Origin of the sequence: Dyadobacter jiangsuensis (genome assembly GCF_003014695.1) — a bacterium.
Taxonomy (GTDB): Bacteria; Bacteroidota; Bacteroidia; order Cytophagales; family Spirosomataceae; genus Dyadobacter; species Dyadobacter jiangsuensis.
Genome location: NZ_PYAS01000010.1, coordinates 1 through 57,671, shown reverse-complemented (window position 1 = coordinate 57,671; position 57,671 = coordinate 1). Strand labels below are relative to the sequence as shown.

Below are 57,671 nucleotides of genomic sequence, written 5' to 3'. Positions count from 1 at the left end.
GTGGTGGAAATTCCTCTCAATCCAGGGATACCCGACTCTGGAAGGAGTTGGTACAAGGCAATGACCGGGCTTTGGGGCAGCTGATGCATTTCCATTTCAAAGCTTTACTCCATTATGGCTTCAAGTTTGTGAAGGACGAAGCCTTCGTGAAGGACTGCATTCAGGAAGTTTTTATCGACCTCTGGAACAGCCGCGAACGGGTAGCCGAACCCACGCACGTCAAAGCTTACCTGCTGGTATCCGTTCGCCGTAAAATAGCCCGTAACCGCCGCACGATGCGTCTGGCCGACGATTCACTCCATGACGAATATGCTTTTTCCATTGAATTCTCTCCCGAATGGTGGATGATCAGGGACGAAACCCTGGCCCGCAAAGCGCAGGTGGTTTCGGAGATGCTCGCTGCGTTGCCTGTGAGGCAGCGGGAGGTAATTTACCTCAAATATTACCAGGAACTCAGCCGCGAGGAGATTTCCGCAATGCTCAACATAACCCCGCAAACAGTCTCCAATTTGCTCCAAATGGCCTACGGCCAGCTTCGCAAGCGTTTCAGTCCCACCGCGATCAGCGCGTTTCTTGTATTGTTATTTTCTTGATTTAGAATTGTTTGTAAATATTTCAATAAAAATTTTTCAAAAAAATCTATAAATCATGGTATCCGAACGGTGCCTTTTGTATCTCTCTATCAGAAGCGTTCCCCAATCATGAATTATCGACATTATACGGCCACCGATTTTGTTACGGATCCGTTTTTCAGGTCCTGGATACTGGAACAGGAATCATCGGCGGCAGCTTTTTGGGAAAACTGGGTAAAAGAAAACCCGGATCGCCAAGAAGAGCTCGACGAGGCGCGTGCATTGTTGTATGTTTTGGCTGAAAAAGAGCTGAGCATTGGGGCGGAGGAGCTGGACAGGCGCGTGACGGATGTGCTCGCACACATAAGCGGGCAAGCACAGCGTACGGAAGCGCGCATGAGGCCTGCGTTTTACCGATATTTCACTGTTGCTGCCTCGATATGCGTGGTGGCGGGGATCGGTTGGCTGGGATACCTGTACATGGAAACAAAGCCGGGGAAGCTCCGTGAGGCAGGCATCGTGCAGGAAAGTTCGGATGGGTATATCGTACGTTTCAACGAGACGAAAAAGCCCGTTACGATCCTGCTGGACGACAGCAGCGTGGTGACGCTGGAACCGCAAAGCGAGTTGACTTTCCCGCAGAAATTCGCACCGGAAAGAAGGGAAGTACATTTGAAGGGAGAGGCATTTTTCCAGATCAGCCACAATCCTGAACGGCCTTTTCTGGTGAAAACAAAGGAGTTGGTAACCCGCGTGCTCGGGACGAGCTTTACGGTGAGGTCGTTTGAAAAAGATCGGAATGCTTCGGTTTCCGTCAAAACGGGACGGGTGTCGGTCTATTCAAAGCGGGATGAGCCGGTTTCCGGCGCAGCGGAAAAGGTGATCGGCGTCGTGCTGAAACCCAATCAACGGGCGCTGTTCGACAAGCGGGAATCCAGGCTGGTGAAGGTGATCGTGGACGTGCCTCTGAAAGTAACTGAAATACCTGCCGCATCGCTGGTATTCGATGAGGCGCCCGTTAAAAATGTATTCAAAACACTCGAAAAAGCGTACGGTATCGAGCTGTTTTTCAATGAAGAACTGCTGTCGGACTGCCAGCTGACAGCGAACCTTTCCGGATTACCGATGTATGAGCAGCTGGATCTGATATGCCGGATTATCCATGCGAAATACGAGGTTGTGGATGGACAGGTGATCATACACGGCGAGGGCTGTAAAGCCGATTGAAGTAACGTTCCGACCGATTGAATGCCCTCCGCCCATGCGGATGGACGGAAAAATATTGCCCTGTTTTTTTCAATACCGAATCAAATTGAAACTGCATATGCCCGGAAATCTACATTTCAAAACCATTGTGTGGGATACGATGAAACTATCCTTATTACAGTTATGCATAATCGTTGTCTTCTCCAACACGACGTTTAGTCATTACCGTTTACTTGGACAGGACCTGCTGGAAAAGAGAATCACGCTTAAAATGGAAGATAAGAGCCTCAAAAGCGTACTCCTGTCTATCGAACGGAACTCCGAAGTGAAATTTATTTACAATCCGACGGAGATAAGATCGGCAACGCGGGTGACGTTTCAGGCGTCCAATGAACCGCTTGCCGACGCGCTCGTGAGGTTGCTGAGGCCGCTTTCCATCCGTTACGAGGTGGCCGGGAAGCAGGTAATGCTTTTCAGAGCGGAAAAGAGTTCGTCGGTGACACTCCCCGAATCCGGCCGGGAAGAGATTGCCCGTGAAGCACTGGCTTTGATTAGGGGAAAAGTAACCGACGAAAAGGGAGATGGCCTGCCGGGTGTAAGTGTGGTGGTGAAAGGGACTTCGCGCGGCACCACCACCAACTCGGCGGGGCAATACGAACTGGAATTGGGGCAAGGGGAAAGTATGTTGATATTCTCTTTCGTGGGATACCTGTCGCAGGAAATCCAGGTAGGCACACGATCAGAGCTGAACGTGGCCATGAAAGTGGATACCAAAGCGTTGGACGAAGTGGTAGTAGTGGGTTACGGGGAGATGAAGCGGGCCGATCTGACGACCGCCCAGACTTCCGTTTCGTCCAAAGATATTGCACGCACTACCAACACGACATTGGAGCAGGCGATTCAGGGGCGTGCTGCGGGGGTATACATTACGCAGAACTCCGGGCAACCGGGCGGCGGTATTTCGGTAAATATCCGCGGGATTAACTCCATCAGCGGAAGTAATGAACCTTTATACGTGGTCGACGGCGTACAGATCCAGGGGCAATCGGTGTCGTTCGGGGCGCAAAGTTCTTCCAACCCGCTGGCCGGCCTGAACCCGGCCGATATCGAATCGGTGGAGGTACTGCAAGGACCTTCCGCCACGGCCATTTATGGCTCCCGCGCAACGAACGGGGTGCTGCTGATTACCACCAAAAGGGGGAAATCCGGTGATACAAAGATTGCATATGGCTATCAGTTTAGCCTGCAAACGCCTCCGAAGCCGTTGAAAGTGATGGATTTGCAACAATATGCGCAAATGGTGGGCGAATACCATCAGCTGGCAGGAGGCGAAACGCCGGAAGAATTCCTTGATCCTTCGCTGCTCGGGAAAGGTACCGACTGGCAAAAGGAGCTTTTTAAAAATGCGCCGATGCACAAACACCAGCTGAGCCTCAGCGGCGGCAATGACCGCACTACCTACTATTTATCCGGCGAATACCTGAAACAGGATGGCGTAGCATTGGGGTCAGGGTTTAACCGGTATGGATTCCGGCTCAACCTGGACAACAAACCGCGCGAATGGGCGAGCATCGGGGCGAATCTCAGCTTTAATCAAACGAACGATAATCTTACGACGAGCCAGGAAAACATTATTTCGAATGCATTGCAGCTAACCCCCCAGGTGCCCGTCCGAAATATCGATGGTAGCTGGGGCGGTGGCGATGAAAACAATGGAGCGAATATCTTTGCGCCGGTCAATCCCATTGCGATAGCTAACCTGACGACTAATAAGCTGGTAAGAAGGCAATTGCTGGGCGGGCTCAACATCGGTGTGCGACTTGCCAAAGGACTGCAGTTCAGGACCTCATTCAATACCAACCTGGGTTTTTCAAATTCTTCCTACTATATCCCGACCTACAAAATCGGCTGGGCGCAAAATGTAACGGCTTCCTACACCAACGGCTCGGGCGTGAATACCTACTGGAACTGGAACCAGCTATTGGAATATAACCGGCAGTTTGGCAGGCACAATGTGAGCGTTATGCTCAGCCATGAATCGCAGGAGTCGACCTGGAAGAACCTCGCAGGAGGGCGGACCGGCTTCCTTACCAACGACATTCTCGACCTGGCGGCAGGTGACGCGCTTACCGCTAGTAATTCGGGCGGATCGGGCGAATGGGCGATGGAATCGTACCTCGGAAGGCTGAACTACAATTTCGCAGACCGTTACATCCTCATGGGTACCATCCGGCGCGATGGCTCGGCCAATTTTGGTGCTGATAATAAATGGGGCTTTTTCCCATCGGTATCCGCGGCGTGGCGCGTTTCGCAGGAGCCGTTTTTTCATGTGCCGGCTATCAGCGAGCTGAAACTGCGCTTTGAAACGGGTATTACCGGCAACCAGGGCAGCGGCGGCATTTACTCGCCCATGGGTACGGGTACGACTCCCACTACCACAGGCTTTCTACCCACCAAATATGCCAATGACGGGCTGAAATGGGAAGAAACCAAAACGAACAACTTTGGAATCAATCTGGCGCTGTTTCAAAACCGCATTCAGTTTGAATTCGATTACTATATCAAAAATACGGACAACCTGCTGATGGAAAAGCCATTGCCCTGGTACATGGGAACCAACGGGGTGGGGGCTGTGGGGGCGCCGACGGTCAATATCGGTGCGTTGCAGAACAAAGGCTGGGGATTTACGATCAACACCGTCAATGTCAACCGCGGCGGGTTTAAATGGGAATCCAATCTGAACATATCCAGCTTTAAAACGAAGATCAAATCATTCTATTCCGATGCGGCGTTTGTGGACCGGACGTCGTGGTGGCTGGCAGACTGGACGCAGCGCTCGGAAGTGGGCAAGGCGCCGTGGCTTTTCCGTGGCTATATGGAGGAAGGTTTGTTTCAATCGGTGGAGGAAATCGAAAAGAGCGCGTTGCCCGTGGATAACAACGGGGTAAAGCTGCCCATCAATGAAAATAATATCTGGGTAGGGGATGTAAAATTCAAAGATGTCAACGGCGACGGCATCATCAACGAGAACGACCAGACGGTGATCGGTAACCCGTGGCCAAAGCTGTTCGCGGGTTTTACCAATACATTTTCCTACAAAGGTTTCGACCTGAGTATTCTGCTGACCAGCACCTATGGCAATGATGTATACAATTTCCTGGGAAAGCTGAATACCAATGCGAGCAACATCAACCTGAGTCGTAACCTGCTGGTGCATGCGATGGACTATGCCAAACCGGTAAAAAACACCGACGGTACCGTGACCCTCTCGAACCCGGGCACCGACGTGGCCCGTATCTCGAATGGCCCGAACGGGAATTTCGTACGGCATACCGATAAGTGGGTGGAGGATGGGTCGTTTATCCGGCTGAAAAACATTTCGTTGACCTACAACTTGCCGGTATCATTGGTGTCGCGCCAGAAAATTATCCGGGGAGCGAGGCTATCGGTCGGCGCACAGAACGTCGCCACGTTGACCGGCTATTCGGGTTTTGATCCCGAAGTGGGTGCCTATGTTTCGAGAGATGCCAGCGCTGCCAATCAGGCGGTTGGCCTCGATTACGGACGCTATCCGCTGACCCCTGTTTATACATTCAGTTTGGGATTGGATTTCTAAAACAGCCGAAAAATGCAATACGTGAAAAACATTTACACGAAGCTGATCGCCCTGGCTCCATTTGCGCTGCTCGGTGCATGCTCGGAAGATTTTCTGGAACGTCCGCCCAAAGACGCCATTGTGGATGCCGGGTTCTACCAGACCGACGACCAGGTGCTGGCCAGCACGGCATTGCTGTACAGCAAGGTTTGGTTCGATTACAACGACAAGGCGTCGTATAATCTCGGCGATTTTCGTGCAGGTACCGCGTTTTCGGCTTGGAACGACAGGGGAAATGTGCTTTTCAACACCACCGGGAACACGCCGGAAAACGGATCGGCATGGCGGTCGTTTTTCATTGTGGTAGGACAGTCGAACCTGGCGATTCAGAATATTCGGAAATATGCGGGGGTGTCGGTGTCGGAGGGCGTCAAAAAGCACGCGATGGCCGAAGCGCGGTTTATGCGGGCATTGGCCTATCGCTTTCTGGTGATGAACTGGGGCGCGGTGCCGGTGATCGAGAACAACCTTACGCTACTGTCGGACACGACCGTGCAGCGCAATACGCCCAAGAGTGTCTGGAAATTCATTACAAGCGAAATGCGACAGATTGCCGAGGATTTGCCGGAAAAGCCGGTAAGGGTCGGAAGGCTTACCAAATGGTCGGCAGAAGGCATGCTGGCACGTTTTTACCTCACGCGCTCGGGAGTGGAAGCGAATGCTTCGGGCCAGCGCAACCAGGTATTTCTGGATAGCGCGAAGTATTACGCGGACCGCGTGATAACCCTCAGCGGGGCGTCACTGCTGCCGAAGTACGGCAACCTGTTCCTGTATCCATATGATAATAATGCGGAATCCCTGTTTTCGCTGCAATGGGTGTATTCGCCTGGTGCATGGGGGACGCAAAATTCTACTCCGGCGTATCTGGCATATGGCCCTGATATTGCCAATGGCGATGGCTGGGGAGGCGATAAGGGAGCTACCTGGTGGGTTATGCAGCAATACGAGGGCATTAAAACGGTTTCAGAAACGGTGCTCCAAGGCCGGACAGTCGACCAACGGCTGAAAGCGACATTCATGCTGCCGGGTGCAAGTTATCCGGAAATAACCCAGACAATACCCGGGGGGAGCCAGAAACTGGTCTTTCCGTTTGTGGGCACCGACAATAATTTTATCGCCATCAAGAAATACATCACCGGCAAAGCTGTGGATGTAGGTGGGCAGGCCGCGCAGCAAAATTACGGGCACGATACCTACATGATGCGCCTGGCCGAGATGTACCTGACCTATGCGGAGGCGGTTTTGGGTAACAATGCTTCCACTACCGACTCTAAGGCATTGCAGTATTTCAACCAGGTGCACACCCGCGCCGGACTTTCACCTGTTACCGGGGCGCTTACATTTGACCAGCTCTTTAAAGAGCGGATCGTCGAGTTTGCGATGGAAGGAATGGCGTGGTATGACCTGGTGAGTTTGCATTATTACAATCCAACCAAGGCATACGCGATCTTGAATGCGCAGGACCGGGGATTTTTCTTCACCAAACCCGACCGCTTCCCCGATCCGACTTCCTGGACTTTCACGAAAACGGCGTGGGCCACAGCCGAGCGGAAAATAGATGCGAACAGCGGCAATTTCCTGCTGCCGATCCCATCGGCAGAGCTCAGCCAGGCGCCCAACTTGCAAAAACCGGCGGTCGATTATCAACGTAAATGATTTTGTCAGGCATTTTTATGAATAGACCATTTAATCTCAAATACCTGTCGTTAATGGCCGCGCTAGCGCTGATCGCGGCATTTAATTGTTCCTGTCAGAAGGATGACCTTCCGAACAACGGGGAGCCGGTGATCAACTTTATCCGCGTGACCGACCCGGAGGATGCCGATTCTTTGCTTACCGGGGCGGGACAGGGTGATCTCATTGCCATTGTAGGGGAAAATTTGCAGGGGGCGAAAGAAATCTGGTTCAACGACCAGCGTACGAGCCTTACGCCCACATACATCACGAGCACGACGATCCTGGTATCAGTGCCGACGCAGATTCCGGATGAGATTACGAACAAAATGCGGATCGTCTTCTCCAACGGTAAAATCCTCGAACATAACTTTGAGGTGAAGATCAGCGAGCCGCTCATATCGGCGATGCTGAGCGAGTATGTCCCGGCCGGGGGCGTCGCGACGATCCGCGGTGATTTCTTTTACCAGCCACTTACCGTGACATTTGCAGGCGGGAAACAGGGAACGCTGGTCAATGTGAAGGATCAGGAAATACAGGTGACCGTGCCGGAGGGCGCTCAGCCGGGGCCTGTGACGATTAAGACCAAATTCGGTGAAACGAAGTCAGACCTCTGGTTTCGCGACAACCGCAACATTTTCCTGAGCAGCGATCCGTTCACAGGCTGGTGGAACGCCGCATTTGTGGTTTCGAAGCCTGGCGCGGGGGACCCGCCGTCCATCAATGGTAACTATATCCGAGTCAAAAAGGCGATCGGCGGATGGCAATGGACAGAGGTGGCCGGTGGTCCGCCGGATGCAATGGGAACCATCAGCCAGAATATCCCCGACTCGGCGATCCTGAAACCTGCCAATTACTTCCTGAAATTTGAAGTTAATACGATGAAGCCCTATAATAATAATGTATTGAAAATCACGGCAGGACTAGCAAGCGGCTTTAATGACAGCCAATACACCTGGCTGCCGCCTTATGATACCAAAGGGCAATGGCAAACGGTGGTGATACCATTCGACGAGATCGCCGCGAGCTATGAAAGCGCGGGCTCGAAACTGGCCGTTAGCGCCAAAGGCTACTACACGCGCCTGCTTTTCCACGGCGGCGGCGACCTGGACTGTGATATGGCGTTTGATAATTTCAGGATTGTGCCGAAGGGAGGGAAGTGACCGCTGATGGCCGACCGCTGACCGCTGACGACCGACCGCCGATCGCAAATAAGTCCCATCGTGTAAACGACCCACGGACGATAGACGGCCGGCCATGGTCTATGGTCTGCAATCGGCGATCGGCAATCGGCAATCGGCGGTCAGCCGTCGGCGGTCAAATACCCCACATTCCGTATCTTGCGTTTCAAGCAAAACCTGAACCCATGAAACGCAGAAAAGTTATTCAAAGCCTTACCATATTGCCATTAATCGGCTCGCTTCCGGTTTCCGGAGAGCGGGCTGAACAAGTTTCCCGGAAGAAGAAAAGGGATGTTATTGCCGAGCTCGGCATCCGCTCGTTTATCAATGCCGCCGGAACGCTCACTTATATGTCGGGGTGTATCATGCATGACGAGGTCGTGGAAACGATCGAAAACACCTCCCGGCATTTTTGTATGATCGATGAAGTGCAGGACAAGGTAGGCGAGAAGATCGCCAAATTGGTGCATTCGGAAGCGGCTATGGTGACCTGCGGCGCTTTTTCGGGCATGACACTCGGCCTCGCGGGCGTGCTCACGGGCCTGGATGTACGCAAGGTAGAGCAGTTGCCGCATCTGGAAGGAACCGGAATGAAATCGGAGGTGATTTGCCAGAAATCCCATAACGAGCGCTACAATCATGCTTTCCTGAATACGGGCTGTACCGTGGTGGAGGTTGAGACCGTCGAGGACGTGGAAAAGGCAATCAGTGAAAAAACAGCATTGCTCCATTTCCTGAACATTACGACCCATGCCGGGCAGATCAAGCACGAAGAATGGGTGGCATTGGGCAAAAAACACAATATCCCTACTTCCATCGACATCGCTGCTGACGTTCCGCCTGTTTCCAACCTCTGGAAATTCAACGACATGGGTTTCGATATGGTGTTCATATCCGGAGGCAAAGCCATGCGTGGCCCGCAGAGCGCGGGGATACTGATGGGCCGCAAGGACATCGTCGCGGCAGCTCGACTGAATGCGCCCCCACGCGGATTCACGGTCGCACGCGGGCATAAAGTCAACAAGGAGGAAATACTGGGCATGTATGTGGCACTTGAGAAGTTTGTTTCCGGTGACCACGACCGCGAATGGAAGGCTTGGGAAGCACAAATTGCACGCATTGAAAGTGCGGTGAAGGATCTGCCCGGCATTACAACCAAAGTGACGATCCCCGAACTGGGTAACATCACGCCGACGCTGACAATCAGCTGGGACGACAGCATTGTAAAACTGACGGGCCGCGCGCTGCGCGATAAATTGCGGTTCGGTACACCCTCCATCGAGGCTGGTTTCTCGGGATTGCCGCTGTATTACTACCAGGCAGGCTCCGATTCCATTGACCCGGCCACGGAAGATTCATTGAAAGGAGCTAACCTGATCCGCATAACGGCCTGGATGTTGCAGCCCGGCGAAGACAAAGTCGTTGCACGGAGGTTACGGGAGGAGTTGATGGCTGGTGGCTGACCGCCAACGGCCGACCACTGACCGCCGACTATGATTTGTGGTCAGCGGTCAGCCCAAGGCCTATTCCCTCAGCGTGCTTACCTTTTGGTATAGCTCTATAACCGTATTGACGCCCAGTTTTTCGAAAATTCGCAGTTTGTAGGTACTTACCGAGCTGCCGGTGATATTCAGGAGTGTGGCGATTTCTTTTGTCCACTTACCTTCGAGCAGCAGGTCCATTACTTCGATTTCACGTTGAGAAAGTGCGGCGAGCGGATTGCTTTGCCGCATTCCGGGCGTGATGTTGCGTCGAAGGAGGATCTGCTGCACCATTTCACTCACGTAGCGGCCATTCGTAAGCACACTCAGAATGGCGATGCGAATCTCCGGCGTGGATGACGTTTTGGAAAGAAAACCATTTACACCTGCTTTGAGATAATGCACCGCATACAGCTCTTCGTCGATATCCGAGAACACGAGGATGGTTACTTCGGGTTGCAGCCGGCGTATCTTCGCGACCATCTGAAAGCCCTCGCCGTCGGGTATGTTGATGTCGAGGACGATGAGGTCGAGCCTTCGGGTCGAAACAATGTGAAGGGCGTCGGGAAAATTATCAGTTTCCCAGGAAGTGACAGCCGGGAACACATCGCGTATAATGAAAAGGGTTGCAAGCCTTACGATGGAATGGTTTTCAACAAGCAGTACGTGTTTCATTTACGAAACGGGTCATAAAAGGGTTTCCCAACGGGATCCGAATGCCGTTCCCGTGCGGTAAATTTAAGTAACCAACCCGTTTGTCTTTGTAGCGTTGAAGCAAATGAAGAATAGAATCTTTTCTATCGCCATTTAAGAAAAGCTACACGTAATTCATTGTTAATCAATTAGTTGTATGCAAAATTAGAACTAATTTCAAAACATGCAATAATTGTTTAATTTAATTTGGGTTACTTGTGTAGTAGTTTTAATACTACGCTTGTTTACAAAATTTCAGCATTTATATTTGTTCAGTATATTTTTCACGAAATAGTTCGGGAGGTAAAGTCCGCAACCCCGCCGGCTATGCAGACAAGGTTTCCTTTTTCGGTTTTCTGTGAATAGGCTAGTTGTTCCACTGACTCTCATTTGCGTATTTCTCTGTTTGGAAAATACTTTTTCCCAGAAGGGGTATAGCGTCCGGCATTTTACGGACGATAACGGCATGCCGCAAAATAGCGTCAGAAGCCTTGCCGCGGACGCCGAGGGCTTTGTCTGGATCGCTACCGAGAACGGCCTTGCGCGTTTTGACGGCCAGCGGTTTAATGTGTTCGATAAATCATTTGTGGGCACGACGAGCAACCGTTTTTACATGCTGTCGCCGTCAATGAATGCAACCGGGGCCGGGCGCCCTGGCCAGCAAAAGCCTGGGCAGGAAATTTACGCGGCAGCGGATTATAATCAGTTTGTGAAGATCGAGCACGGTATCGCGAAAGTTGATTCGCTTTATTATCAAAACAAAATCCGGACGCTCTCGCATTTCAATAACGGCAACCCCCATACGCTTATTTCTGTGGGAATCCCTACCTACCTGCGGGATGTCGCCCGCCCGAGCTACTATATCATTCCCGATAGTTACGGAGAAGGGAAGTACTACGTTATCGATAGCGCTTCCGTACAGTTGTACCATGGTGAGCGCAAGTTATATCAAACGGCGTTTGCAACCGACACGCTGCCGTTGTGGTGGAATTACTTTATGCTGGGAGATAAATTGTATTATGCCGGTGAAGGTAGCAAAGTGCTTGGAATCAACGCACAAGGTGCGCGGCCGGTATCTATTGATGGAGATATGCTTCGCGATAACCAATACAATGGCGAATTTGAGGGCATGAAGGTCTTTTGGAATATTACTTCCGACCAACTCTTCTTTTACCATCGTAAAAAGCTGTATGCCGTCACCGAAACAAGAAAACGCGGGCTTACGACGCGGCTGGTGCTGGACGGGTACGATCTTGACGAGCAGGTGATCCAGTCGGTGTATCGCGATCCTGCCACGGAAACACTATTTCTCGGTAGCCCGTCCAAGGGCTTGTTTGTATTGACGAAACAGCCATTTGAGGCATTGACATCCCCGGAGCCCGATATTGCAAACGTTTATTATGCAACGGTACCCATACGCGGCATGAGTATACTTACGGCGATGGGCATGGTGCTCGGCAAAGATCCGGTTACGGGCCAGACTACCACCAGGAAAGTGCCGGTTCTGGAAGGGTTGTACACGGGTGACAAACGCAGCTTGTTTTACGATAAGCAAGGTTTGCTCTGGATAAAAATGGGTGATTTCCTGTATCGGGTCGACGTGGAGGCTAATCGGGTGTTGTATAAATTGAACTTTCATACGGAAATCAAGCATATTTATCCCGATCAGAACGGGAAGGTGTGGATCGCGACGGGCACCAAGGGAATTTATACGTTGGACCCTTCAGAAAAGGACCCGCAGCCGAAGTTGGTGAAGGAAGCCATCAAGGGAACCTATTTGCAGACATTGGGTGATGATATGCTCGTGGCGACAACCACCGGTTTGTATATTTTCAATCGCCATTCGGGAGGGGCCAGGCTGATCAAAAGTACGGATGGGATTTATATCAAGAGCCTTTATGTGGATAATGCCAACCGGGTTTGGATGACTGCCAATGGCGAGGGGTTGTTGATGTACGAAAATAACAAACTCACCCGCTTTCCGCTCGACCGGAACCGCTACCTGGGGAGCCCGCATTGCATTGTGAACGATGGACATGGGTTTTTCTGGATACCTACGGATAAAGGACTTTTCCAGATAGCGGTTAAAGATCTGCTCGACTACGTGCGGGTGCCTTTCGACCTGTTTTACCTTTACCACGCGAAAGAAGAAGGATTCCTGACGAACGAATTTAATGGCGGATGCCAGCCTTGCGCCTCGACGCTGAGTGACGGCACCATTTCGCTGCCATCGCTTAATGGGCTAATCTGGTTCCAGCCGGATAAGGTGATCACGAAAGTACCGTCGGCGGGCATCGTGCTGGACAGGATCCTGGTGAACAGGCAATGGCTTACAGGCTTGGGCGATACGCTGGTCTTACCTGCCAATCCGGTGCAGGCGCGGTTTTTCTTTTCGACGCCCTATTACGGTGATGCATATAATCTCAACCTTTCCTACGCGCTTCTGGATGAGGGTGAGCCGGTGCAGGCTTCGGACTGGATTCCGATCCAGAGCAACGATTTCAGTATTGTGTTTTCGAACCTGGGACATGGCAGGCATACGCTGCTGGTGCGCAAAGTGAATGGCTTCGGGAAAGACAATCATACGATCCGGGAAATCTGTGTTATTGTACCGCCGCTCTGGTACCAGACCTGGTGGGCAAAGATCCTGTTCGCGCTGGCGGTGGCGGGAGGTTTTTACCTGTATAACAGCTTCCGACTGCGTAAAATATCGAAAGAAAAGGCGCGGCTGGAAGAAATCGTTGCGAAACGTACCGAAAGCCTGAACCTCGCGCTGCGTGACGTGGAGGAATCGAAGAACGAAATGGGCCGGCAATTGCATATGCTTTCGAGGCTGCTGGCCTCGATGACGCACGATATTCAATCTCCGTTGAACTACATTATGATCACCTCGGGCTCGATCCCCGCTATGATCGACAAGGGTGAGCTGGGAGTGGTTTCGGAAATAGGGCAGGTGATTTCAAACTCCTCACGCCGCATGAGCGACCTGCTGCGCGGCTTGCTCGACTACATCAAAGTGCATGTATACGGCAACAGCATTCAGTTCGAAAATGTGGCGCTCAGGCAGCTGGTCGATAATAAATACGAACTATTTAAAACTGCCAGTGAACAAAAGGGCAATGTTTTTGAAAACGAAGTCCCCGCGGACCTGACCGTCCCCTCGGATGCTCAAATGCTGGCTATTATGGTCCATAACCTGCTCGACAATGCTGTCAAATTTACGCACAACGGTACCATCAGCGTAACGGCGACTGGAGATGCAGGTTCCGGTGTGATCATGTACATTTCCAACTCAGGAGCGGGTATTCCGCTTCACGTGATCGACATTATCAACACGCCCGACCGCGAAGAAGCCGACGGGGAAATGCGGCCGCTCGGACGGAAAACGGGCCTTGGGTTGCTGATTGTCAAGGAGGTAGCTGTGCTGATCGATGTAAAGCTGCACGTGAGCAGCGAAGCGTCGCAAACCTGCTTTACCCTGCAATTCAATGCGGCTAGAACTGTTTGAGGAGCGAGACTTTTTTGGAAAGTTCAATCGAGTCGACCACGTCCAACTTGTTGAAAATGCGCCGTTTGTAAGTGCTCACAGTATTTTCTTTCACATTCATGATCGCCGCGATTTCCTTCGTCCATTTGCCTTCGGTGAGTAGCTGCATCACACGCATTTCGTTGGGCGAGAGGCTGGTAATAGGGTTCATTACCTTGCCGAAATTGTTGTCTTTGATGGTATTAAGCAGGATTTGCTGTACCTGGTAGCTCACATATTTGCCTTTGCTCATGACGGCCTTCAGTGCGGCCTTAAACTCGTCGTGCGAGGCTTGTTTGGAAAGAAAACCATTGGCGCCCGCTTTGATGTAGGGCAATGCGTACACCTGTTCGTCGTACCCCGAATGTATCAGGATGATGATATCCGGCTGCTTACTGCGGATCATGTTCATCATTTTGATATTCTCTCCACCCGGAATATCGATGTCCAGAATCAGGAGATCAAATCGCTCCTGGTCCAGCAAAATAAGGCCCTCCGGGAATGTATCACATTGGGTAACAGTGGCTTTTGAGTCAGTTTCAGAAATGAGAAGTTTCAGCCCCATCCGGATCAGAGGATGGTCTTCGACGATCAATATCTTCATAAACAGTTAATCAAGGGAAAGGACATTAGTGGATAACTCACAAATCTAGAAATTTATTGAAGCTTCGGGTTGTAGAAATGTATCTACGCTTGCAACGTTTTAACTCTATAAGCACACTGTTGTATACATAGTAAATTTGTGCATTAATTAACGTTGAGTATCATAAATATCCTTCCGGTGCTGCCGGAGGGCTATTTTATTTTAAGGGGTTACGAGGCGACAATCGCTTACCATTATACGACAAGGGCTTTCGTGTTCAGAATGGGTCGGTTAAATTTACCCTATGAACGATCAGCAAAAACAATTCGTCCTCGCATTCGTGGCGTATGCCGCCCAGCGCGACCTTCCGCTGGAAAAACTTTGCCGTCTTTCGGGTATCGAGCTGGGAACGCTCACACCCGGTGGGAATTTTGAGATAGGTCCGAAGCAATTCAACGATCTGTGGCTGAATGCCTGTCACCTGAGTAACGATCCGTTGTTTGGGCTTCATTTGGGCGAGTCGTTGCAGTTGGCGGCATTGGGAGCTGTGGGCGAGATTATCAAAAGCAGTACCACGGTCGGTCAGGGTGTTGAACACGCCGTCGCCCTCGCACCGCTCATCACCGATTTGTTTGAAATGTCCATCGAGCACGACGCGCAGGCATTTACGCTCCGTCTGCATCCGGATGAAAACCGCCGCGCGGCTTCCCCGTTTGCATTTGGACAAATGACCAGTTTCTTCCTCGTTTTCGCGGTACATGAGCTCGACGGTCTCATCCTCGCACGTATACGCCCGGAGCGCGTCACGATGCCATTTGCTGAAGCCGCCGCCCCGGAGCTGGAACGAATCCTGCGCTGCGCGCCTACACGGTCAGACAATGATTATGCGATTTCTTTTGACAAAAAATACTGGGATATGCCGATACTCACCGCCAATTATGCTTTGCAGGAAAGCCTGTTACAGAAAGTAGGCTCAGCGGCATCCGGCAAGGTTGGAAGCGGTTCCTGGCAGGACAAGGTGCAGCAGTATTTGTTAAAAAATGCCTACCTGGGTATCGTCTCGCTGGAAGAAATGGCGGCGAATTTTAATGTGAGCCCGCGCAGTCTCCAACGAAGATTGAAAGACGAGCAGGTTACCTACCAGGACCTCGCCGATGATGTGCGTAAGTCCTTGGCGCTGCATTACCTGGAAAGCGGAGGGTATTATGTGAAGGAAATCTCCTATATGTTGGGATACAATGAGTTGAGCGCGTTTTCCCGGGCGTTCAAGCGCTGGACGGGAACCACGCCGGCGGGGTATCAGAAGTTGTCATGAGAGGTCAGGAGTAGTCATGAGTAGTCAGGTATGGTCATGAGTAGTCAGGTATGGTCATGAGAAGTCGGGTATGGTCATGAGAAGTCGGGTATGGTCATGAGTAGTCAGGTATAGTCATGAGTGGTCAGGTATGGTCAGGAGTGATTACTAACTTAACCCAATGACGATCCTTGACTACACTTGACTACTTCTGACAATACTTGACCACCCCTGACTACTCTCGGCTATAAACTTCCCATTCACCTCCCCATTCCCCAGCTCTTATTCGGCAGCGGGCACATTTCCAGTTCGAGCGTACCGCCGTTCACGAGTTCTTCGTGGGTGAATGTAGGCACATTCAATGCTTTCCCGTTCATTTTGGCACTTTGAATGTACTTGTTGATCACCGAGCAGTTTTTAGCGATTACTTTAAATTCCTTTCCGTTGGGCAAATCGATCGTAACCTTCTCGAAAACAGGGCTACCGATTGTGTACACTGGCAAACCGGGTGTGATCGGATAGAAGCCCATAGAAGAGAATACGACAAATGCTGTCATACCGCCTCCGTCTTCATCGCCGGGAATCCCGAAAATGTTGTCTTTGAACCAGACATCAAGGAGGAAGCGAATGCGCTTCTGCGTTTTCCAGGGGGAATCGGTGAAGTTGTAAAGGTAGGGAATGTGGAAACTTGGCTCATTACCCATTGAGTACTGGCCCACGAGGCCGGTGGCGTCAGGGAATTTGCCCCAGAACTCGTATTTGCTGCGCCCGAGTCCCTCCCGGTAGAGCTGATCGAGGCCGCTTTCGAATTTCTTTTTGCCTCCCATTAAACTGATGAGCCCGTTCACATCGTGCTGCACCTGCCATTTGTAGGTCCAGCCATTGTTTTCATCATAAAAATCGCGGCCACCCATTCCGCCGTCGAATTTAGGATCGATGGCAATCCATTTGCCCTGGCTGTCTTTGGGGATGAACATTTGCTTTTCTTCGTTCCAAAGATTTTTGTAGTTGGTCGCCCGCGCGTTGAATTTCTGAAAATCGGCAGGTTTGCCGAGGTCCTTTGCCAGTTGCCCCACTGCCCAGTCGTCATAGCTGCCGCCGAGGGTAACCGCCACTGCCTGGCGCTTTTCAAAGCCATCGACCAGCTTTACCGTTTCTTTTTCACCCGGAGTAAGTGCCGGGAAGAAGCCTTTGGTATGATAAATGTCGTCGAGTTCGCATTTAGGGCCGTTGCGCCATGGAAGCATGGTCGCTTGTTCCGCATTCTTTTTCATGCCTTCGTAAGCTTTGGCAATATCAAAGTTTCGAAGGCCTTTGCGGTAGCCGTCCAGCAAGGTTACCGACGAATGGAAGCCGTTCATACACGCGTGGTCGCCGAAAAGCACCGGAAATGTAGGCATCCAGCCGCTTTGCTCGTACATATGCACAAATGATTGCAGCATGTCCTCCTCCTGCGCCGGGTTCAGGATCACACGCAGCGGGTGGTGCGCGAGGTAAGTGTCCCAAGTCCAGTCGTCTACATAAAACGGCCGGTTGCTCGTGTGGATCTTTTTGTCATAACCGCTGTAATACTGATTGTCTTCCGAAATATCCACCATGCGCTCGTAGGTACGGTAGAGCGAGGAGTAGAAGCTCCGTTTCTGCGCCTCGGTACCGCCTTCTACACGGATCTGTCCGATTGTTTTTGTCCAAATTTGCTCCCCCGCTTTTTTCAGCTCATCGAATCCGGTGTTTTTTACCTCTGTTTCAAAGTTTTTCTTCGCCTGTTCGGCGCTTACGAATGAAATCGCGTAACGAAATTCGATTGCGGAAGCATTACCTGGGAATGTAATGTAGGCTTTGGTTTTCTTTCCTTTTGCTTCATCGCCGGATACCACATTTTCGCCTTGAAGCGAACCTGTTTTGCCCACCTCACTGAATGTTCCATAGAGGTAAACAGGGATATCGTCATGGTAAATCTCACGGGCGATTATTTCCTTTCCTCCCGTGAATTTCCAGCTTCCCTCTCCGTTGTTGTACTGATCGAAAAGGATGCTTTTTGAGCTATTCTTCGGAAATTCAAAGCGATAAATGCCGGCCTTTTTACCGGGGACAAATTCTACTTTTACTTCGTCGTCAATCAGATAAGTGGAGTAATAATAGGGTCGGAGCACTTCCAGGTCGTGATCGTAAGCCATTTTGTGCTTCCAGGAGGCGGCGCTGACCGGCTGAATGCTGGGGCGCAATGCAAATGCCTGGCCGAGCCGATGGGATACGATGATGGCCGGAAAGCTCGAAATCTGGTCGTCGAGGTAATCCTGACGGACGGGAAACATGCGCATCATTTGATTGGGCAGCTGTACGGTAGGCCGTGTAGGTTCCAGGAGCTGGCCTACGTTTCCGATGCGCAGGTCGACATATTGCAGGTTATCTTTTTCAGGACTCTTTTGTGCGGGACTGGTTAAAGAATGCAAACAAAAAGCAAGTATGAACGAGTAATTAGTCAGTTTTTTAAAGGGTTGAATCATGCTTAATCAAATTTTAATGACAGTTTCGGCGCTTGTGTTTTGGTTGGTTATGGTTTTAAAAAGTATATATACCGGTATGTACCGGGCTTTCCTGGAAATATTCGCCTCTCTTCGGCGGGTTATTAAAAACCCTGGTTATTGTTTAACTTTAAATTGATATCGTGCAAGTGTAGTTTTGCGAAACGAACACGAATTAAACGCGCGTTACTTAAGAAAAGCTTAACAATCGATTAACAGAACCCTTAAATGCATTGCCAGGAGAAAACTTTTTACAGTTTTCCCGCCAACCCGCTCTTATGAAATTCAGGTCTATTCTCTTTTGTTTTTGGTTAATTGTATTGTCAGTCATCGCTTTTCGGGCGAGAGGCCAGTCTTATGGGCTTGGTTTCGAGAGCTTTGAGGCGGTGCAGGACAAACGGACAGGACTCGACCTGAGCCCGGAAGGACCGATTTGCCTGGATGGAGACTTCGAGCTGAGCTTTGAACTGTCCTTTCTGCGAAATAAAAAGACCTATTTCGGCTATATCGTTCGCGTCATCGGGGACGACCAGCAGAATATCGACCTGATTTACGACAACAGTTCCGTTCATCAGGACCATTTCAAGCTCATCATCGGGGAGCAGTTTTCACCCACCGCATTCGATTTCCAGGGAGATGACCTCTTCGCCAAATGGAACCGCATTACGCTGCGTTTCCAAAAGCAGAAACAGCAGATTACCGTGGTGTACGGAAACCGCAGCTTTTCGCAACCCGTCAAGTATGTAACGAAAGGGTGTTACAAGATCCTTTTCGGCGCGAATCAGTACAAGGAGTTTCGCACCACCGATGTGCCGCCGATGAAAATCCGGAACGTAGAACTGCGTGAAGACGGACGCGTGGCTTACCGCTGGCCGTTGAATGAAACGGACGGAATGAAAGCGACGGAGGACATCGGGCAAAAAGCCGCGGTAGCAGCTCACCCGATCTGGATCAAAAAGCTGCATTATGAATGGAAACTTTTGCAAACTGTGACGCTGAAAGGCTATGTGCGGGTAGGATTCGATGAAAAAAGCAGCAACGTGTTTGTGGTGGGGCAGGATTCGCTCGTGCGGTTCAGTCTGGCCGGGAACCGGCTGGCAACGATGCCTTACCGAAGCGGGAAACAGCCTGTGTATGTAGATAACCAGGTGCTGTTTGATACTGGCAGGAACCGCTTGTATAATATTTTTCTGAACGAAAAGCAGGTTACAGCTTTTGATACCGTAACCCGCAGCTGGAATAAGAACGACATTCCGGCCCAGGCCAAGACCTACTACCTTCACGCCAATAAATTTCTCTCGCCCGCGGATTCTTCCATTTATGTGCTCGGAGGTTACGGGCATCTCGCCTATAAAAAGGAAGTGCAGCGTTACCATCTGCCCTCAGGAACATGGCAGCAGGTTGCATTGAAGGATTCCGTTTTTACGCCGCGATACCTGGCCGCGCTGGGGGCCACGCAGGGAGGCGCGTATGTGATAGGCGGGTATGGGAGCTCCACAGGCCAGCAAATGCTCAACCCGCGCAATTGGTACGACTTACTCTATTTCGATCGCGCGCAGCGTAAATTCAGCAAGATTTATGAATTGAAAGTGCCGAAAGAAGATTTTGTATTTGGTAACTCGATGATTATCAATGAGCAGGATAGCTCTTATTATGCATTGATATTTCCAAAGCATCAGTTCAGCTCCGAGTTGCAGCTGATCAAGGGATCGCTCAATCGTCCGGAGTTTACCCCCGTAGGTTCGAAGGTGCCTTATCAATTTATTGATATAGAATCGTTTGCCGACCTTTTTTACGACAAGGCAAATGGGCGTTTTGTTGCCGTGACGCTGTATCGGGATGCGAATTTGCAGACCAGGGTAGCTATTTACTCGCTTTATGCCCCGCCACTCGAAAACGTTGCTCCCCAAACAGCTGCATCCGCCGGCTCTTCAGGGCGCAGTTTATGGATTATCGGAGCGCTTTTCGCAGCTGCATTGCTGGTGTATTGGCTTTACCGTTACATGCCGGGGCAACTGGGCAAACAAAAGGCGACGAAGGCACCGGTAGTCGGGCCCGTGCCGGAGCTGGAAGCACTGCCGGAAGCCGAACAGCCGGCGGTGGAAGAAGAGATTGTCGAAAAGGCCGTGCCTTACAAAAGCTGCATCCTGCTGTTCGGGAATTTGCAGCTGTATGATGAGGACGGGAATGAGATCACCAAGCAATTCAGTCCACTCGTGAAGGAGCTATTTCTGGTCATATTGCTTTATTCTATCCGTTGGGACGGGATCAGTTCGGAAAAATTGAAGGAGCTGCTCTGGTTCGACAAGCCGTCGGAAAGCGCACGGAACAACCGGTCGGTAAACATCGCAAAACTGAAAGCGATCCTCGACAAGATGAAGCATTGCCAGGTATCGAAAGAGACGGGTTACTGGAAGATCAAAATCGATTTTGAGAAGATCGAGGTCGATTATATGCATTACCTCACATTACTCGGAAACCGTAAGCTGCTTACCAAGCAAAGTATCATTGAGCTTGCCAGCATTACCAAGCGGGGGAATTTCCTTTCGAATGTGGAGTATGAATGGCTGGATAGTTTCAAATCCGAGATTTCCAATGAGATCGTCGATGCTTACCTGCGTTATGCGGCTTCGGTCAAAATTGCCGATGACCCCGAATTTCTCGTCAAGCTGGCCAATTACGTGTTTTACTTTGATCCGGTGAATGAAGAGGCGATGATCCTCAAATGCAAGGCATTGGCCCATTTGGGTAAGCACTCGCTGGCGAAAACTACTTTTGAGAACTTCGCCCGCGAGTATAACCGGATTTACGGAGAGGATTTCAGGAAGGATATGCCGGAAGTATTGCATTCCTAATGGACCGAAGTTCGTGAACGGCATTCCCGGGCAACCGGTTTAGGGTATTTTTGTGATAAGTGTCTTATTTGTAGCTTATTATGATGGATTCTTTACTAAATCTTTGCCGCGAAGTGACGGGAATGTCCGATGAAGAACCGGCTATTGTGGAGCGCTATCTGAAAACGGTCAGGCTGAAACGCAAGCAATTCCTGATCAGGGAAGGCAGGCAATACGACTTCATCGGTTTTGTAAGCAAGGGTGCTATCCGGCATTTTACCTGGCGCGATGGCGTGGAAAAAACTTGCAATGTCAACTTCGAAAACCAGTTCTTCACCGATTTTGACAGCTTCTACCGGGGTACACCTACCACCAATAATTCGGTAGCGATGGAAGATTCCGTCGTCCTGACCCTTTCCAAAACCGACCGCGACCTTCTGCTGACAGAATGTCCCGCTTTCGAGCGCTTTTCGAGGATAATCAGCGAGCAGGCTGTGCAGGAAGCGGCTGAGCGTGCCTCGCGCCTTACCTGGGACCGGCCCGAAGATCGTTACCTCCATTTGCTGGAACATCAGCCCGATCTTGCGAAGCGTGTTCCGTTGAAACACCTGGCTAATATGCTGGGCGTCAGTGCCGAAAGTTTGAGCCGTATACGAAAACGGCTCGCGAGCTCCGTGTTTTCTTGACGATCGTCAAGTATTTGCCCGCTGCCCGGGAAATACCTTTGTGCTGTCGCAAGGGAGTTCCTGCGATGTTTGCACAAAAACTATTCAGCCATATCAATGAAAAATGAAATGATTCTTCCGGCGGAGGCGCAGGTACTCCCTGTCCGCGACACTGCTCTGTTGTTGAAAACATGGGTTCGTAACCACATTTATGCGAATGCATTAGGGCTGGCCATTCTGCATCCGTTTTTAGCGCATTATTTTACCGGTCCGCACGACAAGGCCCTTACGGCCGCGCAACTGGTGATGCACAATGTCTCGTTGGTGACTTTTATTATACTCCTCGTCGTATGGCAAAACCGGGCGCTTCAAATCCGTTTTTCGATCGGTACATTCCGGGGGCTCGGTTACTTCCTGCTTTTTGTACCCGCCGCTTTCTGGCTTGGGTATTACACCCTGTATATTCCATTCGATATCATTTTTATGTACGTGACGATCGGCATTATCAACGCCGGTTTGGTTGGCTCCTTATTGCCTAAGCCGGGGCAATGGGCATGGCAATGCATATTATCTTTTCTGCTGGCTGGGATAGCTGGCGCCGCTTGCGGCATTGCAGCATATTTCGCCGGACTGAAAGATGCGGGTGGCTTCGTGAAAGATTATGGCATGTGGTCGTTGATCAGCATTACCGCAGCCGTTACCTACGGTTCCCTGACCAGACGAGCATTGGGGCGGCAGCTACGGGAAGCACCCAACGGACAATCGGTCTGAAAACAAAACAGAGTCCGCCGAACCGGCGGGCTCTGTATGAATCACCCTTAACCCTCATAAAAATATTCGAACTAGTTTAGGTTGTTTTTGGGTTTCAGATCTGAGGTGGGGAAATCAAGATAAACCTGCCTGATTTAACAAAACAGAGACCGCCAACATGACGGCCCCTGTATAAACCCCAGTTAACCCTCAGTGAAAAATCAGCTTTGTTGTTTTGCTTCCTATCGGGGTATCGATTTGAAGCATGAATGATCCGGGATGCGGTAATGTGATAATATGTTCTGTGGCCGGGGCCTCGAATTGTCCGAGCTTATTGCCTAGCTGGTCGTACAGCAGCAACCTTTGCGTGCGCTCGGGCAGTTGCACCTGCACCTTGCTCTCGCGTGACGGATTAGGGTAAACGTAGAACCTGTCCAGGCTTTCTTTTTCCGGAATGACGCAAACAATCTTGCTGTAAGTGTAGGAATCATCGGCATCCACTTGCCGGAGCCGGTAATAGCTCGTAGTTGTAAATTCCTGATCGATGTAATGATAGCTTTTCTCCGTTTTGGAGTTAACGGCCCCATCAATCCAGCCCAGCAACTCCCAGTTTTTACCATCGAGCGACTTCTGTATCTCGAACCCCACGTTGTTTGTTTCCTCGGCAGTTTTCCAATGCAACTCGGCAAGGCCGGCAGCGTTCAGTCGTCCCTCGAAGCTGATCAGCCTCACAGGAAGCACGGATAAATCTGAAAACGTATTGAGGCTGCCCAATACCCAGCTGACGCTCACGCCATTGGCCGATCCGGAGCCACTGGCGGCGTAAAGTGCCCCGGGTGAAATTTGCTGTGCCCGCGTATGATATGCGCATAAGGTGATGGCGGTAATGGTTAGAAGTCTTTTCATTTGCTGGTTGGGGTTGAGGTGGCTGTTTTTCCTGCCAATAGCTCTTTGACGCTGGCTTCCAATGCGCTGAGTTTTTTATTCATTTCCTGAACCGATGCCAGCTCTTTTTTCAGGGCGGCGATTTCGTCGGTCTTTTTATCGAGTTCTTTGACGGCTTCGATCAGGTGGGGGATGAGGCCGGTGTAGTTGACGGCTTTGTAGCCGTCTTTATCGGTAGCGACTAACTCTGGGAATTTTTCCTCCACTTCTTGGGCTATCAATCCGGTTTGTAAGGCTGTACTTTGGTTTGGGTCTGTCCAATAATAGTTGTAACCATTGAGGGAGGTTAGTAGTGGCAAACTAGACCTCAATCGTATCTTCATTTTTTTTAAACGACCATCTGAGAGACTTACCACGTTGCCGTTAACATACGCGTTGCTACCGTTTACCCAAAATCGCCAACCGTTGTTGACGTAAAAGCCGATCTCATCATCTGTTTTCATTCCCACGAAACCGTCGGCATTGTTAGCGGAGTTATTAAAATGGATGCCTGCTGTTTGGCCGTTATTTCGGATACGCATTCTCCCGGCAAGGTCGAGGAGATAGTCTGGTGCCAGGACGCTCCCGCCGATTCCAACATTTCCGTTTCGGAGTACAGTGATTGCATTTGACTTGTTAGCCTCAGAGCTTCCATTTCCCAATTGGAATATTCTGTCAGTAGGTAGTGGTGCGCCTTCCGGGTCTGAATTATTATTAAACATTCCCAAGGTTACCGATCCAAGTGATTTTGCGTAAGTACTTGCACCCAAAGAGACAGAGCTTTCTCCCAAAGCACTTGCTTGTCGTCCCGCGGAGAAAGCATATTTCTCCGCGGCGTAAGTGGCAGTTCCCAGTGCTATGGAGCCCAATTCAGAAGCATTGGAGAGATGACCAATCGCCAATGAATTTTCACCCTTCGCAACCGTGCTGTTGCCAGCGCCAAATGAGTTCAATCCTATGTTTACATCTTCCCAAAAAGCGGAATTCGCTATAGAGCCTACTCTGAATGCCGCTTTTTTAGGATACCAGATTAGGTTTCCACCAACGGCTGGAGTGGGTAATGAGGGACCCGATCCGATTGTTCCGGTTTGCACAATTGGGACATTATCAATCCATTTTCGAGATGCGAGCGCGTAGGGGACGCTTTTCAGTTGCGTGCTGCCCAGGTTTGTAAAATTGGTACCACCAGCAAGATCAATTTCGGTTTGTATAAAGCAATTGTCAGATCCCCAATTAATATCATCTAAACCACCGATCAGACCCCCAATGATCAGGGTGAAAACGCCGACGGAGTTGGTTTCCACAATTTGGGTTTCAGAGAATACCACTTCTCCGTTAGGGCCGTCTTTGTGTATTTTGATCCGGACGGAAACGGTCGTATTAGAGACAGCTTTGCCATTAGTATCCCGCGCTACCCCTTGGAAACTAAACTGCTGCGGCGCCTGTGCTTTGGAGGACTGGGATTGGAGCAACAGCAACAGGCTAACCGACAGCAGTATGACGAATATGACTTTGGGTCTACGGGAAAATGCTTTCCAATTTTTCGAATCCAAGGATCTCGGGGCGGTGACGGTTTTAAAATAGCCCGGTAAATGAGCGGCTAAATTTTTCATGTGTGTAAATGTTTTGTGTGATTTCCTTAATTCCGGCGGGAATATCGCTGGCTTTCCGGCAAAACGTTGCGCGCGATGAATTATCGGCCTTCTATTAAATAGCCTGCGGCGAAAAAGCGGTTTTAGTAAGGCAATAAGCGCTAAGCACAAACAGGGATAAAAATCGATTACTCATCGCTTTCCGCCGGGTGGTAAATAGATTTCCTTGCGACGCGAGGGATGTCGAAAATTTGGCGGAAGGATGTATACGTCCGGCCGATAACCTTAAACCCAAGTTTATGACACAGCGCGTAAAGTCACCCGTTTGGGCTGTTGTGCTCCTGCTGATTTGTCTGATTTTACGATTCTGTGATTCCTGGCTGTTCGGAGAAGAAAATGCGAAGAAGAATTTTCCCCATTACCAGCGCTTCCGGCCCTCGCTATATCGAAGAGTGCAGCCCCATGTAACTGATGATCAAATGAAAAAGAGAACACGGACAATCGATTCATTGGGTAGGGCATCCTACTTTTTCCGGTAGGCGGCAATCTTCGCATACAGCTCAGCCGGAGAGAACGGCTTGCTGATGTAGTCATTCATCCCCACGGTAAATGCAATGTCTTTAATATCCATCATGGCAGAGGCGGTGAGCGCGATGATGGGCAGCCGCTGGTACTTTTCGCCGGGGAGCTGGCGAATATGCCGGGTGGCTTCATAGCCGTCCATTTCAGGCATTTGAAGATCCATGAGTACGAGGTCGTAATCGTTGGCCTGCACCTTTTCGAGGGCAACCAGGCCGTTTTCGGCGAGGTCGTATTTGACATCCCATTGTCGCATGAAGTTCTTCATCAGTAGGACGTTGATGTTGTTGTCCTCTACAATGAGCAACTTCATGCCGTTCAGATTGAAATGGTTGGCCGGGGCGCCGTTGGATTGCTCGGTAAGGTGTTTTTTGCTGATCGGAAACGACAGGCTGAAATAGAAGGCCGACCCACTGCCGGGCTCGCTTTCGACGTGGATCCGGCTGCTTTGCAGTTCCAGGAGCCGTTTGGTAATCGTCAGGCCGAGGCCCGAGCCGCCGTATTTACGGGTTGTATCTGAAGTGGCCTGCGTGAAGCTGTCGAATATGTTTTCAAGTTTTTCGGGCGGTATGCCGATGCCGGTATCTTCGACACGGAAGTCGATGGCTACCCGGCCGTCGTGCCGCTCGGCAATCGCCGCAGAAATGGTCACTTTGCCACTTTCGGTGAATTTCACGGCATTACTGACCAGGTTGGTCAGGATTTGTCCTAGGCGGGTGGGATCGCCTACCACGGTAATATTGACATCATTGCCGACTTTCAGTTTCAGCATGATGCCCTTTTCATTGGCCTTCTGCAAAATGCCCGACCGGATGTTTTCAAGCAGCGAAAGAACATTGAAGTCGACCTCCTCGAATTCGATCTTTCCGGCTTCTATTTTGCTGAAATCCAGAATGTCGTTGATCAATACCAGTAGGTTTTCGGCCGAGAATTTGAGGATATTAAGATACTCCATTTGCTCCGGCTTCGGGTTCTGTTGCAGCAGCAAATGCGTAAACCCGATCACTGCGTTCATAGGTGTCCGTATCTCGTGGCTCATCGTCGAAAGGAACTGCGATTTTGCGATCCCCGCCATTTCGGCCTGCTCTTTGGCTTTGATCAGCTCCTGCTCCGTTTTCTTCTGTTCGTCAATATCCATGATCGCGCCGTAGAGCTTCGTTACCCTGCCGGCTGCATCTGTAAATGGTTTTCCGATGGCATGGATGAATTTGACCTGGCCGTTGGGCAGGACGATGCGAAGGTCGAAGCTCGCAGGTGCAAGGTGGTTGATCGCATCACGGATATGCGACTTGTATAGCGGCATGTCCTCGGGGTGGATCATGTTCGAAAACAGCTCGGTTTCGGGCCCGGTACTGCCTGGTTCAAGACCAAAAATGCGGAATGCCTCGTCGGACCAGTAATTCTGGCCGGTAACCAGGTCGGCTTCCCAGCTACCGCTGTGCGTAAGCTGCTGGGATTCGGCGAGCATCGCTTCGTTGCGGCGGATCAGTTCTTCGGCACGTTTCCGGTGGGTGATGTCGTGCCACACCACCAGCAGCACCTTTTTGTTGCTGATCAGCACCGGATTGAGCGTCACTTCCACCGGAAATTCCTCGCCGTCCATTCGCTTGTGGATCCATTCGAAGCGGTTGTACCCGTTTTCATAAGCCAGCCGGTCCATTTCCACGGATTTTTCGGACGAACGCCGACCGTCTGGCTGGAATTTGGGCGAAAACCTGGCGGGGTGGATCGAAAGCAGCTCGCTTTTGTTTTTGCACCGAAGCATTTTCACCGCAGCCTCGTTACAGTCCATAATCCCGGTTTCATCCAGCAGCAAGTGTGCGTCGGTAGAATACTGGAATATCACGCTCAGCTTTTCTTCCACGATCTTCCGCTGGGTGAGATCCTGCAAAACGCCGTCCAGCCTGCCCGGCTGCTCCCGCTGCATGACGTCGTCGTGAATATCGCTCACAGAACCAACCATCCTTTCAGGCTTGCCATTCTCGAACCGTACCGTACCGCGGCATTCGAAATAGCGGTAGCCGTTATGTTTCGTTCTGAGTCTTACGTGAACCAGGTAAGGAACATTGTTTTCAAATTGCTCGCGGATGGCGTCGGCGACGATCTGCTTGTCGTCGGGATGGACTAGTATTTCGGTAAATGCTTCATATCCAGTTGGTATTTCGCCCGGCTGATAGCCGAGTAAGTCAAAGAAACGGTCCGACCAGACCTGCTTATCCGTTGCGAAAACCCAGTCCCATATCCCCGCATTGATACCGGCAATGACCATGTCTAGCGATTCAGGGGAGAACTTGGACTGCATATTGGATATATAGAATTAATTCGTATAAAATTAAGACAATTTCCGAATCTCAAAACCCTTAAAAGAACTTTGCCTACTCTTTTCCAAAATTCTTTGTGCCGAAAACTTTTTAAGCGGTAAGAATGGATCTGTTGGTATTCTGCCGCTGCCCGCGTAAATTGGTGGGCATTGAAATGGCGAAAACCTGTATATGGACGCAGAAACGGATGCGTTGAGACAACGCATTGAAGAACTCGAGGCGGAATTGGACAAGGCCCGGCTGGGTCATACCGGCGGAGGTGATACACTCGCATCTATACAGGAAATGGAAGGTCGCTTTCGCGCGATTGCAGATACGGCGCCAGTGCTGATCTGGCTCTCCGGCCCCGACAAGCTTTGCTATTTCTTTAATAAAGGCTGGCTTGATTTCACAGGCCGCACGATGGAGCAGGAGCTCGGAAATGGCTGGGCCGAGGGCGTCCATCCCGACGACCTGGAAAGATGCCTGGCTATTTACATTTCACATTTCGATGCGCGCAAGGAATTCAGTATGGATTACCGCCTGCGCAGGCATGACGGCCAATACCGGTGGATTTCCGATAAAGGTGTGCCCCGCTACACTTCCAATGGCACTTTTATCGGGTATGTCGGCGGCTGTATGGATATTCATGATCAGATCATGTTTTCGGAGCAGATGGAAACGCAGGTCGAGGAGCGGACCCGCCAGCTGAAACACTCGGAGCAATTTCTGCAATCGATCCTGAACACGGCCGGAAACAGTATTGCTTCCTATGAGCCTGTACGCAACCCGGATGGCCGGATCATGGATTTCCGCATTGCTTATTCCAATGAGGGCCGACTGGTGCCAGGCACGGCGGCGGACGGGCGTATTGCGGGAAAAACGTGCCGGGAGGTGTATCCGGGCATTTTCAGGAATGGCGTGTTTGAAAAGTTGGTAAAATGCCTTGAAACCGGTCAACCGAATCATTACCAGATCGATGTGAGGAAGGACGGCAATATAGTCTGGTATGAAGCTTCGGTTGAAAAACTCAACGACAGCGTGACCGTAACCACGCGGAATATCTCCGAGGAGCTCAAATCCGACCTGCAACTCAAAGACCTGAACCGGCAGCTGGCGATACAGAACTCGATTTTCAAGCATTCGGAAGAGAACGCCAACATCGGCAGCTACGCATGGAATGTAGCGACAAACGAGCTCGAATGTTCCGATAATTTATACCGGCTCATCGGTTACCAGCCTCAGGAGTTTATTCCTTCTTTTGAACAGTTCCTGTCATTTCTTCATCCGGAAGACCGCCACCAGGCGATCCGCGACGGCATCCGGGCCTATGAAACCAAGGTAATTGTGCAAAATATCTACCGGGTTATCGCCAAAAATGGAGATGTGAAGCATTTCCGGCTGAGCGGGAATTTCATCCGGGAAGGGGAGAACCATCTGATGATCGGCGCATTACAGGATGTGACCAAGGATAGTGAGCTCAGCGATGCCCTGCACAAAAAGAATATGGAGCTGCGCCGGAACAACGAAGAACTGGCGTCGTTCAGTTACGTGGCCTCGCACGATTTGCAGGAGCCGCTGCGCAAAATCCGCGCATTCAGCAGCAGGATCATGGAAAAGGAATCCCAGCATTTTTCAGAAAGCACGAAGGATTACTTTGCACGCATTATTGCGGCGTCGGTACGGATGCAAAAGTTGATCGAGGCATTGCTGAGTTATTCGGGAACGAGCGGGGTTAATTTCAAGTTTGTGGAAACCGATCTTAACAGCATTGTGGACGAGGTAAAAAGTGACCTGGAAGAGCTGATTACGGAAAAAGATGCCGTCGTGGAAGTCCAACGCTTGCCGATTTTGTCCGTGATTCCCGTCCAGTTTCATCAGCTGATGCAAAACCTCATCGGGAATGGTATCAAATACAGCAGCCCGGATCGTAACCCTGTGGTGCGAGTAGGATATGATATGGTGGAAGACAATGACGGCCAGGGAACTTTCTGCCGGATCAGTGTTACCGACAACGGTATCGGGTTCGATCAGCGTTACGAGAACCGGATATTCGACCTTTTTCAAAGGCTGCATGGAAGGAATGAGTACGAAGGTACAGGTATAGGCCTTGCTATCTGCAAGAAAATCGCCCAGAACCACCATGGCTACATTACCGCCGAAGGGACGCCAGGCGTAGGCTCGGTTTTCCACGTTTACATCCCAACCAATGTGGTACAACAGTGACATTTGAGTGGAAAGTTGGATATGTCGGTGTCTGGATTGTAAAAATCGGATAATCTGGTACTAAATGCGGCCTTCCTGAAAGTTTCTCTTTCAAAACCTTGCGTTTTAATTCTCAATAAGTTTACTTTGTCTATCATATTTATAGACTATATAAAATGACTTGCCCGATTAACCACCAGTCCGGCAAAAACATTTGTCCAAAATTCGTATCGTACCTATGAAAGCGAAAGATGTACTTCTTATCCTATCTTCGGAGCTATCGGTGCCTGTAAGGCCGGCTTACGAGAGGGTGGTGGTTTCTAATTGTCCCCGTATCACAGCTCTGTGCTGTTCCTGTTGTTGACCCCTGACGATCTTCTGAATATTCAGTAACCCGCTGATCCGCATATGAGGCGTATGCAGATCATGAACTTCCCGCGTATGCGTACCATTCAGGCATGGCCTGCTCGTGGCTGCGTATATGCATGAAGGTGAGCCCTCTTGTGCCTCGAGTATCCATTTTATTCACCACAAATAATGATCAGACATCTATTCCGCCTGTTCTTGCTGACGGGCTTGGTATTCACAGGTTTTTACCGTGCCTCGGCGCAGGACGCCATTACGGGCGTGGTAAAAGACGAGTCGGGGCAGGGATTGCCCGGCGCGACGGTAGTCGAGAAAGGTTCCGCCAAATATGCTTTGACGGACATCGACGGCAAATTCAGTATTCCGCCCGCCAAAGAGTTTCCGTTTACATTGCAAATCAGCATTACGGGCTTCCAGCAACAGGAAATCGAAATTTATGAACAACCTACCGAGGCCGTGGAAATCGTTTTGAAAACCGCCAATTTGCTCGACGAGGTCGTGGTGGTAGGATATGGCGAGCAGAAACGGAAGGATATTACGGGATCGGTGGCTTCGGTTCCGATCGAGATCAAAAGCCAGCCGGTTGCGTCTGTTGAACGCCTTTTGCAGGGCTCCGTTGCGGGTGCGGTCGTAACGCAAACCTCCGGGCAGCCGGGCGGGGGCGTGAGTGTGCAGATACGCGGGAATAACTCCATTACGGCCGGTAGCGATCCGTTATATGTAATCGATGGTTTTCCCGTCAATAACGACTATGGTGTGACGGACGCCGGTGTGACCGACGGTTCGAAGATCAACCCCCTTTCTTCGATTAACACGGCCGATATCGAGAATATCGACGTGTTGAAAGATGCCTCTGCGACAGCCATTTATGGCTCTCGCGGTGCGAACGGGGTTGTTATTATCACTACCAAAAGCGGTGCCAAGAATAAATCCTCTGTTAATTACGATGCCTATTACGGTTCGCAGAAAGTGCTTCGCACGATCCCTTTGCTGAATGCAGCTCAATGGTGGCAGCTCCGAAAAGACGCAGCGGCCAACTCCGGCAAAACCGTTTCCATCCCGACCATCGCAGGCTATTCGCTCGATACAACCGGCGCAGGTACCGACTGGCAGGATGCCGCATTCCGCAGTGCATCCATTCAGAGTCACAACCTTTCCATTCTTTCAGGATCGGATAAAACGAAGCTTGCGATTTCGGGTAACTATTTCAAACAGAATGGTATCCTGCAAAACACCGACTTCCGCCGCTTCTCAGCGCGCATTAACCTGGATCACCAGTACAACGACCGGTTCCGCATTTTCACCAGCCTCAATGCAAGCAACACCAAAGCGAATGTAGCACCCACGGCGATCGTAGGTAACTTGCTGCTCACGCCTCCCGCGCTGCCAATTTATCAGGACAACGGCACATTTGTAGTAAACAGTCCGTTCGAGTCGGCATTGCAGAACCCTATAAACTCGCTATACAACCAGCTGAACGAAACCATTACCAACCGTTTCCTAGGAAATGTTTCGGGTGAATACACCATTGCGGATGGTTTGAAAGCCAAGGTCCTCATCGGTGCCGATGTGGTGGGCAACAAGCAGAACCGTTACCTGCCAAGTACTACATCGGAAGGAGCGGCATTGAGCGGCGACGCTATCGTGGGTTCGGTATTTACGACCAACTGGCTGAACGAGAACACGATCAACTACGATAAGGAGTTAAATGAAAAGAACAAAATCAATGCAGTAGCGGGTTTTACAGCACAGGTTTCGCAAAGCAAAGGCGCTATCGCCGAAGCAGCGGGTTTTGCAACGGATGCTTTTGAATATAACAACCTGGCGACTGGTATCACTAACATTGCCCCGCGTTCATTGGCTAATAAATGGTCGCTGGCTTCCTATCTGGGCCGTATCAACTACATTTTCGACGAGCGTTACCTGTTTACAGTGACATTCCGCGCGGATGGTTCTTCCAAATTCGGTAGCGGCAACAAATGGGGGTACTTCCCGTCGGCGGCGATCGGCTGGAATGTGAATGAAGAGAAATTCTTCCAGCGTTTCAAAAAAATCAGCCTGTTGAAACTGCGCCTGAGCGCCGGACAGACGGGTAATCAGAACATTCCTGCCTACCAATCCCTGTCGCAGCTGAGCTATTTCCGCTACAACTTCTCGAACACAACCGTGTCCGGCTTTGCGCCGAATACGGTTCCTAACCCGAACCTCGGCTGGGAGAAAACGTTCCAGACCGACTTTGGGATCGACCTTGGTTTGTTCAAAAACCGCATTAACATTATCGCAGACTACTATTACAAGAAAACCACCGATCTGCTCCTGACCCGCACTGTACCAGGTACTTCCGGTCTGTCGGACTTCTACAATGGCCAGGCTTCGGTGGTGTACCAGAACATCGGTGCGGTTTCCAACCAAGGTATTGAGTTGTATATCAATTCAAGAAATACGGAAGGTGCTTTCAAATGGAACACGATCTTTATTGTTTCTAAAAACACCAACAAAATCCTGAGCCTTGGCGACGGTGTAGACCAGATTATTCCCGTCATTTCAGCTCCTTCGATCGCGAAAGTGGGTTATCCGCTAGGCTCGTTCATCGTTTATAAAACGGATGGCATTATCCAGGAAGGTGACGCTCCATTGACGCCGCAACAAAACAAAAGCCCCGGCGGCCAGAAATACAAGGATATCAACGGTGACGGCGTGATTACACAAGCTGGCGACCGCGTGGTGATCAAAAACCAGCCGGCATTGACAGGCGGTATTACCAACACGTTCAACTACAAAGGCTTCGACCTGACGATCTTCTTCCAGGCGTCACTGGGTGGCAAGCTTTACAATGCCAACCGCGCGAACCTTGAATTGGGAACGGGTTACACCAATGGCTCGGACGTGCTCCTGAACCGCTGGACGCCTGCCAACACCAACACCGATGTAAAAGCAGCCTACCAGGATCCCGCGATCACCATTTCGGACCGTTTCATCGAAGACGCGACTTACTACCGTCTGAAAAACCTCTCGTTCGGCTACACATTCCCGAAAGAGCTGCTTTCGAAGCTGCGTATCGAAAACCTGCGTGTGTATGTATCGGCGCAGAACCCGAAAACCTGGACGAAATACACCGGTTTCGACCCCGAAGTGAGCTTGAATGGCCAGTCGCTGATCAACAAGGGCGTAGATCAGGGCGTGTATCCTAACAACAAATCTTACCAGGTGGGTCTGTCCCTCACATTCTGATAACCACCATTCCAAAATTGATTGAAATGAAAGCATTTAAATATATTCTGTTGGGTTTTACGGCATTCGCGTCGCTCTCGTGCGAGGAGTTTCTGAAAGAAGAACCCGAGGCGTTTTTGTCGGAAGACCAGTACTACAAAACACAAGCCGATGCCGTTAACGCGGTGAATGCCGTGTATTTCTTCCTGAATTCGGGCGGATCCTCGGTGCAGACGCCTTATAATACGCTGTTCAATACCGGGATGAACATGGCCGGTGACGACGAGGATCCGGGACCTGGCGCGACGAACCCCGATGTGCGCTCGCTGTCGGTACTGGCGCATTCGTCGACTAACCTCCGGATTTACGAGCTCTGGCAACAGCACTATGCGGCGATCAAAAAGGCTAATGTGGTGTTGGAAAAGGTGCCTGCTATCCAGTTTGATGATGCGTTGAAAACCCGTTTACTGGGCGAAACGAAGTTCCTGCGGGCATTGTATTATTTCAACCTCGTGCGCCTTTACGGCGACGTCCCGCTGATCCTCGAATACCAGAAATACGTGAATGCGGCAGATTATGCGATCGCTAAATCTCCTTCTGCCGACATTTACGCGCAAATCGAGAAAGACCTCACCGAAGCCGCATCGGTGCTCCCGGCTACGTATGCGTCGCCCAACGTAGGGCGCGCGACAGCGGGAGCGGCCAAGGCATTGCTCGCGAAGGTGTACCTGACGCAGGCCTCATTGCCGTTGAAAGTGAGCGCGAAGTACCAGTCGGCGGTGAATAAGGCCGAGGAAGCATTGTCGGCTGCGGATGGCGGAACGGGCAATTACGGTTATGACCTGGTTGCCAACTATGCCGAGGTTTTCCTGCCCGCATTCAAAAACAACAAAGAGCACATTTTCTCGGCGCAGTTCAAATCCAACTCACTGGCCCAGGGTAACAACGAGTGGCCACGCTCGATCCTCTCAGGTGTGCCGGGCCTCAATGGCAACTATGCGCATATGGTGCGGTACTACACGCAGGGTAATGACAAGTTTTTCAGCATTTACAAATTGTACTCAAAAGGCGACAAGCGCCGTGATGTGACGTTCGTGAGAAGCTTTACCAGCCCATCGAACGGTCGTAAATACGCACTTCCCATCGCGAATGCGGCGGTACCGAACGATTCGACGCCATTCTGGAACAAATGGGCTGATCCCGCTTCCACTGCAGTTACCAACCAGTCGGCAGCCAACGTGCCTATTATCCGCTATGCCGAGCTGCTGCTGATCCACGCGGAGGCCGAAAACGAGGCGAACGGTCCGACGGTGAAGGCGTATAAATCACTGAACAAAGTCCGCAAACGCGCTGGCTTGGCCGACCTGACGACCGGCCTCACCAAAGACCAGTTCCGCGATTCAGTATACCTCGACCGCCGCCTCGAACTTACTTACGAGTACCAACGCTGGTTCGACCTGATCCGTCAGCGCGACGCGAACTACAACAGCACATTTGTGGCCAATCAGCAGAAAGTGGGCAAAACCAATGCGGCGCCGAAGCACGTCTACTATCCGATCCCGCAATCGGAGATCGATAACAACGCACTGTTGAAGCAAAATCCGCTTTGGGAGTAGCATCAGGTTTGTAATCTGTTGGAATTGCATATTGAATGAATAAGAATACTTCCTTTTGGATCCGTCTCGTCTGGGCATTGGCAGCGATTTCGCCGGTGCCCGGATTGGCGCAAGAGCAGTCCGAAAAGCCCAACATTGTGCTGATATTGGCCGATGATATGGGTTTTTCGGACCTGGGAAGCTATGGCTCTGAAATACATACCCCTAACCTTGACCGGCTCGCCCACGAGGGGCTGCGCATTACCCAGTTTTACAATAGCGGCCGTTGCTGCCCCTCGCGTGCGGCCCTGCTCACGGGCCTGTACCCGCACCAGGCGGGCGTAGGCGACATGGTGCAGGACAAGGGCACGCCGGCATACCAGGGATATCTGAGTAAAAACAGCGCCACCATTGCGCAACTGCTCAAAACGGCTGGTTATAACACCATTGTTTCGGGGAAATGGCATGTGGGGCTGGTACCCTCAGCCTGGGCGGTCAACCGCGGGTTCGACCAGTCGTTTACCCTGCAAAACAATGGCAGCAGCTATTTCAACTCCGAGCCGCTTTACAATGACGGTCGTACGGTCACTTTTCAATTGAACGGCCGCCCAATACAGCGGTACGACACTTCACGCTATCTCACACAAGCCATTACAGATTTCGCGGTCCAATCGATTGACCGCGTGAAGGATCAATCCAACCCATTCTTTTTATACCTGGCCTACAATGCACCGCACTGGCCGATACAGGCGTTGCCGGAAGACATTGCCCGTTACAAAGGGAAGTATTTGCAGGGCTGGGATGCATTGCGCGAAGCCCGCTACCGAAAGCTGGTCGATTTGGGCATTATTCAAAAACAATGGAAACTATCGCCGCGCTATGAAAAGGCGCCGGAATGGAATGCGCTGTCGGCAGCGGAAAAAGACCATTGGGATACCCGTATGGCGATTTATGCCGCGATGATCGACCGGATGGACCAATGCATCGGCCAAGTGCTCGACAAAGTAAAAGCCATCGGCCGGGAACGGAACACGCTCGTGCTTTTCCTGTCCGACAATGGCGGCAGCGGCGACACTGTGCGGGAATGGAGTTATGTAACCCAAAAAACAGGAGAGCCCGGCTCGGTGCATTCAATCGACAGCTACGACCCGCCCTGGGGCAATGCGAGCAATACGCCCTTCAAACTTTTCAAAAAGAACACCCATGAAGGCGGTATTGCTTCCCCATTTATCGCCTGGTTTCCGGGAAAAGTAAGCGGCAATACATTAAGCACGCAGGTAAGCCACATTACTGATGTAATGCCCACGTTGTTGGAATTGGCGGGCGTTCATTATCCTGAAATGTTTGGAAGTGAAAAGCTTACTCCGCTTGCCGGCCGCTCGTTAGCCCCATTATTCCAAAACCCGCAAGCCGCCCGGCCTAAAACCATTTTCTGGGAGCACGAAGGCAGCCGCGCGGTACGCAAGGCCGATTGGAAACTCGTAGCGGAAATAAACCAGCCGTGGGAATTATACGATCTCAAAACCGACCGCAGCGAGAACCATAACCTCGCGCACCGGTATCCGCAAAAAGTGAAGGAACTGGAAAAGGAATATCTCGAATGGGCCGCGAAAGTGGGTGTAGTGGATTGGAATACGATCAAATAGGAATTGGATAGGGATTTAAAATACATTCAAAAACAGTTTGTTATGAAAAAAATATATCGTCCGTGGACTCAATTATCGCTCGGTGCATTGGCTGTGCTGGCGGCGAGCGGTGTGCAGGCCCAATACGCACCGACGCCCGCTTACCAGGGTAAAATTGGTAAGACAGTAGCTGAAACGCAGCAATCGTGGCCGGAGAAGAAGAAGGCCGCAAAAGGTTCACCGAATGTCGTCTGGATCTTGCTGGACGATATCGGCTATGGCGCCATCAGTACCTTCGGTGGGCTGATCAACACGCCAACGCTGGATAGTCTGGCGAACAACGGTTTGCGTTATACCAATTTCCACACCACCGCCATTTGCGCACCTACACGTGCATCGCTACTCACGGGCCGCAACCAGCACTCGGCGCACATGGGGCTTTTCCCCGAAACCGCTATTGGCACACCGGGTTACGACGCGCTCATCCCGTTTGAGAAAGGCACCATTGCCGAAATCCTGAAAGACAATGGCTACAATACATTTGCATTGGGCAAATGGCACATTACCCCCCTGGCGGACCTCACGCCGGCCGGGCCGTTCAACCGCTGGCCGACCGGACGCGGCTTTGAGCAATTCTACGGGTTCCCGTCGCGCGGGAGCATCGACCAGTGGCATCCGGAGCTCTGGGAAGGCACGCACCGCGAGCCCGACCGGCAGGATGGCAGGCATTTTAACGAGCTGATCGCGGATCGTGCCATCAGTTACCTCGCCGGTCAGAAATCGGGGAATCCGGACAAACCGTTTTTCCTGTATGTGGCAACGGGCGCGGGCCATGCGCCGCATCAGGTGGCTAAGCAATGGTCGGATAAATACAAAGGCAAGTTCGACGCGGGCTGGGATGCCTACCGCGAGCAGGTGCTGGCGAATCAGATCAAATTGGGGGTAGTTCCGAAGACGGCCAAAGTACCCCCGCGAAATCCGGGAGTGAAAGAATGGAACGCGCTCGGTGCCGAGGAGAAAAAGCTGTATGCACGGTTTATGGAAACCTACGCGGGCTTTTTGGAATACACTGACTATGAAATTGGCCGGGTGATTAACCATATTCGCGAAACCGGCGAACTGGACAATACGATCGTGATCGTGTCGGTAGGCGACAATGGAGCGAGCAAGGAGGGGACATTTGTAGGTACGGTCAACAACTTCGGAAGCGGTATTTCGGAAGAAGAGCGTTTGAAAAAGAATATCGAACAGATTGACCTGATTGGTACCGAGTTTTCAAAAGTGAATTATCCGCTCGGCTGGGCTGCCGCCACCAACGTGCCGTTCCGTCATTGGAAGCAAGATGCGAACTCCGAAGGGGGCACGCATAACCCGCTCATTGTTTTTTATCCCAAAGGCATCAAGGAAAAAGGAGGTATCCGTAACCAGTACGGCCATGTTTCGGATATTTTGCCAACCACACTGGAGCTGCTGAGCATTAAAGCTCCGGTTGTACTCAATGGTATTAAACAAGACCCTATCGAAGGTACGAGCCTCGCATACAGCCTCAACGACGCTGGCGCCAAAAGCCGCCATACGGTTCAGTACTACGAAATCCGCGGTTCCCGCTCTATTTATAAGGATGGCTGGAAAGCCGGGTCCCTGCATGTAAAAGGGCAGGATTTTGAAAAAGACCAATGGGAGCTCTATAATTTGAACGAGGACTTTAACGAAACCAACGACCTCGCGACGGCTAACCCGGCGAAGTTGAAGGAGCTGAAAGCATTGTTCGATAGTGAGGCTTTGAAATACAATGTGTATCCGTTGAAGGATGGTACCGAGCCATTTACATTGCCTACGGCCTATAACAATGTGGATAAGGTGGTGCTTTACCCCGGCCAATCGACGATTATTGACGTGGCGAGCCCGTTTGCATTGAAACGGTCGTTTTCAATCGTTGCGGACGCTGTACTGTCGGGCGTGGAAACGGAGGGTGTGCTGCTGTCGAGAGGCGGTGCGGCCGGCGGATTAAGCTTTTTCATCCAAAACCAGAAACTGCAATTTGTATACGCAGTGGGCGATGGCAACAAATATGTGGTGAGTTCATCGAATGCGACATTGCCTGCGGGTAAAGTGGAGCTGAAAGCCAGTGTGCAATATGATCAGAATGGTGGCGGAGTGGTGAGCTTGTATGTCAATCATGCGAAGGTAGGAGAGGGTACGCTGGCCAAAACTTCGGACGCATTGTATTTGCACGAAGGCGTGAATGTCGGTTTCGACGATTTGACTCCGGTAGGAGATACTTATAAAGTGCCTTTTGGATTTACAGGGAAGATCAATAAGGTAACCATTGATCTCGCACCGGCACAGCAGGCTTCTTTGGGAGCGAAGTAAGTGGTTTTTGATTTGTTGTTACATGCCTGACGGCATTTGCTGAATGGCGTGTAACACATTTGCTACCAATATTACATGCCTGGCGGCATTTGAAATGACGATTTTATTGAATTTAACGCTTTTCGCGGCGTAATGTGGCTAAACCGGATAAGCGCCAGTCGCGTAGCGACGTAACATTGGTAGAAAAGGAAGAAGAACGTTTTTGAAAATCGCGTAGCGATGTAACAACAATGCAAATGCACAAACTGACCCGCAAAATCCTTTTGGCGATATTTAGTATCGCATTCAGTCCAGCCATTGCGCAGGACCGTCCGAACATCCTGTGGATCGTGAGCGAGGACAATACCATTCTGCTTGGCAGCTACGGTGATAAATTTGCCACTACTCCCAACCTGGACCAATTCGCGACGGAAAGTATTCGCTACAAAAACGCTTTCTCGACCGCGCCCGTGTGCGCTCCCTCGCGTAACACGCTCATTACAGGCATGTACCCACCTTCGCTCGGGACCGAGCATATGAGGAGCACGTATCCGTCACCAGCGTTCGTCAAGTTTTTCCCCAAATACCTTCGTGAGGCCGGCTACTACACAACCAACAATGCCAAAAAGGATTACAATACGCCGGATCAGCTGGACGCGTGGGACGAGTCGAGCAACAAGGCGACTTACAAGAACAGGAAGCCGGGCCAGCCATTTTTCGCCGTTTTTAATCTGAATGTCTCGCATGAAAGCTCGCTGCACGAGCCGTTGCCTGCCTTGAAACACGACCCTGAAAAGGTACCGTTGCCGCCCTACCATCCTGCAACGCCTGAGCTGAAACACGACTGGGCGCAGTATTATGACAAGTTGGAGGAAATGGACCGGCAGTTTGGGAAACTGTTGAAGGAATTGCAGGATGAAGGCCTGGCCGAGAACACCATTGTATTTTACTATGCCGATAATGGCGGTGTGCTGGCGCGCAGCAAGCGGTTTATGTACGAATCGGGATTGCATGTGCCTTTGATCGTCCATTTGCCGCCGAAGTATGCGCATTTGGCTAATCAGAAGCAGGGCAGCGTGTCCGATAGGTTAGTTACTTTCCTGGATTTTGCGCCGACGGTATTAAGTCTGGTGGATATCAAAGTCCCCGATTATATGCAGGGAGGGGCGTTTTTGGGCAAGCAACAGAAGCCGGAGCCAGAATATGCATTTGGTTTCCGGGGTAGGATGGATGAGCGGATTGATATGTCGCGGTCGGTGCGGGACAAGAAGTTTCGCTATATCCGGAACTATCTGCCTAACAAAATCTATGGCCAGTACCTGGAATATCTCTGGCGGGCACCTTCTGTGAAATCCTGGGAAGATCTTTATAAGGCAGGTAAACTCAATGCGGTTCAATCCAAATTCTGGGAACAGAAGCCCGCCGAGGAGCTGTTTGACGTCGACGCCGACCCGCATAACATCCATAACCTTGCGGATGATCCGAAATACAAGAAGGAGCTGGAAAGGCTGCGGAAAGCAAATGCGCAATGGATAGGCAATTATAAGGATGTCGGTTTTATACCCGAAGCGATCATTTACGAGATTGCCAAAACGGCGCCTTTGTACGATTATGCGCGAAGTGGCAAGTACAATTTCCCAAAGATCGTTGCCACTGCGGACATTGCTTCTTCCCGAAACCCTGCCAATGCGCCTGCGTTGATTCAGGCGCTCGGCGATGCTGACGCATCCGTGCGCTACTGGGGGGCCACCGGCCTCACTGTACTGAAAGCCGCATCGGGTAAAGTTGCATTGCAAAAAGCATTGAAGGACCCGGAAGTGGCGGTGCGCATTGCCGCTGCGGAGGCGCTTTACGTAACAGGTACCGACAAACCGGGTGCCATCGCCGCGTTAACCGACGCATTGAAAAGCGATAATCCTTACGCCCGTTTGCAAGCCCTGAATGTTCTGGACCTGACCGGAAAGGATGCTGCGCCGGCTATTGCAAATGCGGAGAAGATTTCAGAACAGAAGGCGGAAATGTTCGATTATGACATCCGTGCGGCGAAGGTGCTGCTCCAAAACTACAAGAGTTCAAAATAAAAAGTCGATAGCCGAGGCCAACCACCGAAAGCAGTAATCACTTTTAAACCCAATTTCAATGAAAACTTTCAGACCATTGTTCGCATTGGTATGGCTGCTCTTTGCCCATACCGTATTGCACGCTCAAACCTCTGCCAATGCGCAGGCCGCTCCCAGGCGCGACCTCGTTTCATTCGAGGAGTTTGAAGCGCGGCTAGCCAAAGCAGGCAAAAGCGCCCAGATCCTCGACGCCCGCCTGCCCGAGGAATACGCACAGAACCACCTCGAAGGTGCAACCAGTTTCAGTGTTGCCAACGAAGCCGATTTTTCGAAAGCCATTGCCAGGCTCGACAAAAGCAAACCGACTTTCATCTACTCCATCGCCAACGGCCGCAGCGGCAAGCTCGCCAAAGATCTCCGTGATAATGGATTCAAAGACGTTACCGAACTCCCGGGCGGATTGAGCAAGTGGATCGGTTTGGGTAAACCGGTCATCTCCACCGTAGGTCCCGGCCTTTCACTGAGCGACTACCAGGCTTCCCTGAAATCCGACAAACTCGTGCTCGTCGATTTCGGCTCGCGCTATTGCGGTTCCTGCAAAAAACTGGCTCCCATCGTTGATTCCATCAAACACGAGCAAGCGAGCTCAGTGAAGGTAATAAATATCGAGGCCTACGAAAATAAGGCGCTTACCAAAGAGTTGGGTGTGACCGCATTGCCGACGTTGATTCTTTACAGAGGTAACCAGGTGGTTTGGAAGAAAAGCGGCGTAACGCCGAAAGGGGAGATTGAAAGGGTACTTGCGGAAGCGAATTTGTGATACAATAACAGTCGGTACCTTATGTCGAGGTGCCGACTGTTATGAATATGTTATTCAGGAATTGGCCTCTGATTTCTGTTTTTCCCAAGGAAACGGGCGTGGCAATTTGGCCAGGCTTGCTGCGGCTTTCTCGTTTCTTCTTTTTAAAGCGGGAGAGTTTCTGATGATTTCATAAATTCTCTCTTTGTCTTTGAGAAGCTCTTCAAGTTTTGCTTCGTAGCTTTTGTCCTTTTCCATTTGATCGTACATAAGTTATCTTATTTAAAGTTAATAAATTAAATGAGTCCGACCAATATTGTATCATAGGCGATGCCGACGGAATATGAGTCAATTTTTCGGCCACTTGCACCCCAGAATTTAAAATCTTTGGATAGCTCCGCCCAGTTAGAATTTATTGCTCTTTGATAAAGTAAATTTCGATGATTTTTGCCTCGAAGAACAGATTTTTCGTCCATGTAGCCTTCGAATGATAATATGGAGTTGTGATTTCGCACCAGAAAGTCCATTGCTATTCGAACCACCGTTGCAATTACCTTTGGCATGTCTCCATTTCCGCTTCTGACGGAATCATCGAGCATCCATGTGTCATGAAAAGGTACCAGATCGCCAAAAGCCAAATTGTAAACAGAGGAGAAGGGATAGGTAAATGCGCTGTAAAGCGGGCTTATCAATACGCCCTTTACAATTCTGCCACGAATGCCTTCGCTTATAAATGTATAGGTAAAGCCGTCGGATCTTTTGCTGAATTGGTAGCAGTCTTTATTCATGTAAATAGTGTGCTTAAACAATACCCAAAGCACACTTCTACAAATGGTTTATCCCCAATTCCAGCACCAATGATCCTCCGGCAAAAAAATGCCCATTCAGTTTCCTGAACGGGCATGAGATAAAGTGCAGTAGCAAAGAAATCAGAATATAAACTTCGTGCTCAAAAAGTTGGAGGTGTCCTCATGCACGATTTCGTTGATCAGCTGCTTGTTCGCGGCGTTCATTTTGAAGGCTACGAGCGAGCGGATCGAGAAGGCGCGGATGGCGTCCGGGACGGAAAGGGTTCCTTCGGCGCTGTCTTTGCGACCGGTGAAAGGGAACACATCCGGGCCACGCTGGCATTGAGTATTAATGTTCACGCGGCTAACCTGGTTTACCAGCGGGTCGATGAGGGAGGCTACTTCATCGGCATTGTTACTGAAAATGCTTACCTGCTGTCCGTGGGTCGAATCGATGAGGAATTCGATGGTTTCTTCGAGGTCGTCGAAAGGTACCACCGGCACGATCGGGCCGAACTGCTCTTCGTGGTACAGCTTCATTTTGCTGTTTACCGGGTAAACCACGGCCGGGTAGAAGAACGAGCCTTCTGATTTGCCGCCGTTTTCGTTCACCACTTTTGCACCGTGCGCTTCCGCGTCGGTAATGCAGTCGTTAAGGTATTCGATTTTATTGGTTTCCGGGAGTGGGGTCAGGGCTACTCCTTTTTCCCACGGCATGCCGAATTTGAGCTCTCCAACCGCCGCGCTGAATTTTTCGAGGAAAGTGTCGGCTACGCTGCGGTGCACCCAGATGATTTTCAAAGCAGTGCAACGCTGACCGTTAAACGACAATGATCCGGTGATGATTTCTTTCACCGCAAGGTCGAGATCCGCCTCAGGCGTAACGATCGCAGCATTTTTCGCATCGAGGCCAAGTACTGCGCGCAGGCGGTTCACTTTCGGGTGCGATTTCTTTAATTCATTGGCTACTTTGCTGGAACCGATCAATGTCAGGACGTTGATCTTGCCCGACTGCATGAGCCCCGGTACGATGGCATTACCACGGCCGTAAATCACGTTTACAACGCCTTTGGGGAAACAGTCGCGGAACGCCTCCTGCAACGGGTAATGCAGCAGCGTACCGAATTTCGGCGGTTTGAACAGCAACGTGTTACCCATGATCAGTGCGGGGATCAGGGTGGTGAATGTTTCGTTGAGGGGATAGTTGAATGGTCCCATACAAAGTACCACACCCAGCGGAGAGCGTCTTACCTGTGCTGCAATGCCGTCGACGATATCAAAACCCGACGAGTCCCGGTCCAGGTTTTTGAGAGAATCGATGGTGGCATATATATACTCAACGGTACGATCAAATTCTTTCACGGAGTCAGCAAATGACTTGCCGATTTCCCACATGATGAGCTTGACGATAATGTCCTTTTTCTCGATCATCCGGCCGGTAAACTGCTCGACGCAGTGAATGCGCTCGGCTACGCCCATGGTCGGCCATTCGCCGCGGCCGCTGTTGTAGGCGGTAACAGCCGCTTCCAATGCTTCCGATGCTTCGGTAGCGGTACACAACGGGTAGCTGCCGATCAGCTTACGTTCGAGTCCGTTCGCGGTTTGCACGGCAATCGGTGAGAAAACTTCATGGAACGGACCGTCCCAGGTCTTCATTTCGCCATTGCAGAGGTACTCGCGCTGGTGGATCAGGGATGGCAGGCTGTACTCCGCAGGAATGTCCTTTTCTTCAACAAAGATGCTCCTTAACGTGGAATTGAAATCCATTGAATCAGATTTTTGTGGATAAGAATTGATTAAAAAAAATGCGCACTTGGATATGACGAAGTTTCGCAATTATATCCTTATCAACAAGTCGGATTTTGACGAAGTTTTATCTAAACCTGATTTCTTCTTGTCATTTTGAAAAAGCGCGTCATCAGGAAAATCGAAGCCATCGTTAGGCCGAGAATCAACCCCAGCCACATGCCCGAAGCACCCATTCCGAAATGGAATGCAAACGTGTACCCGACAGGGATACCGATCACCCAATAGGCGATCCCGATGAGGATGGTAGGCGTTTTGACGTCCTTAATACCCCTCAGCAAACCGGCGCCGATGGCCTGCGTACTATCCGAAATCTGGAAAACAGCTGCAAATAGCAGGAGTAATGCCGCCAGCGTAACCACCTCGGTATTATCGTTGAATGCCATCGGCAGGTGATTCCGCAAAAGGCCGAAGGTAATTGCGCAGAACGTGCCGTAGATCAGCGCGGTGACGAGCGTGCTTTTACCGATTACAAAAATTTTTGCCCAGTCGTTGCGGCCGAGCGCATTGCTCACGCGTATGGAGCCTGCCTGCGCGAGGCCCATTGATACCATAAATGTGAACGAGGCGCTGCTCAATGCAATCTGGTGCGCAGCCTGCGCCACAGCCCCCAGGGTTCCGATGATAATACCCGATACCGCAAATGCGCCGGCTTCCATACCGATCTGCAAGCTGCTCGGCACGCCAATGTGCAGGAGCTCACGCCACGTCTGCCATTTGAAATACCACTGGTTACGACCTACGGCAATGTATTTTTCAAAAGTTTTGTGTCTTAAAACCACGAAAAGCAATGCGAGGAACATCATGCTGCGGGTAATGAGCGTTGCCCAGCCTGCACCTTCGAGTTCCAGGCGGGGAAAGCCCCAGTTGCCATAAATGAGCAGCCAGTTGAGCATAATGTTGATTGGCATACCCGCCAGTGAGAAAATCATGGCCGTGCGGGTATGTTCCAGCCCATCGGCGAACTGTTTCAAAGTCATGAAAAGCAGCATCGGGATAATGGAAAGGCCCATAAGCCGCATGAACGGGATCGCCAGCTCTACTACCTCGGGGTCCTGGCCGAGGTTATGCAGGTAATCTTTTCCAAAAAGCAATGTGATGGAAATAGCCAGTGCGGTGAGCGTGCAAAGGCAGAAACCATTGAACAGGTAATGCGAAACCTGCTGTGCGTCGCGGCGGCCGTTGGCGAGCGATACCATTTGCGAAACGGAGATCGTCATCCCGATCCCGATCACGAACGGAATGTTCATCGCATTGATGACCAGCGCGGCCGCGGCCAGTTGCTTGTAGCTGATGGCGCCCACCATGGCGCTGTCGATGAGGTGAAGTGCCATTTGGGCCAGTTCACCGATGATAATAGGGAATGCTAGTCTTAAAGTTTGTGATGCTTCGTTTTTCATGGCTTTGTGTGGATCTGCAAAAAGACTGCAAAGGTACAAAAATCCGATGGAGGCTCAGAATCTTCATTTTAATATATCATTACGGTAGAGTAAAACGGGAAGGTAAAACGGTTTGTATGGGTAGCAATTTTTAAAAGCATTTGAGAAAATACTACAACAGAATAATGGCTATCAAAAGCAGTTTGAACAAGGGGGGGCCTCAGTGGAAATCGTATGGTTTTGTGGGGTTTGCATTGGTCCTCGGGATGTTGGGAATGACGCCCGCCATGGCGCAGAATAGTGGGAAATTAAAGGTTACAGGCAAGATTATCGATGGCGCGAGCAATGCGCCGCTGGGCTATGCAAGCATCCGGCTGTTCAAGACGGCCGACAGTTCGTTCGTCTCCGGTGCGATCACCGACGAAACGGGCGGTTTCATTGTCGACATCGCTGCGGGTACCTATTATGCATTGTCTGAATTTATCGGTTATAAGCCCCTTTACACTACTAATATAAAAGTGAGTGCCGCCAATTCTCCGCTCGACCTGGGCTCGATCAAAGTGGCGGCTTCGGCCAAAACGCTCGATGAGGTGACAGTCCAGGCAGAGAAGAGTTCGATGGAATTATCGCTCGATAAAAAGATATTCAATGTAGGGAAAGACCTGGCCAATGCGGGTGGTACTGCGGTGGATATCCTGACCAACGTTCCCTCCGTGGCAGTGGACGTGGAAGGAAACGTCAGCCTGAGGGGGAGCGGCAATGTACGCATTCTTATCGACGGCAAGCCTTCGGGGCTGGTGAGCATTAAAGGCGCGAGCGGGCTGGCCCAGTTGCAAGGCAGCATGATCGAGCGCGTCGAGATCATTACCAATCCATCGGCGCGCTACGAAGCCGAGGGTATGGGCGGCGTGATCAATATCGTTTTGAAAAAGGAGCGGAAAGAGGGCATTAATGGCTCGTTCGATATTATCACCGGACATCCTACCAACTTTGGCGGTGCCGCAAATGTGAATTACCGGAAAAAGAACCTCAATTTCTTTATTAACTACACGATGTCGTACCGGAATACACCCGGCAAAAACTATGTGTACCAGGAGGTTTACCGCAACGATTCGACCTTCATCATGGAGCGTGATATGAAGAGCAACCTGAAAGGCATGGCCAACAGCGCGAGGGGCGGTATCGATTATTATTTCAACTCTAAAAACGTCCTCACAGGCGCATACACGTGGCGCACGAGCAAAGGCAAGCGGTTTTCGACACTTAATTACCGCGATTACGTGTCGAACCTCAACAACATGACGAGCTACACGCGCCGCACCCAGGATGAAACCGAAACAGAGCCGAACTCGGAGTACGCATTGACTTACAAACGGACTTTCAACCGGAAAGGGCAGGAGTTTACTGCCGATGTGCGTTACCTCGATAACTGGGAGGATTCGGACCAGTATTACCATGAAAATGTGTACAAGCCGGATGGCAGCCCGTCGGGCATTCCGCCGCTATTGCAACGTGCCGTGAACTACGAAACGGAGAAGCAACTGCTTTTCCAGGCCGATTACGTACATCCTTTCGCGAAGGACGGCAAGATCGAGGCGGGTGGACGAAGCAGTTCGCGGGATATGACCAACGATTATACCGTGACGCAGCAGACCAGCGATGGCGGCTGGGTTACGCTGCCGGGGCTTACCAATGATTTTCTTTATGAAGAGAATATCAATGCATTGTATGGGATGATCGGGAACAAAACCGGCAAGTTTTCCTACCAGGGAGGCGTGCGGGCCGAGTGGACCGGGGTGACTACCACATTGAGAAACACCAACGAGGTAAATGCCCGCAAGTATGCCAACCTCTTCCCAAGCGTGCATGTTACTTATGATTTTGCCAAACAGAATGCATTCCAGCTGAGTTATAGCCGCCGCGTCCGCAGGCCGCAGTACAACGATCTCAGCCCGTTTGCGACTTACAGCGATAACCGCAACTATTGGAGCGGTAATCCCGACCTGAACCCGGAGTTTACCAATGCATTTGAGTTCGGGCATATCAAATATCTCAACAAAGGCTCGCTGACATCGTCGATTTACTACCGCCACACCAACGGCAAGATCATCAGCATTCGTACCGTGCAGGACGACGGAAGCTCCTACACCCGTCCAGAAAACCTCGGAACCGAGGATGCCTACGGCGCCGAATTTGCCGGCTCGTTTAACCCATACCCTTGGTGGAAACTCGATGGAAGCGCTAACTTCTTCCGGGCGATTACCGATGGAACAGGGGTAGATGAGGACTTTAAAAGCGACACTTACAGCTGGTTTATCCGCACGATGTCGCGGTTTACGCTCTGGAAAAATACGGATGTGCAGCTGAGGGGCAACTATGAAGCACCGCAGCAAACCCCGCAAGGTCGCAGAAAAGCGCTGGCAACGCTCGATCTGGCTGCCACAAGGGATATTCTGAGAGGGAATGGAACGCTGACGCTCACGGTTGTCGACGTTTTCAATTCCAGAAAATACAGGTCGATCACCGAAGGGGCCAACTTCTACACCCGCAATACCTCACAAGGGCGTTTGAGGCAGATTAATCTTACCTTAAATTACCGTTTGCACCAGGCGAAAAAGAAGCCGAAAGAGAGTCTGGAAGGGGAGTTTTAATGCAAATTAAATTTATTATCCGGTTTTTATTTTCTACCTTGTATATCCTTACAACGGAATTGATTGCTACCGTACCTCGTTTAGGTTGAATGTATGAGCAACTTTTATGTTATTTCATGAATACTTAAATTCAGGTTATGAGCACAAAACCAAATAAATCTATTTTCCTGGCCGACGACGATGAGGATGATTGCCTGCTGTTCGAGGACGCGCTCAGGGAAGTGAGCACTTCGACCGAGCTGCTGACAGCGAGCGACGGGGTGGAGCTGATCGACCTGATGGAGAAAACGGTACCGCCTCCGCCTGACGTCATTTTCCTGGATTTGAATATGCCCCGCAAAAATGGTTTTGAATGCCTGGATCTGATCCGTCAAACCAAAGCCTGGGAGCATATACCGGTAGTGATTTTTTCTACCACCGGCCAGGAAGAGATGGTGCGGAAGGTGCATGAAAAAGGAGCCAATTTCTTCATCCGCAAACCGGGATCGTTTCCAAAGCTGAAACAGGCTATCAAACAAATCCTGGATATCGACTGGACCAAGCACAGTTGGACGCCGGCACCAGAAAACTTCTATTATCAATATTGACTTCTCACGATTTGTCCACCTATTTTTGAAACATATTCTCCGTGAAAGCAGGTGGACAAGTCGAAACAACTCAATCAACATATTTCTAACAATGGCGAAGATCACCCCGAACAGGTGAATCTGGCGCCTTCTGCCGGCGAAAGCAACTTCTGGAACACCGTAAAGCAGGCTCCCGTAGGAATGATCATCCTGCGAGGGGAAGATTTTTTGGTGGAACTGGCTAATGATGCCTATCTCAACATTGTCGACCGTACGGAAGAGGAGCTCGTCGGGAGGTCGCTCTTTATCGGGCTGCCGGAGGTACGTGATTATGTGGAGCCGATTCTTCTGCGGGTTTTGCGGACGGGCATCGCCTATCACGGTAACGAGTTTGAAGTGACAATCCGTCGTTTCGGGCAGCCTGAGCTTTGCTATTTCAACTTTGTATACCAGCCGCTTTTTGAAGAGGATCCCGACCATGCATCCGGCATTATTGTGGTGGCCACGGAGGTTACCCAGCAGGTTTTGTCGAAACATGCCCTGCAACGCAGCGAAAATCAGTTCCGGAACCTGGTCACACAATCGCAGTTTGCGAAGGCCATTCTCAAAGGCCCCGAATTGGTGATCAGCATCGCCAATGAAAGTATGCTCAATATCTGGCGGCGCAGACTCGACGAGGTAGAGGGAAAAAAGCTCGTCGATGTTTTTCCTGAATTGAAAGGGCAGAAGTTCCTCACACTTTTGGATGAAGTATACCATAGCGCTAAAATCTACCGGGAAAATGAGGCAATCGCCTATGTCGATGGCCCCGGCGGATTGAAAAAGCATTACCTCGATTTTCAGTACGCGCCCATATTTGAAATCGACGGCAGCGTGTCCGGCATTATGGCCTCGGTGAACGACGTGACGGATAAGGTAACTTTGCGCCAGCAGTTCGCCGAAACTGCCGACAGGCTTTCGCTCGCTACCGATGGAACACGCCTCGGAACCTGGGACCTGAATATCCAGACGAAGGAAATCATCTATTCGGGGAGAATGGCGGTTATTCTGGGGTACGATGAGGATGCTGTACTCACACACAGTGAAATGCGGGACAGAGTTCACCCTGAGGACAGGCATAGCATCGTAGAGAGGGCTTTTCGGACAGCGTTGGAAACCGGCGTATATTATTACGAAGCGCGCGTTATCCACCTGGATGAGTCGATTCACTGGGTACGGACGCAGGGAAAGGTGTTTTTCGGTGAAGGGCATGTGCCGGTGCGGATGCTCGGGACCATGATGGACATTACCGACCGTAAAGAGTCGGAGCTCGCGCTGAAAACCAGTGAGGGAAAATTCCGGACCCTCGCGGATTCGATGCCGCAGTTTGTCTGGACGGCTGATTCGCAGGGATATATTACTTATTTCAATCGCTCACTACTCGACTACTCGGGTTTTACAGTGGAGCGAATTGAAAAGGACGGCTGGCTACCGCTGGTGCACCCGGATGATCTTGCGGGAAGTGTCGACGCATGGATTGAGTCGATTACGCATGGTAATGAATACCTGTTCGAGCACCGGCTGAAACGTGCCGACGGAGAATACCGGTGGTACCAATGCCGCGCCATTCCGCAGCGCAGTGCCGAAGGTACGATCGAAATGTGGGTGGGCACGAGCCTGGATATCCACGATAGTCGCCTGTTTATTGATCAGCTCGAAACAAAAGTACAGGAGCGGACCCAGCAACTGCTGGTGGCCAACAATGAGCTCGTGCGCACGAACATGGAGCTCGCGCAGTTCGCGTACGTAGCGAGCCACGATTTGCAGGAGCCTCTTCGGAAAATCCAGACGTTCGCCACGCGTATTCTCGAAACCGAGCGGGACAATCTTTCGGAGCGAGGTAAGGATTATTTCAACCGCATGCAGGCCTCGTCGACGCGCATGCAGCAACTAATCGTCGATTTGTTGGCTTTTTCCCGCGCAAATGTCGCTGAAAAGCACCTGGAAAACACCGACTTGAATCTGGTATTGCAAAGTGTGAAGGAACAGCTGGGTGATGTCATTCAGGTTGAAAACGCGGTGATTAAGAGCGATGTTCTGCCGGTAAGAGAAGTGATCACGTACCAGTTTGAGCAGCTGTTTATGAACCTGATCACAAATGCGCTGAAATTCATAGGTCCAGGCAGGACGCCGGTGATAGAAATCCGTTCGGGAGAGGTGCCGGGCGCTGCCATTCCGCTTGCCGGGGCCGACGCTACCCGCTTATACCAATATATCTCTTTCGCCGACAATGGCATTGGTTTCGATCCTCAATACAAAGACCGCATTTTTCAGGTGTTTCAAAGATTGCACAACCGTTCGGCTTATGAGGGCACCGGCATTGGGCTGGCGATCTGCAAAAAGATCGTGGAAAACCATCAGGGGCTGATCGACGCTGTTGGAAAGCCGGGCGTGGGATCAACATTCATTATCTACTTACCTGTCGCTTCCTGATCCAGGGCCGGTTTTTTACGGCCGGTGTAAGTAATAGCAATCCCGATCAGAATAACGACGCCCCCGGCGATCATCTGGGCGGTGATTTCTTCACCGATAAACATCCAGGCAAAAATGCCCGTCACCACGGCTTGGCTCAAAAGGCTGAGCGAGACGCTCTTGGCATCCATTTGCTTCATCGCTGAATTAATGGTGAGCCAGCCGATGAGTTGACAAACTAACCCCTGCACCACAAAAACACCCCAGATCACCGGTTCGAAATGCCAGATAGGCTGGTCGAACACGAGGCATATGGCGAAGAGGTAAATGCTCGAAACCGCCATACTGATGGTCATAAAACTGACAATGTCTATCTTGTTCAGCACGGTTTTACTGACCAGGATATAGGACGCGTAAAGTACTCCTGAAAGCATGGCCAGGGCAAACCCCAAGTCGAGTTTCATGCTAGTAAATGTGTCGATACCAATTAGAACGACCATTCCAATAAGAGCTACCAGCGTACCGAGCCAGAAGCGCGAACCAGGCTTGTCCGGCAAAAACAGAAATGTACCTACGCCCACCCACACGGGTGATAGGTTGGTTAATAAGGTAGCTTGTGTGGCATTGGAGTAGTGAATCGACAGGTTCCAAACGGCAATATCACTGGCAAAAATGACCCCGCAGAGTAGGATAGGTAGCCATAGTGTGCCAGTGGGCCATGTGAATTTCCTGCGAAACAACACATAGGGCAACAAGAACAGCAGCCCAAGAAGCATCCGGTAAAATGCAGAAGTAACGCCCGACACCGGCGCCCATTTCACCAGAACGGGAAAAATGCTGATACTGATAATCCCGATAATCAGGTTAATGCGGGGATTTGACATAAATCGGATAAATTGAGGGCAAAGATAACGAATCACTCAAACCGGACGGACATTGCGCGAGATTGACCAATACTTTATGGAAAAGCCTGAGCCGGCGAGGAGCTGTCTGCTTGCATTGCGGCATTTGGTACTGTCCTTTGATCCACAAATACGGGAAGACTGGCAATATAAAATGCCTTTTTACAAACTGGGCCGCAAACGGCTTTGCTATTTGTGGGAAGAGAAGAAAACAGGTACGCCCTACCTCGGTATTGTGGACGGCTATCTGCTGGACCATCCGTTATTACGCGCTGAAAAGCGTTCGAGAATGAAAATCCTGCTCATTAACCCCACCGAAGATCTCCCACTTGAAACCATTCACGAAATACTGGCACAAGCCAGGGCTAATCTTCGGATTCAATAACCTTAACGCGCCCGATTTCGCCGGATTCCAGCCGCACTTTAATGCCGTGCGTGTGCATGGGCGCTTTCGTCAAAATGTCTTTTACAATGCCTTCGGTCAATTTGCCGCTGCGCTGATCCTTTTTAAGTACGATCGAGACGGCGAGGCCAGGGGCGATATTCTTTCTTTCAGTTCCTGATAATGACGACATGCTAAGCCGCTTTCGCGGTTTTTATTTTTTGTAGAATCTTGATTTCGTCAATCGAAATCGTGCTGATGAGCTCGAACAGCCCGTTGATCGTTTTTAAATCGGACAGCATTTTGCGTACCGGCGACTGATCTGCCTTCTCGATCCCCAACTCCTTGATTTGCTTCTTGCGGTCTGCGAGAAGTTCGAGCAATCGCTGGTTTTGGGGCAGCGACTCCCGGACGATTTCGAGACTGTTCCCGGTTTTTCCGTCGATAATGTCCGTCGCAGCCTGCAACTGGCGGTCGATTTGCCGGGTCATCATTTCAAATTCAACTGAAAATTCGAGGTACTCCAATGTCTGCGCGTAGGTCGAAAGCGAGGCGATGTAGGAAGTAAGCATATGGCTCGTCGCGACGAATTGGTGGTATTCCTCCATATTCATCTGCTGGCGCTTGGGTTCGGAAAGCATTTTCTGAAAGTTATCTGAGAGGTTGGCCATTGCAATGATCGCATTCTTTCTCAGTAATTTCAATTCATTGATATCCAGTTGTTTTCCGGTGAATTTGGCCGCTACGATATCAAAGTATTTCCGGTTCGCATCCAGCGCCTCTTTCATGTATTGCTTGATTTGCGAATGCTCCCAAACCGGGAGGACGTAGGAAGAAATAATATAGGCAATCAGCGAACCGATCACGGTATCAACCACCCTGTCCTGCAAAACATTGGTCACATGCTGCGGATTCAGGAAGTGAAACGAGAGGATCACATATAGTGTAATGCTCGTGGATGCGACGAAATAATTGATTTTCAAGAAGCTGTATGCCAGTATCATCGAAATCATCATCAGGATGAACAGCGGCGTACTTTCCTGTATCAGGTAGAGCAGCAGAAATCCGATGATTACGCCCAGAATGGTCCCGCCGATCCGGTGGATATTGCGCTGCTTGGTGATACTGAACGCCGGTTTCAGGATCACCGCAATGGTCAGCAAGATCCAGTAACCATGCCCCACGTCGAAAAAGAGCGAAGCAGTGTATCCCGCCAGCAAGCCGAGCGTTACGCGAACCGCGTGCCGGAAATGGCTTGATTTGAGCGAAAGGTTATCGAGCAGAATGCGCGGATGGTAATCCTGTTTGGGTGTAAAATCTTCTGCTTCAACGGTCAGTTTGTAATCGTTGCTCACATCCGCTTCATACTTCGTAGCCCGGTGCAGCTTTTTCACGCGCTCGGTAACATCCTGCAAACTGTTGAGGATTTGGCGGAGCATGATAAAGTCCTCCATGTTGTCATGGTTCATCTTGTGCTCACGCATGCGCTCGAAGGCCCGTTGGCATTTGTTGAATGCCTCGTCGAGGTCGTGGCGCGGGTGGGAGGCATAACCGCTCTGTACGGCAAGCCCGATCTGCTGAATTTCAGCCGCCAGCCAGGTAATGTACGTTCCAAACAGCCGTAGAACCTTCGTGTGGTCGAATGCGCGGTGCAGGTTGGCGTAGTTTTGCTGCGAATTAAGTATCCTTTCGAAAAGATCGATGCTGTCGAGGAACATCAGCATCAGTATCCGGCTCTTGGTCGTCGATTCCGTTACGATTTCCCGTGTTTTAAACAAGATCTCGCGCAAGTTCTCGTGGTTTTCGCGGAGGATCACCTGCTGGTGCACCATCCGGTTGAACAGCTCGTCGTAATCGGGATTGGCGAAGTAATAATCCGCTTTAATGGAAAGCAGTTTGCCCAGTTCCACAAAATTTTCCCCCAGAAGCTGTTGAATAAGCTTATAGGGAAGCAGTTTTTGTAAAACCATAAACAATACAAAATACCAGATTCCGCCGGCCGAGAATATGGCCGCAGTTCTGAGTACCATGTCGCCGCTCAGGTGGTCATCAATATTAAATACAAAAACGAGCAGCGAAATGAGCCCGATGCTGTTCACGCGGTTGCCATATACGCCCACCAGCGAGAAAAACATGCCGAATACGATGATTTCAAGAAATATGATGAAGTGGAAATGCCGCAGGTATCCCGTAACGCAAGCCACAATGAAGCAGGTTAGAATGGCCACGAGCAACGCATTGCGTCTTCGGTGGTAAGGCCCCGGATTATCGGTGCCGCCGATCAGCAGCGTGCCGAGCGGGAAGGCGATCCACTCGCTTAATATGCCGTAATGATGAAAAATAAGGCTAGGGATGATCGTCCCGAGGGTTAGGCGTACACCGGTCGACAGGTAGTGGCTGGAAATAAACTTTTTGAACTCGTCGAGGTAATTCATGGAATCAAATCACGGTGTGTTATTGCAATACTACTATTTTAAATTTCGCAACCCAACAAAAGGCGTACCAAAATTTAATGCTTGCGTGAGCAGGCGTATCCGTCTGGCTTGGGCCGTTTTTTGTATATTTGGAAGGGATTAGGAGAAAGGAACCGGAGAAAATTTGGAATCTCCCCGTAATTTACGAACCATCGCGATCCCGTTATAGTTCTATTTCCAATGCTACTTCAACCAAAGTTTCCCTATTTTGAGAAAAAAGATTAAACGTAACGCAAGATTGGTCCGTTACGTCGTCTACAAAGAGACACTGATTGACTTCAAAGACCATTTCTGGACTTTCCTCGGCTCGTTCCTCGGCATCGGGCTCATTGGCCTGCTCAACGACAAGCAATTCACCGATTCCGATTCGTTGTTTTTGATTGGTTCCTTTGGGGCGTCTTCGGTACTCATTTATGGGATCGTGAACAGCCCGCTCGCGCAGCCGCGCAACCTCATAGGCGGGCACGTGATCTGCGCGCTCATGGGCGTGACGGTACATAAAATCATCCCTGACCAGATCTGGCTGTCATCGGCATTCGCGGTTTCGACTTCCATTGTATTAATGCAGGTAACCAAAACCCTGCATCCCCCCGGCGGCGCCACGGCGCTGATTGCCAACATCGGCTCGGAAAAGATCAAGGCGCTTGGCTATATGTACGTGCTAAGCCCGGTGCTCAGCGGGGTACTCATATTATTTTTTGTAGCTGTAATGGTGAATCGTTTTGCGGCGCACCGTAAGTATCCGGCCAACCGAAACTGGTATAAAGTGTGGGAACGCAAGTATTTCACCAGGGTTTAAAACAAAAATAGCTGCTCTTTCGGGCAGCTACTTTTTTGCAGATAAGAAACTTGTATTATTCTTCGGAACCAATTTTGCCGATCGCTTTGTCGATCACATACAGACCTGTTCCATCTTCACCAATTACATCGAAAAGCTCGATTGCGCGGCGTGCATTGTCTTCTTCTTCGATCTGCTCGCTCACGAACCATTGCAGGAAGTTTTCAGTCGCGTAATCTTCTTCTTTACGCGCTGCGGTAACGATCCGGTTGATCGATTGCGTTACGGCGATTTCGCTTTGAAGTGCTGTTTCGAATACGCTTTTGAAAGTTGGGTATTCCTGTTTCACACCTGAAATTTCAGGAGAGATCGCTGTGCCGCCTACTGTCATCAGGTAGTTGAAGATTTTCAGCATATGGGTGCGCTCTTCGTCCGATTGGTGCATGAAATACTTGGCGCTGTGCTTGAAACCGTTGCGGTCGCACCACGAAGCCATGGCAAGATATTTAGCAGAAGCTTCTGCTTCCATCTTCACCTGGTTGTTCAAAAGTATCTCTATTTCCTCTTTGAGGGAAGTACGTGCTCTAAGTAAGTCTTTCATGATTTTGCCTGTTTATTCGTGTATTAACAAGTGCAAATATCATGCGAAAGTTCATGATTCCAAATCGTTTTAGAAATTTGGAAACGGTCTAATATAGTCTGAATGAGTAATTTAGACTAATTCTTGTTCTGAAAAGAGCACTTCGTGGAGCATGGAATTGAGCTCGATCGCGAAATGAGTTCCGTTTACGAGTTCGCGCAGCTGGATCACTTCGCAAAGGGTCATTCTGTGGCCCATGTTCAGGCGGGGGACCTCAACGAACTCATAGTCAGATTCGTCCGACAGGTCGAAAAGTTTGCTGTGGATATCGATGCTGTTGATAAACCGGCGGAAATTCAAAAAATCCAGGATTTTAAAAGGAGCTTTGATATCGCCAAAGTGAAGGATAATACGGGAAGTTAAATCACACTGTACGCTGTAACCTTTAGCGGTACTGAACAATTCATTCTGGGTATTCACTGACAGCAAGGATTTGAATCGTGGAAATTGTTACACAAAGATAGATTCAAACTTTTTGCCAAGCAAGTTTATTTGTAAGCAATCTAATTAAATGAGGGTGACCCAAAAGCAAAAGCCCTTTTTCTACTATGTAGAACGAGGGCTTTTTTGTATTTTTAATTACGACATTAGAAATACATGGGCAAGAT

The 57,671-nt window shown here is 50.5% G+C and carries 38 protein-coding genes (1 of these 38 running past the window's edge); 23 read left to right on the top strand and 15 right to left on the bottom strand.

What is annotated here, in order from left to right; translation table 11 throughout:
• From CLV60_RS20415 to CLV60_RS20390, 6 genes are all read left to right on the top strand, one after another.
• Positions 1-593: the 3' portion of an RNA polymerase sigma factor gene (locus CLV60_RS20415; RefSeq protein WP_106597237.1), read on the top strand. 10 nt of this gene lie to the left of the window's left edge; only the last 593 of its 603 coding nucleotides appear in the window; its start codon lies off the left edge, out of view; the stop codon is at positions 591-593.
• 108 nt (positions 594-701) lie between these two features.
• Positions 702-1,799, top strand: coding sequence for a FecR family protein (locus CLV60_RS20410; protein WP_106597236.1), 1,098 nt, complete (start codon positions 702-704; stop codon positions 1,797-1,799).
• 97 nt (positions 1,800-1,896) lie between these two features.
• Positions 1,897-5,394, top strand: a complete 3,498-nt coding sequence (locus CLV60_RS20405) for a TonB-dependent receptor (RefSeq protein WP_229211066.1) — start codon at positions 1,897-1,899, stop codon at positions 5,392-5,394.
• Between the two features lie 12 nt (positions 5,395-5,406).
• Positions 5,407-7,089: a RagB/SusD family nutrient uptake outer membrane protein gene (locus CLV60_RS20400; protein WP_106597235.1), complete on the top strand. Its 1,683-nt coding sequence runs from the start codon at positions 5,407-5,409 to the stop codon at positions 7,087-7,089.
• Between the two features lie 17 nt (positions 7,090-7,106).
• Positions 7,107-8,270, top strand: coding sequence for a glycan-binding surface protein (locus CLV60_RS20395; RefSeq protein WP_146151578.1), 1,164 nt, complete (start codon positions 7,107-7,109; stop codon positions 8,268-8,270).
• A gap of 203 nt (positions 8,271-8,473) precedes the next feature.
• Positions 8,474-9,751 carry an aminotransferase class V-fold PLP-dependent enzyme gene (locus CLV60_RS20390; protein WP_106597233.1) on the top strand — a complete coding sequence of 426 codons (1,278 nt, stop codon included), beginning with the start codon at positions 8,474-8,476 and terminating at the stop codon, positions 9,749-9,751.
• A 60-nt stretch (positions 9,752-9,811) separates the two neighbouring features.
• Here CLV60_RS20390 and CLV60_RS20385 read toward each other — a convergent pair whose 3' ends face one another.
• A complete protein-coding gene (locus tag CLV60_RS20385; RefSeq protein WP_106597232.1) occupies positions 9,812-10,444 on the bottom strand; it encodes a response regulator in 633 nt (210 codons plus the stop codon).
• Between the two features lie 424 nt (positions 10,445-10,868).
• Here CLV60_RS20385 and CLV60_RS20380 point away from each other — a divergent pair, with 424 nt between their 5' ends.
• Positions 10,869-13,970, top strand: coding sequence for a sensor histidine kinase (locus tag CLV60_RS20380; RefSeq protein ID WP_106597231.1), 3,102 nt, complete (start codon positions 10,869-10,871; stop codon positions 13,968-13,970).
• Here the strand turns inward: CLV60_RS20380 and CLV60_RS20375 are convergent.
• A complete protein-coding gene (locus CLV60_RS20375; RefSeq protein WP_106597230.1) occupies positions 13,957-14,592 on the bottom strand; it encodes a response regulator transcription factor in 636 nt (211 codons plus the stop codon). The genes CLV60_RS20380 and CLV60_RS20375 overlap by 14 nt on opposite strands.
• Positions 14,593-14,875: 283 nt before the next feature.
• On the opposite strand from CLV60_RS20375, the gene CLV60_RS20370 reads away from it, so the two are divergent.
• Positions 14,876-15,886 carry an AraC family transcriptional regulator gene (locus tag CLV60_RS20370; protein ID WP_106597229.1) on the top strand — a complete coding sequence of 337 codons (1,011 nt, stop codon included), beginning with the start codon at positions 14,876-14,878 and terminating at the stop codon, positions 15,884-15,886.
• A gap of 239 nt (positions 15,887-16,125) precedes the next feature.
• Here CLV60_RS20370 and CLV60_RS20365 read toward each other — a convergent pair whose 3' ends face one another.
• Complete coding sequence (locus CLV60_RS20365; protein WP_106597228.1) at positions 16,126-18,372, bottom strand: GH92 family glycosyl hydrolase; 2,247 nt, start codon at positions 18,370-18,372, stop codon at positions 16,126-16,128.
• 338 nt (positions 18,373-18,710) lie between these two features.
• Here CLV60_RS20365 and CLV60_RS20360 point away from each other — a divergent pair, with 338 nt between their 5' ends.
• From CLV60_RS20360 to CLV60_RS20350, 3 genes are all read left to right on the top strand, one after another.
• On the top strand, positions 18,711-21,245 hold the full coding sequence (locus CLV60_RS20360; RefSeq protein WP_229211064.1) for a galactose oxidase: 2,535 nt from the start codon (positions 18,711-18,713) through the stop codon (positions 21,243-21,245).
• Positions 21,246-21,325: 80 nt separating this feature from the next.
• Entirely contained in the window at positions 21,326-21,910 is a 585-nt protein-coding gene (locus CLV60_RS20355) for a Crp/Fnr family transcriptional regulator (protein WP_106597226.1), read from the top strand.
• Positions 21,911-22,006: 96 nt separating this feature from the next.
• Positions 22,007-22,660, top strand: a complete 654-nt coding sequence (locus CLV60_RS20350) for a hypothetical protein (protein ID WP_106597225.1) — start codon at positions 22,007-22,009, stop codon at positions 22,658-22,660.
• 189 nt (positions 22,661-22,849) lie between these two features.
• Here CLV60_RS20350 and CLV60_RS20345 read toward each other — a convergent pair whose 3' ends face one another.
• From CLV60_RS20345 to CLV60_RS20335, 3 genes are all read right to left on the bottom strand, one after another.
• Positions 22,850-23,545: a T9SS type A sorting domain-containing protein gene (locus CLV60_RS20345; protein WP_106597224.1), complete on the bottom strand. Its 696-nt coding sequence runs from the start codon at positions 23,543-23,545 to the stop codon at positions 22,850-22,852.
• Complete coding sequence (locus tag CLV60_RS20340; protein ID WP_106597223.1) at positions 23,542-25,176, bottom strand: tail fiber domain-containing protein; 1,635 nt, start codon at positions 25,174-25,176, stop codon at positions 23,542-23,544. Before CLV60_RS20340 ends, CLV60_RS20345 begins: the two co-directional genes overlap by 4 nt.
• Before the next feature lie 502 nt (positions 25,177-25,678).
• Positions 25,679-28,036, bottom strand: a complete 2,358-nt coding sequence (locus tag CLV60_RS20335) for a PAS domain-containing protein (RefSeq protein WP_106597222.1) — start codon at positions 28,034-28,036, stop codon at positions 25,679-25,681.
• A gap of 190 nt (positions 28,037-28,226) precedes the next feature.
• On the opposite strand from CLV60_RS20335, the gene CLV60_RS20330 reads away from it, so the two are divergent.
• The 7 genes from CLV60_RS20330 (at position 28,227) to CLV60_RS20300 (ending at position 42,267) form a co-directional block, all read left to right on the top strand.
• A complete protein-coding gene (locus CLV60_RS20330; protein ID WP_106597221.1) occupies positions 28,227-30,260 on the top strand; it encodes a PAS domain-containing sensor histidine kinase in 2,034 nt (677 codons plus the stop codon).
• 516 nt (positions 30,261-30,776) lie between these two features.
• Positions 30,777-33,836: a SusC/RagA family TonB-linked outer membrane protein gene (locus CLV60_RS20325; RefSeq protein ID WP_106597220.1), complete on the top strand. Its 3,060-nt coding sequence runs from the start codon at positions 30,777-30,779 to the stop codon at positions 33,834-33,836.
• Positions 33,837-33,862: 26 nt separating this feature from the next.
• A complete protein-coding gene (locus tag CLV60_RS20320; RefSeq protein ID WP_106597219.1) occupies positions 33,863-35,431 on the top strand; it encodes a RagB/SusD family nutrient uptake outer membrane protein in 1,569 nt (522 codons plus the stop codon).
• 35 nt (positions 35,432-35,466) lie between these two features.
• On the top strand, positions 35,467-37,056 hold the full coding sequence (locus CLV60_RS20315; RefSeq protein WP_106597218.1) for an arylsulfatase: 1,590 nt from the start codon (positions 35,467-35,469) through the stop codon (positions 37,054-37,056).
• A gap of 42 nt (positions 37,057-37,098) precedes the next feature.
• Positions 37,099-39,408 (top strand): arylsulfatase, encoded by a 2,310-nt coding sequence (locus CLV60_RS20310; RefSeq protein WP_106597217.1) that lies wholly within the window; start codon positions 37,099-37,101, stop codon positions 39,406-39,408.
• 236 nt (positions 39,409-39,644) lie between these two features.
• Positions 39,645-41,468 carry a sulfatase-like hydrolase/transferase gene (locus CLV60_RS20305; protein ID WP_106597440.1) on the top strand — a complete coding sequence of 608 codons (1,824 nt, stop codon included), beginning with the start codon at positions 39,645-39,647 and terminating at the stop codon, positions 41,466-41,468.
• Between the two features lie 58 nt (positions 41,469-41,526).
• Positions 41,527-42,267: a thioredoxin domain-containing protein gene (locus CLV60_RS20300; RefSeq protein ID WP_106597216.1), complete on the top strand. Its 741-nt coding sequence runs from the start codon at positions 41,527-41,529 to the stop codon at positions 42,265-42,267.
• Positions 42,268-42,321: 54 nt separating this feature from the next.
• On the opposite strand, the gene CLV60_RS20295 is transcribed toward CLV60_RS20300, so the two are convergent.
• The 4 genes from CLV60_RS20295 to CLV60_RS20280 all read right to left on the bottom strand — a co-directional run bounded on the left by CLV60_RS20295 (position 42,322) and on the right by CLV60_RS20280 (position 46,240).
• Positions 42,322-42,504 (bottom strand): hypothetical protein, encoded by a 183-nt coding sequence (locus CLV60_RS20295; RefSeq protein ID WP_146151577.1) that lies wholly within the window; start codon positions 42,502-42,504, stop codon positions 42,322-42,324.
• Between the two features lie 38 nt (positions 42,505-42,542).
• Positions 42,543-43,034, bottom strand: a complete 492-nt coding sequence (locus tag CLV60_RS20290) for a DUF6934 family protein (protein WP_106597214.1) — start codon at positions 43,032-43,034, stop codon at positions 42,543-42,545.
• A gap of 141 nt (positions 43,035-43,175) precedes the next feature.
• Positions 43,176-44,801 (bottom strand): NADP-dependent glyceraldehyde-3-phosphate dehydrogenase, encoded by a 1,626-nt coding sequence (locus CLV60_RS20285; protein WP_106597213.1) that lies wholly within the window; start codon positions 44,799-44,801, stop codon positions 43,176-43,178.
• Between the two features lie 110 nt (positions 44,802-44,911).
• On the bottom strand, positions 44,912-46,240 hold the full coding sequence (locus CLV60_RS20280) for an MATE family efflux transporter (protein ID WP_106597439.1): 1,329 nt from the start codon (positions 46,238-46,240) through the stop codon (positions 44,912-44,914).
• A 164-nt stretch (positions 46,241-46,404) separates the two neighbouring features.
• On the opposite strand from CLV60_RS20280, the gene CLV60_RS20275 reads away from it, so the two are divergent.
• From CLV60_RS20275 to CLV60_RS20265, 3 genes are all read left to right on the top strand, one after another.
• Positions 46,405-48,870 carry a TonB-dependent receptor gene (locus CLV60_RS20275; RefSeq protein WP_229211063.1) on the top strand — a complete coding sequence of 822 codons (2,466 nt, stop codon included), beginning with the start codon at positions 46,405-46,407 and terminating at the stop codon, positions 48,868-48,870.
• 137 nt (positions 48,871-49,007) lie between these two features.
• Positions 49,008-49,457 (top strand): response regulator, encoded by a 450-nt coding sequence (locus CLV60_RS20270; protein ID WP_106597212.1) that lies wholly within the window; start codon positions 49,008-49,010, stop codon positions 49,455-49,457.
• A gap of 51 nt (positions 49,458-49,508) precedes the next feature.
• Complete coding sequence (locus CLV60_RS20265) at positions 49,509-51,908, top strand: PAS domain-containing sensor histidine kinase (RefSeq protein ID WP_106597211.1); 2,400 nt, start codon at positions 49,509-49,511, stop codon at positions 51,906-51,908.
• Here the strand turns inward: CLV60_RS20265 and CLV60_RS20260 are convergent.
• Positions 51,887-52,771 carry a DMT family transporter gene (locus tag CLV60_RS20260; protein ID WP_106597210.1) on the bottom strand — a complete coding sequence of 295 codons (885 nt, stop codon included), beginning with the start codon at positions 52,769-52,771 and terminating at the stop codon, positions 51,887-51,889. The genes CLV60_RS20265 and CLV60_RS20260 overlap by 22 nt on opposite strands.
• A 76-nt stretch (positions 52,772-52,847) precedes the next feature.
• Here CLV60_RS20260 and CLV60_RS20255 point away from each other — a divergent pair, with 76 nt between their 5' ends.
• Positions 52,848-53,174, top strand: coding sequence for a DUF1801 domain-containing protein (locus CLV60_RS20255; RefSeq protein WP_211302261.1), 327 nt, complete (start codon positions 52,848-52,850; stop codon positions 53,172-53,174).
• Here CLV60_RS20255 and CLV60_RS20250 read toward each other — a convergent pair.
• On the bottom strand, positions 53,155-53,364 hold the full coding sequence (locus CLV60_RS20250; RefSeq protein WP_106597208.1) for a YwbE family protein: 210 nt from the start codon (positions 53,362-53,364) through the stop codon (positions 53,155-53,157). The genes CLV60_RS20255 and CLV60_RS20250 overlap by 20 nt on opposite strands.
• Position 53,365: 1 nt before the next feature.
• Positions 53,366-55,606, bottom strand: coding sequence for an FUSC family protein (locus CLV60_RS20245; protein ID WP_106597207.1), 2,241 nt, complete (start codon positions 55,604-55,606; stop codon positions 53,366-53,368).
• A gap of 244 nt (positions 55,607-55,850) precedes the next feature.
• On the opposite strand from CLV60_RS20245, the gene CLV60_RS20240 reads away from it, so the two are divergent.
• On the top strand, positions 55,851-56,444 hold the full coding sequence (locus tag CLV60_RS20240) for an HPP family protein (RefSeq protein ID WP_170118832.1): 594 nt from the start codon (positions 55,851-55,853) through the stop codon (positions 56,442-56,444).
• A 55-nt stretch (positions 56,445-56,499) separates the two neighbouring features.
• Here the strand turns inward: CLV60_RS20240 and CLV60_RS20235 are convergent, their stop codons facing one another.
• Both CLV60_RS20235 and CLV60_RS20230 read right to left on the bottom strand, forming a co-directional pair.
• Positions 56,500-57,024 carry a ferritin gene (locus tag CLV60_RS20235; RefSeq protein WP_106597205.1) on the bottom strand — a complete coding sequence of 175 codons (525 nt, stop codon included), beginning with the start codon at positions 57,022-57,024 and terminating at the stop codon, positions 56,500-56,502.
• Positions 57,025-57,135: 111 nt separating this feature from the next.
• The gene (locus tag CLV60_RS20230) at positions 57,136-57,483 is read right to left on the bottom strand and encodes a hypothetical protein (RefSeq protein ID WP_223403296.1); all 348 of its coding nucleotides are present in this window, start codon (positions 57,481-57,483) and stop codon (positions 57,136-57,138) included.
• Positions 57,484-57,671 lie beyond the last annotated feature (188 nt).

Bases quoted from the DNA above. Each gene is read 5' to 3' on its own strand.
- CLV60_RS20410 (WP_106597236.1), top strand. From the start codon at position 702: ATGAATTATCGACATTATACGGCCACCGATTTTGTTACGGATCCGTTT.
- CLV60_RS20270 (WP_106597212.1), top strand. From the start codon at position 49,008: ATGAGCACAAAACCAAATAAATCTATTTTCCTGGCCGACGACGATGAG.
- CLV60_RS20300 (WP_106597216.1), top strand. From the start codon at position 41,527: ATGAAAACTTTCAGACCATTGTTCGCATTGGTATGGCTGCTCTTTGCC.
- CLV60_RS20255 (WP_211302261.1), top strand. From the start codon at position 52,848: ATGGAAAAGCCTGAGCCGGCGAGGAGCTGTCTGCTTGCATTGCGGCAT.
- CLV60_RS20275 (WP_229211063.1), top strand. From the start codon at position 46,405: ATGGCTATCAAAAGCAGTTTGAACAAGGGGGGGCCTCAGTGGAAATCG.
- CLV60_RS20310 (WP_106597217.1), top strand. From the start codon at position 37,099: ATGAAAAAAATATATCGTCCGTGGACTCAATTATCGCTCGGTGCATTG.
- CLV60_RS20325 (WP_106597220.1), top strand. From the start codon at position 30,777: ATGATCAGACATCTATTCCGCCTGTTCTTGCTGACGGGCTTGGTATTC.
- CLV60_RS20365 (WP_106597228.1), bottom strand. From the start codon at position 18,372: ATGATTCAACCCTTTAAAAAACTGACTAATTACTCGTTCATACTTGCT.
- CLV60_RS20340 (WP_106597223.1), bottom strand. From the start codon at position 25,176: ATGAAAAATTTAGCCGCTCATTTACCGGGCTATTTTAAAACCGTCACC.
- CLV60_RS20290 (WP_106597214.1), bottom strand. From the start codon at position 43,034: ATGAATAAAGACTGCTACCAATTCAGCAAAAGATCCGACGGCTTTACC.
- CLV60_RS20295 (WP_146151577.1), bottom strand. From the start codon at position 42,504: ATGGAAAAGGACAAAAGCTACGAAGCAAAACTTGAAGAGCTTCTCAAA.
- CLV60_RS20245 (WP_106597207.1), bottom strand. From the start codon at position 55,606: ATGAATTACCTCGACGAGTTCAAAAAGTTTATTTCCAGCCACTACCTG.
- CLV60_RS20345 (WP_106597224.1), bottom strand. From the start codon at position 23,545: ATGAAAAGACTTCTAACCATTACCGCCATCACCTTATGCGCATATCAT.
- CLV60_RS20375 (WP_106597230.1), bottom strand. From the start codon at position 14,592: ATGAAGATATTGATCGTCGAAGACCATCCTCTGATCCGGATGGGGCTG.
- CLV60_RS20390 (WP_106597233.1), top strand. From the start codon at position 8,474: ATGAAACGCAGAAAAGTTATTCAAAGCCTTACCATATTGCCATTAATC.
- CLV60_RS20250 (WP_106597208.1), bottom strand. From the start codon at position 53,364: ATGTCGTCATTATCAGGAACTGAAAGAAAGAATATCGCCCCTGGCCTC.
- CLV60_RS20335 (WP_106597222.1), bottom strand. From the start codon at position 28,036: ATGCAGTCCAAGTTCTCCCCTGAATCGCTAGACATGGTCATTGCCGGT.
- CLV60_RS20315 (WP_106597218.1), top strand. From the start codon at position 35,467: ATGAATAAGAATACTTCCTTTTGGATCCGTCTCGTCTGGGCATTGGCA.
- CLV60_RS20355 (WP_106597226.1), top strand. From the start codon at position 21,326: ATGATGGATTCTTTACTAAATCTTTGCCGCGAAGTGACGGGAATGTCC.
- CLV60_RS20395 (WP_146151578.1), top strand. From the start codon at position 7,107: ATGAATAGACCATTTAATCTCAAATACCTGTCGTTAATGGCCGCGCTA.
- CLV60_RS20350 (WP_106597225.1), top strand. From the start codon at position 22,007: ATGAAAAATGAAATGATTCTTCCGGCGGAGGCGCAGGTACTCCCTGTC.
- CLV60_RS20260 (WP_106597210.1), bottom strand. From the start codon at position 52,771: ATGTCAAATCCCCGCATTAACCTGATTATCGGGATTATCAGTATCAGC.
- CLV60_RS20320 (WP_106597219.1), top strand. From the start codon at position 33,863: ATGAAAGCATTTAAATATATTCTGTTGGGTTTTACGGCATTCGCGTCG.
- CLV60_RS20330 (WP_106597221.1), top strand. From the start codon at position 28,227: ATGGACGCAGAAACGGATGCGTTGAGACAACGCATTGAAGAACTCGAG.
- CLV60_RS20385 (WP_106597232.1), bottom strand. From the start codon at position 10,444: ATGAAACACGTACTGCTTGTTGAAAACCATTCCATCGTAAGGCTTGCA.
- CLV60_RS20370 (WP_106597229.1), top strand. From the start codon at position 14,876: ATGAACGATCAGCAAAAACAATTCGTCCTCGCATTCGTGGCGTATGCC.
- CLV60_RS20285 (WP_106597213.1), bottom strand. From the start codon at position 44,801: ATGGATTTCAATTCCACGTTAAGGAGCATCTTTGTTGAAGAAAAGGAC.
- CLV60_RS20280 (WP_106597439.1), bottom strand. From the start codon at position 46,240: ATGAAAAACGAAGCATCACAAACTTTAAGACTAGCATTCCCTATTATC.
- CLV60_RS20400 (WP_106597235.1), top strand. From the start codon at position 5,407: ATGCAATACGTGAAAAACATTTACACGAAGCTGATCGCCCTGGCTCCA.
- CLV60_RS20405 (WP_229211066.1), top strand. From the start codon at position 1,897: ATGCCCGGAAATCTACATTTCAAAACCATTGTGTGGGATACGATGAAA.
- CLV60_RS20235 (WP_106597205.1), bottom strand. From the start codon at position 57,024: ATGAAAGACTTACTTAGAGCACGTACTTCCCTCAAAGAGGAAATAGAG.
- CLV60_RS20305 (WP_106597440.1), top strand. From the start codon at position 39,645: ATGCACAAACTGACCCGCAAAATCCTTTTGGCGATATTTAGTATCGCA.